Consider the following 57671-nt stretch of genomic DNA (forward strand, 5'->3'; position numbering starts at 1 on the left):
CATCGACGACGTCAACCGCCATCCGGTCATCCATACCTGGTCCTACAAACTTGCCGAGGCCGCCTGAATATGATTCGAATCAAGGAAACGATCGTCTAGGTCAAACCGAGGGACACGAATGGCGCCTGGTCAAGAGCCGAGCATGGACCAGCCCACAGGTCCGGAACCCGGCGAACCTGCCTATGCGGCAATGATCGCGAAGGCCCGGGCGCTCATGCCGCGGCTGCGAGAGCGCGCGGCGCGGACCGAGGAACTACGGCAGCTTCCGCCGGAAACTGAACAGGATCTGCACGACGCGGGCCTGTTCCGTATGCTCCAACCAAAGCGCATCGGCGGCGCCGAACTTGATTATGTCGCGCTCGTCGACTGTGCCGATCTGCTTGGGCGAGCAGACGCGTCGGTTGCCTGGAATCTTGCCAATCTGGCGAGCCATCACTGGATGCTCGGCATGTTCGAGCAGAAGGCGCAGGATCGGGTCTGGGGCCATGATCCCGACGTGCTGATTGCGTCCTCATTCATTTTTCCGGCGGGTCGCGCCACGAGGGTCTATGGCGGATACAAGTTGCACGGAAGCTGGCCGTTCTCCTCGGGCGTTGCCTCCTGCGAATGGAACATGCTCGCAAGCGTTGTCTATTCTGACGACGAAGCAGACGGCGTCGAGTATCGAATCTTTCTGCTGCCGAAAGGCGACTACAAGGTGCTCGACACCTGGAATGTCGCGGGGCTGCGCGGGACAGGCTCCTGCGACGTCGAGGTCAAGGATGCCTTTGTGCCCGACTACATGACGCTCGCAGTCGGCGATCTTGCCGGCGGCCCGACGCCTGGAAGCAGAGTCAATTCCAATCCGTCGTATACCCTACCTGTGTTTTCGCTCTTTCCCTACGTCCTGTCCGGCGTTGCGCTCGGAAATGCGCAAGCATGCCTCGACGACTATGCGGAGGTCGCGCGTCATCGCATTTCCACCTACAACGGCGCCAGGCTAAGCGACTTTCAAAGCACCCAGATCAAGATCGCCGAGGCCTCGGCGAAGATCGACGCTGCACGCTTGATCATGCGCTCGGCCTGTCTGAATGCCATGGAGGATGCACGGCGGGGGCATATCCCCGATATGGCGACCAAGACCAGGTACCGGCGCGATGGGGCTTTTTCAGTGAACTTGTGCACGGATGCGGTCTCGATGCTGTTTGCCGCGAGCGGCGCGCGCGGCTTGTTCACGACGGGCGTGCTGCAGCGGCAATTCCGCGATGCGCACGCGATCAACTCGCACCTGGCATTCAATTTCGATGCGGCCGGAACCAATTATGGGCGCGTGGCACTTGGCCTGCCGTCCGAAAATCTCACGCTGTGAGGCCGGTCGATGAATGATCTGCCGAAGCAGCCGGCCGTTGCCGATCCAGCCAACGAGTTCGCGAGCGATAGCTCGCCGATCGATCCCCGCGATTTTCGCAATGCGCTCGGTACTTATGGAACGGGCGTAACGATCATCACCGCCATGGCCCCTGACGGAAAGCCCTACGGCATCACCTGCAATTCATTTGCATCGGTCTCCCTGAATCCCGCTCTGGTCCTCTGGAGCCTCGGCATCTATTCCTCAAGCCTGACCGTGTTTCAGAACGCCAGCCATTTCGCCGTTCACATCCTCGGCACTTCACAGCAGGCGCTTGCGAACAAGTTTGCAAAACCGTCCGAGGACAAGTTCGCCGGGGTCGACTGGACGCCGGGCCTCGGGAACGCTCCGGTGCTTGCCGAGAGTGTCGCCAGCTTTCAATGCCGGTCCGTCAATCGCTATTATGGCGGCGATCATGTGATCTTTCTCGGCGCGGTCGAGGCCTATGCCTACAATGCCAAAGAGCCCCTGCTGTTTGCGCGCGGGGCGTATGGCCGGTTCCTGGCCGACGATGAACGCAAGAAGTCGCCATAACGCGATTCAAGGACGCTCATCGGCTCAGCGATCTGTGGCCGAGAGCTTGTAGATTTCCAAAGCGTCCGCGTCCGCGCCGTGTGCAGCCTTGGCCAGCCTGAATATCTGTCCCGCGAGGGTCGCCATCGGCACCGGCGTTGACGTTGCCTGGGCGACATCGGCGACCGTGTCGAGATCTTTGAGCATTGTCGCGATGTGGCCGAGCGGCGGCGAGTGGATGCCCTGGACCATGCGCGGCACGAAGAGCTGAAGCGGGATCGAATCCGCAAAGCCGCCGGCGAGCGCCTCGGGTAGCCGGCCTGCGTCAATTCCTGCATTCAAGGCAAGGCGGGTTGCCTCCGCAAGAACGGCCATCGCGCATCCGACAATCACCTGGTTGCAGAGTTTTGTGGTCTGGCCGGCGCCGGTAGGACCCATGTGGGTGAACCTGCGTGCCATGAGCAGCACATAGGGCCGTGCCCGCTCGATCTCAGCTGCTTCTCCGCCAGCCATGATCGCAAGCGTGCCTTCCTCTGCGCCTTTGGTGCCGCCGGACACCGGCGCATCTATCCAACCCGCGCCATTCGCGTCTTTCAGCCGCGCTGCAAGATCGCGCGCGGCGTCGGGGTGGATCGACGAGAAGTCGACTACGAGCTTGCCTGCGCCGGGAACCGCTGCAAGACCCTCGGGCCCGAAGATTACGTCTTCGACGGCGGCGGCATCCGTCACGCACATGAAGACGATATCGGCATTCGCCAACAGGTCACGAGGCGTGGCTGCGTGCTTGGCGCCGGCCGCGACGAGCGGAGCCACCTTGCCCTCCGAACGATTCCAGACAGCGACCTGATGACCGGCCTTGAGCAAACGCCGGGTCATCGGCGTCCCCATCAGTCCAAGGCCGAGATAGCCCAGCCTCTCGACGTCTTGCGGGTTTGTCTTGCTCGCAGCAGCCATAGGTTGCCTCCTTTCGCGACGCGAACGCCGCTTACCATACATCGCAGGTCGGACAGCGAAACGGTCCGGCTCGCATGGCTTGCCTGATTGTTTGAACCATGAAACATTTGAGGCGGTCGGGGTTGGGCGGCGCCAGTCGGCGCCGGAGCAGTGGAGCGGGCACCATGCGAACTGTTGCGAAGTGGATCCTGGCTTTGGGGGCGGCCGTGGCCGCGAGCGCGGGGGCAGGCCCGTCATGGGCCCAGCAGACCATCCGCGTCGGCTGGACGATCCCGGCCGAGGAATCCAAGTACTGGATGATGCGCAGGCCGGCTGAGTTTCCCAATATCGGCAAGGCCTATAACATCGAATGGACCCAATTTCAGGGTACTGCGCCGATGACGCAGGCATTGGCGGCCGGCGCTCTGGATTGCGCGACGCAAGCGCCGCTGTCGCTCGCCAACGGCGTGGTCGGCGGTAATCTCAAGGCCTACATCGTGGCGCAGCACGTTTTCGAGAAGCCGGGCGGTTTCTCGGTCTATTGGGCGGTCATGGATGACTCGCCGATCAAGTCGATTGCCGATCTCAAGGGCAAGACGGTCGGCATCTCCGTGATCGGCGGCGGCACGCAAGGGCCGTTCAACCTGCTTCTGAAGCAGAATGGTGTGGATCCGGCCAAGGACATCAAGCTCGTCGAGGTCGGTTTTGCGGTCTCCGAAGATGCCCTACGCCAGGGCCGCGTCGATGCCGTCAACATGAACCAGCCGTTTGCTGCGCGCGCGGAGGCTAAGGGTGGCACTCGGAAACTGTTCTCGCTGTCGCAGGCCATGCCGAACATCGTACACATCCTGGAAGCCTGCCGTGCCGATTTCGTCGACAAGAACCCGGAGGCGGTCAAAGCCTATGTCCGCGACATCACGTCAGGCATGAAGAAGGCGTTGGCCAACCGCGAAGAGACCTTGAAGGTCGTCAATGAAGTTCTGAAGGCGCCTATTCCGGTTCTCGAGACCTATCTGCTCAAGGACAATGATTTCGGTCGCGATCCCGGTGCGGCGCCGAATTTCCCCGCGATCCAGAAGATGCTCGACATCTATGCGGAGACGGGAATGTTGCCGAAGCTGGATGTCGCGCAGTTCAAGCATCCAACGATCGTCGCGCCGCTGGAATAGGCGCGGTCGGACGAAATTATCCGAGCAAGGAGTCGCGGCGTGCCCGGGTGATCCGGGACGTTGCATGAAGAAGATGTACGCATGAAGAAATTGCGATCACGGATAACGACAGACGGCCTCGACCGGGCTCCGCACCGCGCTTTCATGCGTGCAATGGGTCTCGACGACGCCGCAATTGCCAAGCCGATGGTGGGCGTCGTCAGCATGAAGGGCGAGCAGACGCCCTGCAACATGACCCACGATTTCCAGGTGGCGGCGGCCAAGACCGGCATCGAGGAGGCCGGCGGTACGCCCCGCGAGTTCTCGACCGTGTCGGTCTCTGACGGCATCAGCATGAATCACGAAGGGATGAAGTTCTCCCTGTTTTCGCGGGAGCTCATTGCCGACTCGATCGAAGCCGTCGTCCATGGTCTCGCCTACGATGCGCTGATCGGATACGGCGGATGCGACAAGACGCTTCCGGGCGTGATGATGGGCATGGTTCGTTGCAATGTGCCCTCCATTTTCATTTACGGCGGCAGCTCGCTGCCGGGTCGCGTGGACGGACGTACATTGACGGTGCTCGATTCCTATGAAGCCGTCGGCAGTTACATGACCGGAGAGATCGATGGCGCCACGCTCGAGCGGATCGAGCGGGCTTGTCTGCCAACCATCGGCGCGTGCGCCGGCCAGTTTACCGCGAACACGATGGGAATGGTGTCGGAGGCGATGGGGCTGACCATTCCCAACGTCTCGATGGTGCCCGGTGTTTATGCCGAACGTGCGCAGATCTCGCGCCGCGCCGGGCGCCTGGTGATGGAGATGCTGGAACGCGGCGGACCGCTGCCGCGCGACATCGTGACGCGGAAATCCCTCGAGAACGGTGCCGCGATTGTTGCGGCGACGGGCGGCTCGACCAACGCGGCGCTGCATCTGCCGGCGATCGCGAATGAGGCCGGGATCGCATTCACGATCGATGACGTCGGCGAGGTCTTTGCAAGAACGCCGCTGATCGGAAACTTGCGACCGGGCGGCAAGTACACCGCGAAGGATGTCTACGACATCGGCGGCGCGGCCGTCGTGATCCGGGAGTTGATCCAGTGCGGGCACATCGATGGGAGCTGCTTGTCCGTCACGGGGCGCACACTTTCCGAAGAATATGGCGCGGCCAACCCTCCCGATGGTGAAGTCGTTTACGCCGCCCGTGCGCCAATCATGCCCGACGGTGGCGTGGCCGTGCTGAAGGGCAATCTCTGTCCCGATGGTGCGGTGATTAAGGTCGCGGGTTTGAAGAGCCAGTTTTTCGAAGGCGTGGCGCGCGTTTTCGAGGATGAGGAAGGCTGCGTCGCGGCGGTTCGTGACCGCAGCTATAAAGCGGGCGAGGTTCTCGTGATCCGCAACGAAGGGCCGGTCGGCGGCCCCGGCATGCGTGAGATGCTCGGTGTGACCGCGCTGATCTATGGGCAGGGCATGGGCGAGAAGGTGGCCCTGATCACCGACGGCCGGTTCTCCGGCGCGACCCGCGGAATGTGCATCGGCTATGTGTCCCCTGAAGCATTTGTCGGCGGCCCTCTGGCGCTTGTCCGCGACGGCGACAGGGTCCGGATTGATGCCGCAAACCGGCGGATGGATGTGCTGGTCGACGACCAGGAACTCACGGTGCGACGGCGCGATTGGAAGCAACGACCGCCGCGCCACCGTGCAGGTGCGCTTGCAAAGTATGCGCGACTGGTTGGCCAGGCTCCGGGCGGAGCCGTTACGCATGAGGGGCCGGCAGAATGGCCCTGGTTCGAATGACGCGCCGCACCCGTGCGAATATGGCGGACTGTCTGGCAGGTTTCTTGCTAAGCTCATGGCGCTGAAGGAGGACATCCAGCAGGTTAGATGCGGTGGTCGCGCGCGAGTGAAGTGAGAGACGGGATGAGGGTAGTGCCTTCGAGATCGAGCGAATGGGTGAAACCGGTGACGTCAAAAGAGCCGGCTTCTACGATCATCGAGATCGACCGCGTCTCGCAGGTTTTTCAAACCTCGGCGCGCAAGGATCATTTGGCACTATCGGACATTTCATTGACGATAGAAGAGGGCGCTTTCGTATCTATTCTTGGTCCGTCCGGCTGTGGCAAGTCGACCCTACTTTACATCGTCGGCGGTTTCGTCAGCCCCACCAGCGGCGCGGCGAAGATGAAGGGACAAGCGATCACAGGCCCTGGTTCGGATCGCGGACCCGTGTTCCAGGAATTCGCGCTGTTTCCCTGGAAGACCGTGCTGGGCAACGTGATGTATGGCCCGCGCCAGCAAGGTGTGCGCTCCACCGAGGCAGAAGCACAGAGCCGGACCTTGATCGAGATGGTCGGCCTCAAGGGCTATGAGAACTTCTATCCGAAGGAGCTGTCGGGCGGTATGAAGCAGCGCGTGGCGCTCGCTCGGACGCTTGCCTATCATCCCGAAGTCCTGCTGATGGACGAGCCGTTCGGCGCGCTGGACGCCCATACCCGGACGCGTCTGCAGAACGATCTATTGAATATTTGGGAGCGTGACCGCAAGACCGTGTTGTTCGTCACCCATTCGGTCGATGAAGCAGTGTTCCTCTCCGACAAGGTCGTGATGATGTCGAAATCGCCAGGCCGTATTCGACAGGTCATCGACATCGATCTTCCGCGGCCGCGCCGCCGTAACGAGCTGCTGCTCGATCCGCGCTACCAAAAATACGTTGTCGATATCGAGCGCATGTTCGATGAGGTCGACGAGACGGGATCACCGTTGTGATATCGCCGAGCGCCTTGGCCAGACGAGCCGCCCCGGTGTTTGCTTGCATCGGGCTCCTGGCGGTATGGCAGGTCGCGTCGCTCGCGCTTAAGAACGACAGCTTTCCCACCGCGCTTGAGGCGATCCGGGCGGTCCCGGACATTCTTGGCGACAAGGAGTCGCTGATCAACATCCTGGCCTCGCTCCGCCGTATGGCGATCGGGTTCGGCGTAGCCGTGCTCGTTTCGATTCCGCTCGGCCTGTTGATGGGCCGCAGCCGGGCCGTCGCGGCCTTCTTCAATCCGCTCCTGATGGTGATCTATCCGGTGCCGAAAGCGGCGTTGATGCCGATCATCATGCTTTGGCTCGGCGTTGGCGACATCACGAAGACGCTGGTGATCTTCCTCGGCGTCAGCCTCCCCGTGATCTATCACAGCTTTGAGGGCGCCAAGGCTGTCGAGGAGAAGATGCTGTGGTCGAGCGCCGCGATGGGACTTTCGCCGGTGCAAAGACTGGTGCGGATCGTGCTGCCGGCGGCACTGCCAGAGATCCTGACCGGATGTCGCACAGGTCTGGTGCTGGCGCTGATCACGATGATCACCAGCGAGATGATCGCCCGCCAGTCCGGCGCCGGCAACATCCTGTTCAACGCGCTGGACATGGGCCAATACGACACCGTCTTCGCGATGATCATCATCGTCGGAGCGATGGGAATCTGCCTCGATGCGATTTTCGAGCGGGTCCGCGCACGGCTGGTGCGCTGGTCCGAGCCTCAGTTCGACATGCCGCTGAGCTTCTCATGACATCGCGCTTGTCCTCAACACATGTGATCCTCGGGCTGGCGCCAATCGCGCTGGTAATTGCGATTTGGCAAGGCCTCGTGTCATTCGGCTTTGCGCCTGCGGTTTTGCTGCCGCCGCCGGGATTCGTCTTCAGCCGGCTGCTCCAGCAGCTGGTGACGTGGACATACCAGCAGGAGATCGCGGCAACCCTGTTCCGGCTCTTCGCAGGCTTTGCGATCGCGGTCGTGCTCGGAGTCAGCATTGGCATCGCAGCTGCGGCGAATCCGGCAATCAACGCCGTGGTTCGACCGATCGTGCGGGTACTCGCGCCATTGCCCAAGGTGGCGCTCTATCCGGCGCTGCTGCTTCTGCTCGGCTTCGGCCACGGATCGAAGATCACGCTGGTGGCGGCAGACGCTCTCTTTCCCATTCTGCTGTCCACCTACTACGGCGCATCGACCGTCGAGCAGAAGCTGATCTGGTCGGCCATGGCGGCGGGAACGCCGCGCTATCAAATCTTGTTTAAGGTGGTGTTGCCGGCGGCGATGCCGTCGATCCTGACCGGTTGCCGGATCGGCCTTGTCATTTCCTGCATCGTGGTGTTTCTGGCCGAGATGATCACCTCGACGGACGGGTTGGGGCATGCGCTGGTGACGGCGGCCCGAACCTTTCAGGCCGTCGACATGTTCGTACCGCTGATCACGATCTCGCTGTTGGGGTTGATCCTGAATGGCTTGCTGGGCGCCGTACGGTCGTATCTCTTGCGCGGCTTCCCCGAAGCGTGATCTGACTGAACAAGAAACCAGAAGATCGGGAGTGAACCATGCTGGCTGATCGCATCGAGGCAAAATGGATCGACGCATTTTGCGAGATTTTTGAGCGATGCGCCGTCAAGGCCGGCGATACCGCGGCGATCCTCTCGGAGACCCAGTCGCGTGCGTTGAACGTTCACCTGGCAGAGCTCGCGCTGCTGCGGATGGGAGCGCGGCCGTTTCATGTGGTGATGCCGACGCCGCGTAACCGGAATATCGTGCCGGTTCGCTCAACGGGAGCGAGTGAGGCGATCCAAAAACTTGGTCCGGTCATCACTGCACTTCAGCAGGCCGGCTTTGTCGTGGATTGCACTATCGAAGGTCTGATGCATGCCGTGGAGACACCCGAGATCCTGAAGGCCGGTGCACGGATCCTGGTGATTTCGAACGAGCATCCCGAAGCACTGGAGCGGATGGTGCCGGACCCTGCGCTCGAGAAGCGTGTTCGCGCGGCTGCCAAGATGCTGCGTGCGACCAGGCGGATGCGGGTCACTTCGAAAGCCGGCACGGCGCTCGACGTGGACATGGCCGGAGCGTCCACGGTCGGCGTCTGGGGCTGGACTGACAAGCCCGGCACGCTTGCGCACTGGCCGGGCGGCATCGTCGTCAGCTTCCCCAAGAGCGGGACGATCAACGGCACGCTGGTGATGGCGCCCGGCGACGTCAACCTGACTTTCAAGCGCTACCTGGCATCTCCCGTGAAGATGACATTGAAGGACGATTACGTCGTAGAGCTGGAAGGCGAGGGCACGGATGCCGCGATGATGCGCGCCTATCTCGCGGCGTGGGGCGATCGCGAGGCCTATGCGGTCTCGCATGTCGGTTTCGGAATGAACCCTGGCGCCCGCTATGAAGCGCTGTCGATGTACGACCAGCGCGACACCAACGGTACAGAGATTCGCGCTGTCTCCGGTAATTTCCTGTTCTCGACCGGAGCCAACGAATTCGCCGGCCGTTACACGGCGGGCCATTTCGATCTGCCGATGATGGGGACGACCATCGAGCTCGATGGCGTTACGGTGGTGCGTGAGGGGGTGCTTCAGGACATCTTCGGCTAGCCGCGATCGAGCACCGGTCGCCGCGCCAGGTCGAAGTGCCGGAGCAGGTCGACCATGGCTTGAAGCCGTTTTGCCCGATAGGCGTCGACGTCGAGGCCGGAATAATCGAGAAAGCCTGCGCCCGTTCGTAGGCCAATCCGGCCCTCGTGCATGTTCCGCGAGATGACCTCCGGCGCACGATAGCGGTCGCTGCCGAGCGCGCCTTCGAGATACCGGCTGGCGTAATAGAGGATGTCGCCGCCGCCCCAGTCGATGAACTCGAGCAGCCCGAGGACCGCATAGCGGAAGCCAAAGCCGTAGCGGATCGCCTTGTCGATCTCCTCGGCGCTGGCGACGCCTTCCTCGACCATGCGCGCGGCTTCGTTCATCGCCAGCGCTTGGATGCGCGGAACGATGAAGCCCGGCGTCGCCGCGCAAACCACCGGCACCTTGCCAATGCCTTCGAGTAGCGCCTTGACCTCGTCGATGATGGCGGGATCGGTGGCTTTGCCGGGCGAGACTTCCACCAGCGGGATAAGATAGGCCGGGTTGAGCCAATGCACGTTGAGGAAGCGGCGGGGATTCACGATCGCGCCGGAGAGATCGTCGACGAGGATGGTCGACGTCGTCGATGCGATGATCGTATCGGGGCCGACTTGTTTTGAGGCCGCTCCTAGCACATCCCGCTTTAGCTCTACGACTTCGGGGACCCCCTCAAAGACTATCCCCGCATTGGATAGCGCTATACCGCCCTGATTGGCCGGCACCACCGAGACCCGTGCGACGAGCGGATCAACATCTGCATCGGTCAGCAGCCCCAGCTTCGAGAGGCTAGCGAAAGTCTTCCTGACCTCGCCGAGCGCGTCCCCTTGCAGCTTGGCGAATTCGTCCGCGGAACGCGCTTTGACATCGATCATCGCGACCATATGCCCCGCATAGGCGAACGCGACGGCGATGCCGCGGCCCATGCGGCCGGCCCCGAGACAGGCAATGTTGGCTCGGCTCGTCATCGGTCAAAATCCCTTGCGAAGAAGCGTCTGCAGGTCGGCCTTGCCGAGATTGCCGAGCCCCAGGGTCTCGAGCGTTCGGCCGCCCTGCCCAAAATCCTCGCCGCAGATCGTACCGCCGATGGCCAGGAAAGCCCTAGCCAGCGGCGTCGCCACGCCCGCTAGGTCGGCGACGGAGACCAGCAGCGATAGCCCAAGCCGCAAATCTTCACGCATGTAGCGGTGCTCCCTCAGCACGATCCGCTCGCGCCAGTCACCGGAATCGGTCAGCCGGTCATGCGAGCCGCGCCCATACATCCAGATATCGCCTTCCCTCGCATAATGATGGGCGAGCGGAAAATGCGGTGCGCCATATCCGAGTGCCTCACGCACGGCGATCCGCTCGGCGTCGAGTGCATCCGTAACTCGGCGAATCGCGGCTTGCGTTCCTTCCTTGTGGATGTCCCACCGCTCGAAATGCTCGATCGGGCCCGCATTCATCACGATCAGCGGCGGATGTATAATCGGGCCTGCGTTCATCAGCGCGCCGGAGAGAGCATCTCCGCACGGCTCGACCGCGCCGGGAAAAACCTGTCCAATCACCTCAAGTGCACGCGGCGCCTGATTGAGCGGGAAAACGCCGACCGGCAGTCGCTTGGCGCGGATGGTGATCGCGACCTCGAATGGCCCGTGCTTGCGGGTCAGCCAAGGCAAGGTCCCGGTCTCGGCAAAGCTCGCTTTTGCAGGGTTGCCGGCGTCCCTCGCAGCCTGGGCGAAGATCATCGAGCCGAATGTCGCTGGCGGCAGAAATACGACTTGTTCGTCCCGCAAATGCGGTGCGAGCAGTCGCGCGATATCCGGCTGCGCGAATGCGGGAACCGGGCACAGGATCAGCTCCGTGCCGTTGACGGCTTCGGCGATATCGGTCGTCACCAGCGTCAGCTTGACGTCGTGACGGCCCTTGTGGTCCTTCACCACAATGCGTGAGCCGGCGGCGCGATGCACTGCGACCTGCTCTGCGTCGCGGCGCCAGAGCCGGACCTCGTGCCTCGACAGCGCAAAATCGCCTGCGGCCGCGAAAGAGCCGTTTCCCCCACCCAGAACCGCAATCTTCAAGATGCTTCTCCTTGCGCGCGCGACTGCGCATCAAGCTGCTTCAGCAGGAAATGCTGGACCTTACCGAGCGCGGTGCGCGGCAGGTCGGCGACGAAGACGATGTCGCGCGGAACCTTGTAACGGGCGAGCTGTGCCTGAAGATGCGCTCTCAGCTCGTCCGCTTCGGGCCGCCAGCCGAATCGCGGGATGACATAAGCGATCGGCACCTCGTCCCAGCGTGGATCGGGCCGGCCGATCACGGCGCATTCGCTGACATCGGGATGTTCTAGAAGGACGCGTTCGACCTCGGCCGGGTAAACGTTCTCGCCGCCGGAAATGATCATGTTCTTCTTGCGGTCGCGGACCCAGAAATAGCCGTCCGCGTCGCGCAGGCCGATATCGCCGGTGCGATACCAGCCGTCGTGCAGCGCATCGCGCGTGGCATCTGCATTGCCCCAATATTCGAAGAACACGTTGGGGCCGCGCACCGCAATCTCGCCGGACGTGCCCGCCGGCACCTCGTTGCCGGTCTGATCGATCACCTTTGCCTCACAGCACAAGCCGGCAAGTCCGGTTGATCCCGTACGCGACAGATCGCCGCCAAACCGGGTGTAGACCGCGATGGGGCAGGTTTCCGTTGAGCCGTAGACCTGAAGCACCGGTACACCGCGGGCGACGAAGCGGTCGATTAGGTGTGGCGGCACGATGCTCGAACCGGTGGCAACCGCCTTCAGCGACGACAGATCGGCTGTAGCCCAGGCGGGATGCTCGCTCACGGCCTGGATGATTGCTGGCACCATGACCGTCAGCGTTGGCCGGTCATGCGCGACTGCAGCGAGTGTCGTTTCCGGCGTGAAGCGGGCGTGGATCGTGACGGTCGCGCCAAGCTGGAGTGCCGGCGTGGTTTGGATGTTGAGGCCGCCGACATGGAAGAACGGCAGTACGGTCAGCACGTGATCGTCGGATGTCATGTTGTGCATGTGCTGGCTCATGACGCCGTTCCAGAGCAACGCCTCCTGCCGCAGCACCGCGCCTTTGGGCCGTCCAGTCGTTCCTGATGTGTAGACAATGAGGAGCGGACAGGAGAGATCAGCGTGCGGATTGGGACCGGTGCCCTCGCTGCGAGCCAGCAGATTTTCGAACGTCGTGCCGCGCGGCGGATCGAAATCGAGGCCGACAACAGCAGTCCCCGGTGCAGTCTGCGCAAGCTCGGGAAGAACTCCCTCAAATGCCTGCTCGATCACCAGCACCTTGGCGCCCGCATCGGTGAGAATGAAGAGCTGCTCGGCGATGGCCAGCCGCCAGTTCAGCGGCACCAGCATCGCGCCGAGCCGCGCGCACGCGTAGAGCAGAACCAGATAGTCCGGTCGGTTCAAACTGAGGATCGCGACGCGGTCGCCCCGGCCGACGCCGAGCTCCTGCTTCAAGGCCGTTGCAGTCCGCTCGATGCGTGCTGCGAATGCGGAATAGCTCAGCCGCTCCCCTTCGAAGGCGACGGCCGTCTTGTCTGGCGCGAACGCCGCATTGCGGTCGATCAGACTGCAGAGGTCCACCGTCAGTCGTCTGTCTCGCCGGCCTCGTACAGCGCCTCGCGGCCGATGCGGTCGAGGCAGAGTTCGGCCGTCCAGGGCAGCATCAGCGAGCCGCAGCGGCTGTCGCGATAGATCCGTTCCAGCGGCAGCGAACGGAGCATGGACTGGCCGCCGCAGGTGCGGATCGCGAGCGCCGCGAGCTCATTGGCGCCTTCCATCACCGAATATTGCGCGGCATAGGCGCGCAGCACCTGCTCCTTGCTTGGACTAGAGCGAGCCTCGGTGACGGCCTGGAACCAGACCGCCTTGATCTGCTCAAGCTTGATCTGCATCTGCGCAACCGTGATCTGCTTGGTCGGGTACATCCGGCGTTTGACCGGCGGCATGCCCGGCACCTCGCCGCGAAGATAGCGCACGGTGAAATCATAGGCGGCTTGCGCCAGGCCCATATAGGTTGGCGACAGTGTCAGGAACATGTGTGGCCAGCGCATCGCAGCCTGGAAGTAGACGCCGCGCGGCATCAGCGCAGAATCCTCCGGCACGAACACGTCCTTGAATAGCAGCGTCCGCGAGACCGTCGCGCGCATGCCGAGCGGATCCCAGTCGCCGACGACCGAAACGCCTTCCGATTTCGCAGGGATGGCGAGGTAAAGCGTATTGCGGCGCGAAGCCTTCTCGCCTTCCTCGATCTCGGTGCAGAGCACGCCGTAATAGTCGGCGTGACCGGAAAGCGATGCAAAGATCTTCTTGCCGTTGACGATCCAGCCGCCCTCCGCGGGCTTTGCCTCCGTGCCGAAGGCGACGCCGCCTGCGGCCGCGGCGCCGCCCTCGGAGAAGGGCTGCGAATAGATCGCGCCATCCTCGACGATGCGCTTGTAATGAACCGCGCGCCGCCGTTCGTGCTCGGCGCGGGTCTCCGCGTCCATGTCGAGATCGTCGGCGAGCGGACCCGACCATAGGGTCGAGCAGACGTGCATGTTCCAGGTCAGCGCGGTCGCGCCGCAGTAGCGGCCGATCTCGGCTGCCGCCAAAGCATATGTCTGATAGTTCGCGCCGAGTCCGCCGTGCTTCTTGGGAACGGCAATGCCGAGCAGGCCGACCCGATGCAGGTCGCGATAATTCTCGGTCGGGAAGATCGCCTCGCGATCGTAAGTTGCGGCGCGACCGGCGAACACACTCTGACCGATCTCGCGGGCGCGCGCGATGATGCCGGCCTGCTCGTCGCTCAGGCGGAATGCGACGGGATCGAAGATCGGCGCATCCAGCGCGACCTTGTCGGTCGCGCCGATGTTCTTGCTGACTTGCATGGTCATTGCGCAGTCACCCTACGGTTTGGTGGCGACGGAGTTCAGGAACCGGCCGAGAGCCTCGTCAAAGGCATCAGGGCGTTCAAGATTGGCGAGATGGCCGACGCCAGCCAGCTCGACATATTCGGCCGAGGGAATGAATGTTGCCGTCTTCGCCATCATCGGCGCAGGAGCATTGTTGTCGTTGGACCCGGACAGCAACAGCGTCGGGACGGAAATGTTCTTGAGTGAGTTGCGCTGATCGAAGCCGATCAAAGCCAGCATCATGGCGCGATAACTTGCCTCGGGCACGCTACCCATGCACTCGCGCGCAAGCTCGATTCCCGTCGGATCAGGATCGTCGCCGACCAGCTCCTTCACCAGGGAGGGTGCCAGCGACTTCATCGTCTCGCCGCGATCGAGCGGCTCAAGCCGCGCCGCGATGAACGATTTCTGCCAGTCTCCGTCGGCCCTGCCGAAGGCTGGGCTGGTCTGCGCAAGGACGACCGCGCGCGCCAGTTTCGGAGATTGCGCCAGCGATTTCTGGACGATCATGCCGCCGATCGAATGGCCGACCAGAATTGGCCTGTTCGCACTAAGCTGCTCAATGAATTGCTGGAGCGCATCCGCCAGGGCAGCGATGCTGACACTGGCGAGCGGAGCCGATCCACCGTAGCCCGGCATGTCCCACGCGATCGCGTGGAAGCGGTCGCCAAATGTGGCAAGCTGATGCCGCCAAGCCCGCGCCGCGCCGCCGATGCCATGCAGGAAAATCAGGGGTGTCGCGTTCGGATCGCCCGCGGCTTCATAGGCAAAGCGTCCGTCTTTTGTTATCATTGGCGAAGGCTGCGACACGCGACATCCTTTGGCTGGGCCCCGCGATGCTAACAGGCCTGTGAGGGATGGGAAGAGATAATTTTATACTTAAAGCAATTTTCGGGCCGGTCTCTGGCGCGATGGCGTTCGCGGCGTCGATCGGCGCCTTCATTGCAAAAACTTGAAGGTTAAAATATATCGGAAGAACGATCAGCAGATTTCTGGGAGCCAGCGCATGTCCGGATTGCCGCACTCGCCGCACGCGCTGGTGACCGGTGGCGGTCGCGGCATCGGCCACGCAATAGCTGCTTCTCTCGTCGGCGCCGGTGCCACCGTAACCGTGCTTGGCCGGAATGCAGCAACTCTCGCAGAGGCTGTCCACGCAGGCGCGGCGCATTTTGCAGCTGTTGCCGACGTCTCCGATGAAGCGTCGTTGAAGGCCGCCATCGCTGAAGCCAGTGCGCGGAAGCCGATCGACATCCTGATTGCCAATGCGGGCAGCGCTGAATCGGCGCCATTCGCGAAATCGGATAGCGCTCTCTTTAGCCGCATGATGGACGTCAACTTCATGGGCGTGGTCCATGCCATCCGTGGCGTGCTGCCAGGGATGAAGGATCGCCCCTATGGCCGCATTGTCGCAATTGCATCGACGGCCGGGCTCAAGGGTTATGCTTATGTCAGCGCCTACACGGCCGCCAAGCACGCCGTGGTCGGTCTCGTCCGTTCGCTTGCGCTCGAGATGGCCGGAAGCAACGTGACCGTGAACGCGGTCTGCCCTGGTTTCACCGATACCGATCTCGTCGCCGGCAGCATCGAGAACATCATGAAGAAGACCGGCAGGAGCCGCGAGCAGGCGATCGCCGAGCTCGCGCAGCACAATCCGCAGGGACGGCTGATCACGCCTCAAGAGGTGGCAGACGCCGTGCTTTGGTTGTGCGGCGAGGGCGCTGGTGCGATCACAGGACAAGCGATCGCGGTTGCCGGCGGCGAGATCTAGCGTGCTTGGCGCAGGCGCGGAACAATGAGCTTAAGGAGATCGCATGAGCAGACCAGCCAATCTCGTGACCGTGCCGCTGGCGGACTATTCGCCGCAGCACTTCCTGCTGGCCGTGGTCGATGGTGTTGCGACAGTCAGGCTCAATCGTCCCGAACGAAAGAACCCGCTGACTTTTGAGAGCTACCGGGAACTGACCGATTTCTTCCGCGCCTGCGCGTTCGACGACGACGTGAAGTCTATCGTCGTCACCGGCGCCGGGGCCAACTTCTCGTCCGGCGGCGATGTGTTCGAGATCATTGGTCCGCTCGTGAAAATGGACACCAAGGGGCTGACCGCCTTTACGCGGATGACGGGTGACCTCGTCAAGGCGATGCGGGCCTGCCCGCAGCCAATCGTTGCCGCCGTGGAGGGGATCTGCGCCGGCGCGGGCGCGATCATCGCCATGGCGTCTGACCTGCGGCTGGCGGCGAGCGCGGCCAAGGTCGCATTCCTCTTCAACAAGGTGGGGCTTGCCGGCTGCGACATGGGCGCCTGCGCGATCCTGCCGAGGATCATCGGACAGTCCCGCGCCTCCGAGCTGCTCTACACCGGCCGGTTCATGACCGCGGAGGAGGGCGAGCGCTGGGGTTTCTTCAGCCGCATTGTGACGCCGGAGCAGGTGCTGGCCCAGGCGCAGCTGCTGGCCAAGCAGATTGCCGAAGGGCCGACCTTCGCCAACACGATGACCAAGCGGATGCTGGCGATGGAATGGGCGATGTCGGTGGAGGAGGCGATCGAGGCGGAGGCTATTGCCCAAGCCCTGTGTATGACCACGGCCGACTTCGAACGCGCCTTCGAGGCCTTCGCCAACAAGGTCAAGCCGGTCTTCAGGGGCGATTAGCCTGTCGACTTTCCGCGCCCTGGCCGACAACGGGGGCTTGCGCGAAATTATTTTAGGCTTAAAATAGTTTCATAGCCGATTGAATTGGCGAGGCCCCATGAAAGTCGCGATCATCGGTGGCGGACCTGCGGGTCTCTACGCAGCCATCCTGCTCAGAAAGCAGCGTCCGCGCGCCGAAATCACGGTGTATGAGCGCAACCGCGCCGACGACACTTTCGGCTTCGGTGTGGTGTTTTCCGACGCCACGCTCGACAACTTTGAAAAGCACGATCTTCCGAGCTATCGCCGTATCACCCAGGAATTCGCCTATTGGGATGACATCGCCGTGCACTTCCGTGGCACGGTGCACCGGGTCGGCGGCAACGGCTTTTGCGGCTGCTCGCGGCTGAAACTGCTCCTGATTCTCCAGGAGCGGGCGCGGGAGCTCGGCGTCGTCCTGCATTTCGAGGTGGACATTGACGACGAGTCCCGCTTCGCCGACGCCGATCTCGTCCTGCTCGCGGATGGCATCAACAGCCGCTTCCGCGAAAAATATGTCGAGCACTTCCAGCCGGAGGTAGACCTCCGCTCCAACAAGTTCGCATGGATGGGATCGACCAGACCACTCGATGCCTTCACGTTCATCTTTCAGGAGACCGAGTGGGGCCCGTTCATTGCTCACGCCTATCAGTATGAAGCCGGACACTCGACCTGGATTTTCGAGACTGATCCGGAGACGTTCGCGCGGGCAGGGCTGACGGGGCTGAATGAGACTCAATCTGCCGCGCGGATGGCCGAGATTTTTGGCTGGTTCCTCGACGGGCACAAGCTGCTCACCAACCGGTCAATGTGGCGCAATTTTCCGATGATCCGCAGCAAGCGCTGGGTCAAGGACAACATGGTGCTGCTCGGAGACGCCAAGGCGAGCGCACATTTCTCGATCGGCTCCGGCACCAAACTCGCGATGGAAGACGCAATCGCCCTGGCCGATGCAATGGAGGAGGCGTCCAGCATCAAAGCGGCGCTTGAACTCTATGAGCACGGCCGCCGTGAGGAGGTCGAAAAAATCCAGCACGCCGCGGACGTCTCGCTGGTCTGGTTCGAACATGTCGACCGCTTCTGGGATTTTGATCCCGTGCAGTTCGCCTTTGGCGTGATGACGAGGTCGAAGGCGATCACCTATGACAACCTCAAGCTCCGCGCTCCGGATTTCGTTGCTGAGGTCGAGAAGTCGTTTGCCAAGCAGGTTCGCGACAGCGGCTTCGACGTTGACACCCATAAGCCGATTGTGCCGCTGTTCCAGCCATTCAGGCTGCGTGAGATGGAGATCGCCAATCGCGCGGTAGTGTCGCCGATGTGCATGTATTCCGCGAATGAAGGCGTGCCGACCGACTTCCATCTGGTGCACTATGGCTCGCGCGCAATCGGTGGCGCCGGCCTGATCTTCACGGAGATGACCTGCATCAGCCGCGATGCCCGCATCACGCCCGGCTGCGCCGGCCTTTGGAACGACGAGCAGGAGGCGTCTTGGCGGCGCATCGTGGATTTCGTCCATGACAACTCGGCGGCAAAAATCTGCCTGCAACTAGGGCATGCCGGCCGCAAGGGCGCGACCAAGTTGATGTGGGACGGCATGGATCGTCCCCTGGACGAGGGCGGCTGGGAGGTGTTCTCGGCATCGCCGCTGCCCTATTTCCCGGACAGTCAGGTACCGCGCGAGCTCGACCGTGCCGGCATGAACGCCGTGAGAGACTCTTTCGTCGCTGCGGCGGAGCGAGGCCAGCGCTGCGGCTTCGACATGTTGGAGCTGCACTGCGCTCATGGTTATCTGCTTGCAAGTTTCATCTCCCCGCTGACAAACACCCGCACGGACGACTATGGAGGTTCACTCGAAAACCGCCTGCGCTTTCCGCTCGAAATCTTCGAGGCGTTGCGGGCCGTGTGGCCGTCGCACAAGCCGATGTCGGTGCGCATTTCCGCAACCGACTGGGTTGACGGCGGCGTCACCGGCGACGATGCAGTGGGGATCGCGCGCGCCTTTGCCGAGGCCGGTGTCGACCTTGTCGACGTTTCGACCGGTCAGACGGTCCGCGATGCGCAGCCGGTCTATGGGCGCATGTTCCAAACGCCGTTTTCCGACCAGGTTCGCAACGAGGCGCGCGTCGCCACCATGTGTGTCGGCAATATCACGACCGCGGACCAGGCCAACACTATTTTGGCCGCCGGTCGGGCGGACCTCGTGGCGCTTGGCCGGCCTCATCTGGTGGACCCCTTCTTCACCATGAAGGCGGCGGCCTGGTACGGGGCAAACGATGCATTCTGTCCGCCGCAATATCTTCCCGGAAAAGATCAGATTTTCCGCAACAGCGTGCGCGATCGGCAGGATCTCGAGGAGCTGAGAATTAAGGCTAAGCCCAAGACCCGGGCCGAGCTCAAAGCGGAGGCGACAAAGCCGCTTGCGGCCGAGTGACTGCCCGTGCGACTTTAACCCCATTGCCTGGTGTATTTCGAGTGGAGTTAGGGCGATGAAGGCGATTATCGTCGGTGGCGGTATCGGTGGTCTCACCACGGCGTTGATGCTGCGCTCGCGTGGCATCGGTTGTGAGATTTTCGAACAGGCGGATACCATCCGCGAGCTTGGCGTCGGCATCAACACGCTGCCGCATGCCATGCGTGAGCTGGCAGGTCTCGGCCTGTTGCAGAGGCTCGACGACGTCGCGATCCGCACCGACCAACTCTACTACCTTAATCGGCACGGCCAGGAGGTCTGGCGCGAAGCCCGTGGCATCGACGCCGGTTACGATGTGCCGCAATTCTCGATCCACCGTGGCCGGCTTCAGGGCGTCATCCATTGCGCTGTCGAGGAGCGGCTCGGACCCGAAGCAATCCACACCGGCTGCCGGCTCGGCGCTTTCACGCAGGACGAGGGCGGCGTCACCGCCTATTTCTTCGATCGCTCGGGTGCTCACATCCACACTGCGCGCGGAGATATCCTGATCGGCGCTGATGGCATCCATTCGCGCGTGCGCGATACGCTGTTCCCGAACGAAGGACCGCCGTGCTGGAACGGCCTGATGCTGTGGCGCGGTGCGCGGGATTGGCCGCTGTTCCTCACCGGCAAGTCGATGATCGTCGCGGGCGGCCTCAACGCCAAGGTGGTGATCTATCCGATCGCGGAGGGATCGAGCCCAGCGAGCCGTCTCACCAACTGGGCGGTGCTGGTGAAGGTCGGCGAGGGCAATGCCCCGCCGCCTCGGAAGGAAGACTGGTCGCGGCCGGGCCGGCGCGAGGAGCTGATGCCGCATGTGGCGCGCTTTTCGGTGCCCTATATCGACGTGAAGAGCCTGATCTCGGCCACGCCCGAGTTCTACGAGTATCCGACCTGCGACCGCGATCCGTTGCCCTATTGGTCGTCCGGGCGCGTCACGCTGCTCGGCGATGCCGCGCATCCGATGTATCCGGTTGGCTCCAATGGCGCCTCGCAGGCGATCCTTGATGCGCGCTGCCTCGCCGACGCGCTGGTGCGGGCCGAGCATCCGCGCCAGGCGTTGGTTGAATACGAGAAGAAGCGCCTGCCGATGACCGCGGACATCGTCCGCTCCAACCGGCGCGGCGGCCCCGAGGGCGTCATCGACGCCATCGAGCAGCTCGCGCCTGACGGTTTCGACAATGTCGACAACGTGCTGAGCTATTCCCAGCGCGAGGCCATCGTGCGCGGCTACGCCAGCAAGGCGGGCTTCGCGGCAGTGCCGGGACTTGCGGCGGTGAGGGCTTGAGCTGCGCTGCTAGCCGCCGGAAGGCGGCGGCAGGAAGTGGATGTTGAACTCGGCGGCCATCGCCAACACGTCCTCTGGCTTCTGTTCCTTCATGTTGTGAAGGCCCCAGAACAGGTCGAACAGCTTGCGGGTCGGCGACACCCAGAACAGCACTTTTGCGGTCTGCTCCGACTTGTTGAAGATGCCGTGCGGTACACCCATGCCAAGGCGGATCAGGTCGCCCGCGGCCGCCTGCGACTCCGAATTGCCGAGCATGAAATCAAGCTTTCCCTCGAGCATGTAGAGATACTCATCCTGGTCGGGATGGATGTGCGGCGGCACGAATGTGCCCGGCGGCAGTGTCGCGTGCCAGGAGAAGCTGTGCTCGGTATTGCTCTTCGGCACATAGGTCTGGCCGAGGATGTTCCAGGAAATGCCCTGGATCCCCTCATTGGCCCGTGTGATGCCGGTGATTTCGCTCTTCATTGTGATCCTCCCTCAACGCGACGTGCGGCTTAGTTCGCCGCCTTGCAGTCCTTGGCGTAGCGGTCGCCGTAGTTCTCAAAGACCTTCTGGACGATCTCGGTCTGGAATTTTCTGTCCGGGCGCTTGGCGACCTTTGTCAGGTAAAAGTCCTGGATCGGATAGCCGTTGGTGTTGAACTTGAAGGCGCCGCGCAGCGAGGTGAAATCGGCCTTCTTCAGGGCGGCCGCAACCGCGTCCTTGTTTGAGAGATCTCCTTTGACGGCCTTGATCGCGCTGTCGATCAGCATCGCGGCGTCATAGGCTTGGAAGGCGTAGGTGCCGGGCACGCCATTGTAGGCGGCCTCATAGGCGGCGACGAACTTCTTGTTCTGGGGATTGTCGAGATTGGGCGCCCAGTTCGCGCCGCCGAACATGCCGACCGCGGCGTCCTGCTGTGCCGGCAGGGTCGATTCATCGACGGTGAAAGCCGAGAGCACCGGAATGCTATCGGCAAGGCCTGCCTGCCGGTACTGCTTCACAAGATTGACGCCGAGGCCCCCCGGCATGAACGTGAAGAGCGCATCGGGCTTCTGCGATGAAATTTTTGAAAGCTCCGGTTGGAAGTCCAGCGTGTTCAGCGGCATATAGGATTCCTCGACGATCTCGCCCTTGTAGTCGAGCTTGAAGCCGGCAACCGAGTCCTTGCCGGCCTGGTAGTTCGGCACCATCAGATACATCCGCTTGTAGCCGCGATCCTGCGCCACCTTGCCGAGGATCTCGTGGACCTGATCGTTCTGGTACGACGTCACATAGAAGAACTGGTTACAGTCCTTGCCGGCAAAGGTTGACGGACCCGCATTGGGGCTGACCAGGAAGGTTTTCGATTCCGTGACGGGCCGGTGAATTGCCTGAAGAATGTTGGAGAAGATCGGGCCGACCACGAAGTCGACCTTGTCGCGCTCCAGAAGGCCTTTGACCTTGGTTACCGCTGCGTCCGGCTTCAATTCGTCGTCAACCACGACGACCTCGACATCGCGGCCGCCCATCTTGCCGCCGAGATCCTTCACCCCCAGCGCAAAGCCGTCGCGGACCTGTTGGCCAAGCGCGGCGGCGGGTCCCGACAGGGTCACGATCACACCCAGCTTGATCTTCTCCTGGGCGAGGGAAGGGCTCACCGCGGTGCCAAGCAGCAAGACGGCTGCGGCCAATGTCATTTGCGTCTTCATGATCTGTCCCCCGTGACGATCGGTCTTGCGCTGCAAGCCGCTACTCCAATCCAAGTTTATGCCGATGATTGCTGCCGCGGCAAGCAAAGCTCAAGGCGTCGTCATCCTGCGGGCAGCGGCGCATGCAAGCGCCGCGCCATTATTTGAAGCCTAAAGAAATCGGCATGCGGTCGATTGTTGCGGCTTTAGGGTTGCAGCCGGGCTCGATTTATTTGAAGCTCAAAACATTGGCAATCCGTGCCGGGCGCCAATGCCGGCCGTGAGTGACTGCATCAACATGCTCGATTCCGAGACCAAGGCCGTCGAAACTCCGGAGGATCACGCCGAAGAGCTGCGGCTGTGGCTGCGCCTCTTGACCTGCACGACTCTGATCGAGGGCGAAGTCCGCGGTCGCCTGCGACAGCGCTTCGACGTCACGCTGCCCCGGTTCGACCTGATGGCGCAGCTCGACAAGGCGCCCGACGGCATGACGCTGTCCGACGTCTCCAAGCGCATGATGGTATCCAACGGCAACGTCACCGGCCTCGTCGAACGTCTCGTGGAATCGGGCCATCTCGACCGGCGCACCTCTGAGACAGACCGCCGCGTCCAGGTGATCCGCCTCACAAAGCTGGGTCGCGCCGAGTTCCGCAGGATGGCTGCCGAGCACGAGACCTGGATTGCCGATCTCTTCGCCGACCTGACCCCGAAAGATGTCCGCGAATTGATGCGGCTCCTTGCCAAGACAAAGGCGTCGGCGCAGAAATCGGCCGGTCGCCGCCGGCCGTAGGTCCGCCAGCGGGACACTCCGCCAGCCCCACCTTGCCGCTGGAAAATGCGTGGGGTGCCCAAAATCCGCTATTGCGCCGAATTGCTTTAAGCCTAAAATGTTTCCCAGATAGTGCTGCCGGGTGCTTTCCATGCGCAAAGGAGCGTGCGATGGCCAACGCCGCCAAGGTTCAAGTGTCGGGCTCGGATGACGGCAACGCCGCGACGGCCCACGTCGATACATTCGCGCGGCAGCATCTGCCGCCGCGAGAGTTCTGGCCCGAATTCATCTTCACGCGGCCGGAGCTGCGCTATCCCCCGCGATTGAACTGCGTCAGCTATTTTGTCGACCGCTGGGTCGAGCAGGGCCACGGCGACGAGCCCTGCGTCATCAGTCCCGCCGTCAGCTACACCTATCGCGAGTTGCAAGCGCTCGTGAACCGCATTGCCAACGTGCTGGTTCGCAAGCTCGGTCTCGTAACCGGCGAACGCGTGCTGCTGCGCTCTGCCAACAATCCGATGATGGTCGCGACCTATCTCGCTGTGATCAAGGCTGGCGGCATCGTCGTGGCGACCATGCCGCTCTTACGCGCCAAGGAGCTGTCTTATCCGATCCAGAAGGCGGAGATCACGATCGCGCTTTGCGATGGAAAACTCTCAGAGGAGATAGAGAAGGCGAAAGCGGCGGCGCCCGGTCTCAAGCACGTGGTGTATTGGGGCAACGACGCCGGCGACTCGCTCGAGGCGCTGATGGTGGATGCAAGTGCTGAGTTCAAGGCGGTCGATACCGCCTCCGATGACATCTGCCTGATCGCCTTCACATCGGGCACGACGGGCGATCCCAAGGGCACCATGCATTTCCACCGCGACATGCTGGCGGTCTGCGACGGCTATGCGCACAACATCTTGAGGGCGGAGCAGAAGGATCGCTTTGTCGGTTCGGCGCCGCTCGCCTTCACTTTCGGATTCGGCGGCGTTCTGTTTCCGATGCATATCGGCGCTTCCTTCGTCGTGCTGGAGAAGACGACGCCCGATGACATCCTGACTGCGATCGAGCAGTACAAGACTTCGGTCTGCTTCACCGCGCCGACCGCTTATCGCGCCATGATCAGCAAGCTCGCAGGTCGAGACATTTCCTCGCTGCGAAAATGCGTCTCTGCCGGCGAGACCCTTCCCAAGCCGACATTCGATGCATGGCTGAATGCGACCGGCATCAAGCTGATGGACGGCATCGGTTCGACGGAGATGCTGCATATCTTCATCAGCGCGACCGAGGACGAGATCCGCCCCGGTGCGACGGGCAAGCCGGTACCGGGCTATGAGGCCAAGATCGTCGATGATGATGGAAATGTCCTGCCTCCTGGCGCGATGGGGCGGCTCGCCGTGCGCGGGCCGACCGGCTGCCGCTATCTCGCTGACGAGCGGCAGCGCAAATACGTCCAGAACGGCTGGAACATCACCGGCGATACTTATCTGATGGATAGCGACGGCTATTTCTGGTATCAGTCGCGCTCCGACGACATGATCGTGTCGGCCGGCTACAACATCGCGGGAACGGATGTGGAGGCGGCGTTGCTCACGCATCCATCCGTTGTCGAGTGCGGGGTCGTCGGTGCGCCTGACGATGCGCGTGGTATGGTCGTGAAGGCGTATGTCATTGCCGCACCCGGTGTGATGCCGGACGCTCAGCTCGCAGCCGAGTTGCAGGAGCATGTCAAACGTGAGATTGCGCCTTACAAATATCCGCGCGCGATCGAGTTCGTGACGCAACTGCCGAAGACCGAGACCGGTAAGTTGAAGCGATTTGCCCTGCGGCAATTGGCGCAGGCCGCAGTGACGTCTTCGGGCGTTGCGGCGGAATGAGAGAAGGATAGAGAATTGTCCGTGACGACGCCGAAAGGCTCTCACCTCGCGGTGCTGCCGACAGCAGCCGAGGACGAAATCGGCTCCAGGGCGCAGGTGCTCCAGCCGTCTGGCTGGCCGCTACCGAAAGGCTATGCCAACGGCCTGGCCGCCGTGGGGCGCATCGTCGTCACAGGCGGCGTGATCGGCTGGGATGCCGAGCAGCGTCTCGCGCAAGGCTTTGTCGGGCAGGTGCGCCAGACCCTGAGCAACATCGCCGAGATATTGGCGGAGGCTGGTGCACGGCCTGAGCACCTCGTGCGCCTGACCTGGTACGTGGTCGACATGGAAGAGTACCTGACGAACCTGAAGGAGCTCGGCAAGATCTACCGTGCCGCCTTCGGCACACACTATCCTGCGATGGCGCTGGTGCAGGTCGTCCGCCTCGTCGAGAAGGCGGCGCGCGTCGAGATCGAAGCCACCGCCGTCATTCCGCACTAATCTTCGTTCTGGCTGCGGCCAGCTTCAGCTCGCCTTGGCGAGATCGTCGTCCTCTGGAGAGTCCAGATAGACGCCCGACATGGTGTCGACCCAGCACAGATGGTCGTGCACCTTTTTCACGCCTTCGACGTTCTCGGCGGCCGCGGCCTGCCGCGCCCGTTGTTCCGTGATGACGCCGCTGAGGTGAACGATCCCGTCGCGGACGGCGGGAAACTGATTGGACCCAAGTCAAGCAGGGCTGGCCCGCACCTAGTCCTCGGGCCCCGAATTCGGCGCGAGGTCTGAAGAGCGGAAAGGCTTTGCCTTGTCCAGTCTCCGGTAGGCCGTCGAGGCAGTTCGCAACAGCATCTTCTCGCGCCTGCGGTTGAGGAAGCGAATGCCCGCCTCGGGGACGGCCTCGTTCAATGACACTGCCAGGGCTTGCCCTCGCGCATCGTCGTTCAGCTGCCCGAGGGACTTTTGCGCCTTGCGCAATTGCTTGAGGATCGACTTCTGTTTCGTGAGCAATTTGTCTGCGAACAGGTCCTCCAGCGACTCTATCGAATACGTCATTCGCTTGTTGAGAAGCCGCAGCTTGTGCCTCTTTTCGACGTTGAGCTTGCCGAGCTTCCGGGCTTGCTTGAGCAGTGTCTTTTCCCACTCGGTCAGCCGCGCTGTCGCGTGGTCTGCGAGTGAGCAGCGGCGTAGCCTGATGGCCTCCTTGCTCCGCCCGGTCGACCAGGGGCCGCTCTCGATCCAGGTCGCGGTTTGCTCGACCATGCGGCGATACCGTGCAGACTGCAACGCGCGCGCCAGCAGGCGGTGGCTCTCCGCGCGCTTTTCGTCCCAGTGCTGGAGCTCGGCAATCACGGCGAGTTCGTCGCCGCTCTCGGCGACGACGCGTTCGATCGCCACGTCGAGGTCCCGTACCATGCCGAGCTGGCTGTTCAGCCATTTCAGTTCGGCCCAGACCTTCGGCCGCAGCGCGTCGTCGACCATCGGCGAAAAGAAGCGAATCGCGGTGCGCAGATGCGTCAGCGCGATCCGGATCTGATGCAGCGCGTCGGGATCGCCGCGGCATGTGCCGTCGTGCTGGGCGAGGACGGCATCGAGGTGACGGCGGGCGATGATCCGGAACGCCGTATCGCAGGCCATGCGGGGGCTGAGTCGGCCGGGCAGAGCATTGCGCCGCGCCGCCGGCTTGGCGAGCGCGGCAGCCGTCGAGCTCGTGCTGGGTCGCGACATCCTTGCCCGCGCCAATCAGATTGCCTTATTTGCCGTCAGCGATCGCGTCCCGGCAGCTTTGGAGCGTCTGCTCTGGTGTCCCGGATGCATCGATGGTCGCCCAATCGACATGGCCGATATTATAGTGCTCTTGCTGCGCGGCAACCTCTTGCGTGGCGTCGGATGCATCTCCCCGGCGGCTTCCGATTCGCGCCTGCCGGGTCGCGAGGTCCGCAACCAGGAATAGGCCCTTAAGTGGCACGCCGCACGCGCGAGCCAGGGCGGCCACGTCGTCCCGTTCGGCCTCGCTTGCAAAGACGGCATCGACGATTGCAGAATGGCCTTGCGCCAGCACCTGCCGGGCGCGCTGCATCAGCGCCTCATAGACGCGCGCCGTGACCTCAGGCTGGTATGTGGACGGTGGCAGCCGCTCGGTGTGTCCCACCTGAAGCAATTGCTTGCGAATGACGTCGCTGCGCAGCACGACGGCGCCCGGTTGCGGCACCACGATGGGCGCCAGCGCGCGGGCGAGCACGGATTTTCCGGTGCCCGACAGTCCTCCAACCGCAATCAGCCGAGGGGCGGGGGGGAGGATCAACGCCCGAGCGAGCTCGAAATAGCGGCGCGCCTCATCGAGAATGTCGGAGCCCTCAGCATCGGGCTGCCTCAGCCGCGCCAGCGCCACCTGTGCGCGGATCGCCGCGCGAATGGACATGAAGAGTGGCAGTGCAGCCAGGGCATCGAGAGTTTCGTCGGGCGCCGTCATCAGATACTGGTTCAGGACGGCATTGGCCGCGACCGACTGGTCATGGCGCAGCAGGTCCATCAGCGTGAACGCAAGATCGTAGAGCACGTCCACAGTCGCCATTTGCGCGTCGAATTCGATCGCGTCGAACAGGACAGGCTGCCGGTCGATCAGCACGATATTGGCAAGATGCAAATCGCCGTGACAGCGGCGCACGAAGCCTTCGCTGGCGCGCTCCACGAGCGTGGCGCGGACGCGCAGGAGTGCCTGGTGTGAGGCTTCACCAAGCTGATCAACCTCGGCTGCCTCGAAATGATCACCGTTGCGCAGGCCGGTGCTGTTGCCATCGATCAGAGCAGGAATGGACGTAATCCACGCAGCGCCATCTGCGACCGGCGCTCTCGCATGCGATGCTGCGATCGCATCTGCGACGGCCGGGGCCAGCTCCACGTCCAGCGGGCCGGCCTTTGCCAGATGGTCCAGCGTCCGGTTTTCGTCCAAGCGGTACATGTCGACCGCATACTCGATCGGCCGACCGCGACCGTTGATCTTGATTGATCCATCCGGCTCCTCCGTGATCGCCACGACACCGTGATAGATTTGCGGCGCGAGCGGCCGGTTGATCCTGATCTCCTCTTCGCAGGCTGCCTTGCGCTTTTCGAGCGTCGAATAGTCGAGGAACGGAAACTTGACGGCCCGCTTGATCTTCAGCGCGTGTGTCCCGTCCAGAAGCACCGAAGCTGCGTGCGTGTCGATCCGCTTCACGCCGGGAGATGCGCTCAGAGTTTGGAAGATCCGTTCCTGGGTGGCAAAATCGTCCGTCATCTCTGCGAGCATTTCCAGATGCGTCTGCGGTCAGGCAACAGGCTAACCCTTAGGGGCGGACCGGGGCCAGTCCTTGTCTTCCATCAAGGCCTGTCGTCGCGCTACTGCGCGATGTTCCCCTGCCTTGAGGATCTCGGCCAAAGGCGGCCTATCTTGATCGGCAAGGAGAATCCCGATGCCCATCAAGGACGTCTTTCTGCCGCTTGTCGGCCAGCCGCGCGGGCCGGCCTTGTGGCGATCGAGAAATGCGTGGCTGCGACATCCGTCCGGGTGCTCACGGTGGCGGACGACCAGACCGATGCGATGGTGCAATCCGGAACCGCGCTCGTCGACCATCTGAGGGAACACGGGGTCTACGCCTCGTTTGAAACAGCGAGTGCTCGGAAGCTGGGCGAATTCCCACGCCGTGGATGCGATCATAATGGGTGCCTACCATCATTCGCGCCTGAACGAGCTCGTCTGGGGTGGTGTGACAAAGACCGTCATTGGCCAGCCACCGTGCTGGGTTATGATCTCGCACTAGGCTCATCGCCAGTCTATCGGCCTCATATTGATCCATCGGAACCGCCACGACCGGGCGCATTTGCTGTCATGTCCACCTATCGCCTGAAGAATCTGCTGTCGCCACATTCGGTCGCGCTCGTCGGCGCGAGTGCGCGCCCCGTCTCCGTGGGGCGTGCGGTGCTCGAGAACATCCGCAAGGCCGAATTCAAGGGACAACTCGGCCTCGTCAATCCGCGCCATGCCGAGATCGGCGGCGTCGCTGCGGTGAAGCGTCTGGACAGGCTGGACTTCGTGCCCGAGCTCGTGGTCATCACCGCGCCTGCGCGAGAGGTTCCCGGCATCATCGATCAGGCCGGACGTCGAGGCTCGGCCGGCGCACTGATCGTCTCGGCCGGACTCGGTCACGGACCGGGATCCCTGCACGAGGCCGCAATCGCCGCGGCACGCAAATACGGTATGCGGCTGATTGGGCCGAACTGCCTCGGAATCATGATGCCCGGCGTCAACCTCAATGCCAGTTTCGCCGCGCACATGCCCGGAGCGGGAAGTCTCGCGCTGATTTCCCAATCGGGCGCGATCGCCGCCGGCATGGTGGACTGGGCTGCGCAACGCGGCGCCGGCTTCTCCGGCGTTGTCACGATCGGCGATCAGATCGACGTCGATATTGCCGACCTGCTCGATTATTTCGCGATGGATCACAATACCCGCGCGATCCTGCTCTATATTGAAGCCATCAAGGACGCGCGCAAGTTCATGTCGGCGGCACGTGCAGCGGCGCGGGTCAAGCCGGTCGTCGTGGTGAAGTCCGGCCGCATGGCGCAGGGTGCGAAGGCGGCCGCCACCCATACCGGCGCGCTCGCGGGCGCCGACGCTGTCTATGACGCGGCGTTCCGCCGCGCAGGCGTTCTGCGGGTCTCCGATCTGCGCGAGCTGTTCGATTGCGCCGAGACGCTCGGCCGCGTCGAGTCGCCGACCGGAAAGCGCCTCGCTATCCTGACCAATGGCGGCGGCATCGGCGTCCTCGCCGTCGATCGATTGGTCGAGCTTGGCGGAATTCCCGCAGCCATGTCGACTGAGACGCGAAGCAATCTAGACGCGGTGCTGCCGCCGACCTGGTCCGGTGCCAATCCCGTCGACATCGTCGGCGACGCCGATGCCTCCCGCTACGCCGCGGCGCTGGAGGTGCTGCTCGCCGATCCCGGCAACGACGCGGTCCTGGTGCTCAACGTGCAGACCGCGATTGCCTCGGCCGCCGAGATCGCGACGACCGTGACCGAACGCGTCAGGACGTATCGCCGGGAGCATCGCAGTTGGGCCAAGCCGGTGCTCGCCGCCTGGGTCGGCGCCGACCGGGCCATCATCGAGACGCTGTCAAGTGCCTGCATCCCCAACTATCCGACCGAAGACGATGCGGTGCGCGGCTTCATGTATCTTGTCAGGCACCGCGAGGTCGTCGAGGAGCTCAGCCAGGTTCCTCCGATGATGCCGGATACGTTCGTGCCTAACGCCAAGGCCGCTAGGCAGATCGTGACCGCTGCGATTGCAGATGGCCGCAAATGGCTCGAGCCCGTCGAGATCAAGCACCTGCTCGAAGCCTATGATATTGCGATGGTACCGACTCATGCCGCGGCCGACGTCGAGCAGGCGGTCGCCTACGCTAGCGAGATGTTCACGCAAGGCGCCACAGTCGTGCTGAAAATCATGTCGCGCGACATCGTCCACAAGTCGGACGTCGGCGGCGTCGTCCTCAACCTGACCACGCCGGAGGGCGTACGCGCGGCTGCCACCGACATTCTCGCGCGTGCGAGGAAGCACCGTCCTGAAGCCCGCATTGAGGGCGTTATCGTGCAGGCGATGGTCGTCAAGGCGAAGACGCGCGAGCTGATCCTGGGTCTTGCCGACGATCCCACCTTTGGCACCGTCGTCGTCTTCGGCCGGGGCGGGACGGCGGTCGAGATCATCAACGACAAGGCACTGGCGCTGCCACCGCTCGATCTGCCGCTCGCCCGCGACCTGATCGGCCGCACGCGCGTATCACGGCTGCTGAATGCCTATCGGGACGTACCCGCCGTCGAGCAGGATGCCGTCGCGATGGTGTTGGTCAAGCTCGCCCAGATGGCGGCCGACGTTCCCGAGATCCGTGAATTCGATATCAACCCACTGCTTGCGGACGAGACCGGCGTGACCGCGGTCGACACCCGCGTCGCAGTGGGACGGCCGCAGCGGAAATTCGCTGGCTCCGGCCCGGCCAATTTCGCCGTCCGGGCCTATCCGTCGCAGTGGGAGCGCCGCCTGGCGCTGAAGGACGATTGGCAAATCTTCGTGCGGCCCTTGCGTCCCGAGGACGAGCCGACCATCCACGAATTCCTGCGTCACGTCACGGCGCACGACCTACGCCTGCGTTTCTTCGCGCCGATGAAGGAATTCACCCACGAGTTCATCGCGCGCCTGACCCAGCTCGACTATGCGCGCGCGATGGCCTTCATCGCATTCGACGAAGCCACCAGCGAGATGGTCGGCGTGGTCCGGCTCCATTCGGACTCGGTCTATGAGAGTGGCGAATACGCGATCCTGCTGCGGTCGGACCTCAAGGGCAGGGGGCTCGGATGGACCCTGATGCAGCTGATCATCGACTATGCGAAATCGGAAGGGTTGAAGGTCATCTCGGGCGACGTGCTCCAGGAGAACACCGTGATGCTCGAGATGTGCCGACAGCTTGGTTTTGAGGTGAAGCCGGATCCCGCCGAGCCTGATATTTGCGACGTCAGGCTGAAGCTCTGAGCGCGTCGCTAGGAGCGCGCTTCAGCCGAATTTGCAGCGGCGGAGTCCCGGGCCGTCGCTCGCAGGCTCTTGATGATGATCGCGATCAGCGGCACCAGCACCGGCACGACTGTGCTGAGCGGATGGTGGACTGCGGCTGGCACCTGGACCTGGAGCGCCCGCGCCTCGAGCTGTAAAGCTTCGATGGATGCGCCGTGAATTTCGTCGGCGAGTTCGATGTCGCGGCCGGATGGAGGACGGCCGGCAACGATGAAGAGAAACGCCGCGATGGCGAAATTGATGTCGGACACGGTTCCACTTCCGATGAGCCGCCGATCAATGACACTGGCCGTCTGCCGCAAATAATGCCCTCAAATAAGCTGGGAGGAGCATGATGCCTACGGATGCGTCGCTGCTGACCATTGCCGTCGTGGCGACTTTCGTCACTTCGCCGCAGCTCTGGCTTGGACGGACCGACAAACCAGCCCAAGCCGGCTCGACCCAGATTCCAAGCGCAAAGCTCGGAGATCATAGCCTCGTCTGGACGGCTATCGCCGACGCTCGTCCGGCCGGCTCCTGGCCGTTGGGCAGCGCCTCAACGCAATCGCGACTTGCGCCGCCTGCAACTCTGCATCGATCCACGTGCATCGCGCATCCTTCGGGTGCGACCTGCGAGCCCGGCCACGGCATTTTTGCGGCATTTGTCCAAAACCGCGCGCATGCTTTCCGGTTGAAAAGCCTGGCAACACTGACTACGCAGGAACTCCAGTGCCTCGTAGTCTTAGGAGCCCAGCGGCGTGCCTCAGGACAAGACCGGCGACCCCCGACAAGCTGCGGGCAACAAACTATCGGTGCTGCGCAAGCACCCGATCTTCGCGGATCTGGAGCCGGAAGCGCTCGATCAGCTCTGCCGCTACGCCAAGCACACCACCGTGAAGCGGGGCGCGACCATCGCCGCCAAGGGCGATCCCGGCAACAATTTGTTCGCGGTGATCAAGGGAACAGTGAAGATCTCCTCTTCGTCGCCTGACGGCCGGAACGCCCTTCTCAATCTGATCGGTCCGGGAGAAATCTTTGGCGAGATCGCGGTTCTCGACGGTGCGCCGCGCTCGGCCGACGCGACCGCCAACACCAATTGCGAACTCTACATCATCGACCGCCGTGACTTTCTGCCATTCGTGAAGAGCCAGCCAGCGCTGGCGATGAAGTTCATCGAGCTGCTCTGCGCGCGCCTGCGCTGGACCAGCCAGCAGGTCGAACAGGTGATCCTGCAGAACCTGCCGGGCCGGCTTGCGAGCGCACTGCTCGGTCTCACCGAAGAGCGCAAGCTCGACTCCGGCAGCGGCACGCTCGCCATCACGCAGCAGGAGATCAGCGAGATGGTGGGCATGACGCGCGAGAGCATCAACAAGCAATTGCGCGTCTGGGCCGGACGCAACTGGGTTCGCCTCGAGCACGGCGCGATCGTCGTGCTGGATATCGATGCGCTGCGCGGCCTCGCCGACAGCGGCCTCGACGGCTAGTGAGCCTCAGACCTGATTGTCGATGATGGCGACCGCTCGGGTCCAGCCTGCGGACGCTCGCTCGATCTTCACCGGGAAGCATGAGACCGTGAATCCGGTCGAAGGCAGCTTGTCGAGATTGTGCAGCTTCTCGAGATGGCAATAGCCGATGTGTCGTCCTGCCTTGTGGCCTTCCCAGATCAGGTCGGCATTTCTTGTTTCTGCATATTTCTTCGCGGTGTAGACGAACGGCGCGTCCCAGCTCCAGCCGTCGGTGCCGGTCAGCCGCACGCCGCGTTCGAGCAGATACATGGTGGCCTCATAGCCCATGCCGTATCCGGAGTTGACGTAATCGGCCTGGCCGAATTTGGCGCCGGCGCTGGTGTTGATGACGACGATCTCCAGCGGCGACAGCGTGTGCCCGATGCGCTTCAGCTCCTTCCCCGACATCGTCGGCGGTCGCCACGTACCCGTCAGGCAGATGCCGGAAATCGAGCTTCACGCCGGGCTGAAGGCACCATTCCAGAGGCACCTCGTCGATGGTCCATGACCGCTCGCCGCGGTTCATGGTCGGGTGGAAATGCCAGGGCGCGTCGAGATGCGTGCCGTTGTGGGTGGACAGCGAAACCTGTTCGACGGCCCAGCCCTGGCCATCCGGCAAATCCTGCGCCTTGAGCCCGTCGAAAAACTGCAGCATGCGCGGCAGGCCCTGCTGATGATCGATATATTGGATTGTCGGGTGATTGCCCGGCGGATCGGCCGTCACGTCGTTTCGGAGCGGCACGGAGATATCGATGAGCTTCCGTGGCATGGGCATTTCCTCAAAACGGACCGTTCTGTTTTGACGCATCTTGAGGGGGCCGCACCGGCAGCGTCAAGTAACGCGCCGGTGCGGGGGCTTTCGGAAAAAACCGTCCCCCCGCCGATTGCTTTCTCAGGGCGCCGTCAGGTCGATCGATGCAACTCCAGCATCGATCGATGCTGGATTTGGCTTGGACTCAGAATGCCGTCCGCCCTAGGGACGACATTGGCGACATCGCCCCCATGCAGCGCGTCGCATAGGACGGGGCGATCGTCTCGTCAGAACCTCAAAGCCGCAACCAATAGCGGCCGAGCACAAAACCAGAGGAACGTCCATGGATACAACGAGCATCGTCACCTCGCGTCCGGCATTGGCCGACGGCGAGGCGGGATTGCAGGGGACCGGTACTTGCCGCGCAGCTCCCGCCTGGGGTGGCGCGATGAAGTCGCGCTTTCCGGGGCGGAGATCATCAATCAGCCAAATCCGCTCGACTCCGTCACGCAATCCTACCAAGGTCGGTTGTAGCGCTTGACTTCGCACCTGAAGTGGAGCGACCCAAGGCGGCCCGCAGAAACTGCCCGACAACGACATAATCAACTCAGGAGGTAAGCCCAGATGAAGACACTCGTTGGTATCATCGCAGCCGCTGCACTGGCGGTCTCAGCGCCCCTGGCGACCGCACGCGATTTCCGCTCGGCCGACATCCACCCCGCCGATTATCCGACCGTCGAAGCCGTCAAATTTATGGGCAAGCAGCTCGCGACGGCGAGCGGCGGCAAGCTCGGCGTGAAGGTGTTTCCCAATGGAGCCCTGGGCTCCGAGAAGGACACCATCGAGCAGCTGAAGATCGGCGCACTCGACATGATGCGGATCAACGCATCGCCGTTGAACAACTTCGTGCCGGAAACCATCGCGTTGTGTCTGCCATTCATCTTCCGGGACACGCAGCACATGCGCACGGTCCTTGACGGGCCGATCGGCGACGAGATCCTGGCGGCCATGGAGCCCGCAGGATTGGTGGGCCTTGCCTATTACGACAGCGGCGCACGGTCCATTTACACCGTCAAGGCACCGGTCAAGTCGCTCGCGGACCTCAAGGGCCTGAAGATTCGCGTCCAGCAATCCGATCTGTGGGTCGGCATGATCCAGAGCCTCGGGGCCAACCCGACGCCGATGCCGTATGGCGAGGTCTATACCGCTCTCAAGACCGGCCTGGTGGATGCTGCCGAGAACAACTGGCCTTCCTACGAATCCTCGCGCCATTTCGAGGCCGCCAAGTTCTACAACGTCACTGAGCACTCCCTGGCGCCCGAAGTTCTCGTGATGTCCAAGAAGGTCTGGGACACGCTGAGCAAGGAGGATCAGGCGATGATCCGCAAGGCAGCCAAGGAATCGGTGCCGGTCATGCGCAAGCTCTGGGACGAGCGTGAGCAGGCGTCGCGCAAGATCGTCGAAGCCGCCGGCGTTCAGGTCGTTACGATCGCGAACAAGGCGGAATTCGTCGACGCGATGAAGCCGGTCTACGCGAAGTTCGCCGCTGATGAAAAGCTGCAGAGCCTCGTCAAGCGTATCCAGGACACGAAGTAAGACCGCAGCGTCGGGTCCGGCGGCGCCGCGAGGTGACACCGGACCCTTGCAAGGAGGCGCGGATGACAGACCCACACGTCGCAAGTCACGAGCAGGGCGCACCGGCACGCCCGTCGATCGGCTTGCTGTCCCGGATCAATGCCGTCGTCGCACGCGCGGGCATGTATCTGTCCGTGACCGGCCTGCTCGTCATCGTCACCATCGTGTTCTACCAGGTGTTCGGACGTTACGTGCTCAATTCCAGCCCGACCTGGACGGAGAACCTTGCTCTGGTCCTGATCCTGTATGTCACGCTGATCGGCGCCGCCGTCGGCGTGCGCGACGCCGGGCACATCGGCATGGATAGTTTGCTGGTGATGCTTCCGGATCACACCCGGGAGAAGATCGAACTCGTGATCCACGTTCTCGTGGCCGGGTTTGGTATTGCGATGGCGTACAATGGCTGGATACTCGGGGCGTCGGTCGGAACCGTGAAAATTCCCAATCTCGGCCTGCCTGAGGTCATCCGCTACGTACCGCTGATCGCATCGGGCGTCCTGATCGTCTCCTTTTCCATCGAGCACATCATTGCTCTCCTGCGCGGCGAGGAGGTCGTCCCCTCATGGAATTGATCATTCTCGGCGCCTCCTTCTTCGGCTTCCTGATCCTCGGCGTGCCGGTGGCCTTCGCGATCGGCCTCTCGGCGATTTGCACCATCCTCTACGAAGGCCTGCCGGTCGCCGTCATCTTCCAGCAGATGATGTCGGGGATGAACATCTTCTCCTTCCTTGCCATCCCGTTCTTCGTCTTCAGCGGAGAGCTGATGCTGCATGGCGGCGTCGCCGACAAGATCGTGCAACTTGCCAAGAATCTCGTCGGGCACATCCGCGGTGGGCTCGGCATGTCGAACGTGGTCGCCTGCACGCTGTTCGGCGGCGTATCCGGCTCGCCCGTGGCCGACGTCTCGGCGATGGGGGCCGTGATGATCCCCATGATGAAGAAGGAGGGCTTCGACACCGACTATGCCGTCAATGTCACCACTCATGCCTCGCTGGTCGGAGCGCTGATGCCGACCAGCCACAACATGATCATCTATGCCCTGGCCGCCGGCGGCAAGGTGTCGATCGGCGCGCTGATCGCCGCCGGCCTCCTGCCGGCGCTGGTGCTGATGGTGTGCATGCTGGTCGCCGCTTACGCAGTCGCGGTGAAGCGAGGCTATCCGGCCGGCAAGTTTCCGGGCTGGGCCGAGGTTTTTCGCTCGTTCGCGGCTGCTCTGCCCGGTCTGCTGATCGTCGGCATCATCCTGACAGGCATTCTGTCCGGCGTCTTTACTGCAACTGAATCCGCGGCCGTCGCGGTCACCTACACGATCCTGCTGACCTTCTTCATCTACCGTACCATGACTTGGAGCAACTTCCTGCGCGCAGCCGCGAAGGCGGTGAAGACGACGGGCGTGGTGCTGCTGCTGATCGGCGTCTCCACCATGTTCCAGTATCTGATGGGGCTCTACGAAGTGGCCGACCTTGCCGGCGAAATGATGAGCAAGGTGTCCTCGCAGCCCTGGGCCATCTTTCTGCTCATCAACGTCATCCTGTTCGTGCTCGGCACCTTCATGGACATGGCCGCGACCATCCTGATCTGCACCCCGATCTTCCTGCCGATCGCGATGAAGGCCGGCATGGATCCGGTGCAGTTCGGCATGCTGATGCTGATCAACTGCGCCCTGGGGCTGAACACCCCGCCGGTCGGAACAACGCAGTTCGTGGGCTGCGCCATCGGCGGCATCTCGGTGGGCGCGGTGATGCGCACCATCCTGCCGTTCTACGCCGCCCTGATCGCAGCTCTGATGTTCGTGACCTACGTCCCCGCTTTCTCGCTGTGGCTGCCTCGCCTGCTGATGGGCTACAAGGGATAGCAGCAACAGGGAGAATCTGTCCGTGACTGACTATCGCAAGCTCTTCGATCTCACCGGCAAGACGGCCGTGGTGCTCGGCGCCGCATCGGGCATCGGCAAATCGTCTGCGGAGGCGCTGGCCGGGCTCGGCGCCCGTGTCATTTGCGCCGATCGCGCGCTTGATGCTGCCGAAGCGACCGCCGCCGGCATTCGCGACAAGGGCGGCTGGGCCGAGGCTGCTCCGTGCGACGCCGCGAGCGCGGCGGAGGTCAATGCGCTGGCCAAAACCGTGATGCAGAAACTTTCGCGGCTCGACATCGCGGTGACGACGCCCGGGCTCAACATCCGCAAGACCATCCTCGACTACACCGAGGAGGATCTCGACCGCGTCCTTAACCTCAACGTCAAGGGCACGGTCTGGTTCTTCCAGGCCTTCGGCCGCATCATGGTCGAGCAGAAGGGCGGCAGCATCATTGCCTGCTCCTCGGTGCGCGCGGTGACGATCGAGCCGGGCCTTGGCGTCTACGGCTCGACCAAGGCCGCCATCGGCCTGCTGGTGAAGGGCTTTGCCTCCGAGGTCGGTCGCTCCGGCGTGCGCGTCAACGCGATCGCGCCGAGCATCGCGGAGACCGCGCTGACCGGGCCGTTCAAGCAACGTCCCGATATCTACAATCTCTACGCCGGCCACACCGTGTTCAACCGCTGGAGCAGCGCCGACGAGGTCGCCACCGCCGTCGCCTATCTCGCTTCGGATGCCGCAAGTTATGTCAGCGGTAGCACGCTGTTCGTCGACGGCGGCTGGACCGCCGTCGATGGCCCGCCGACCGGCCTCACCCAGTTGCAAAAATAGAGCGGCCACCCGTATCTAGCCGACAAAGCCCACGCGCTGGCGCAGCCCCTTCTGGTCCGCACCGGTCAGCAACGTGATCAGCGCGGCCGCCTCTTGCGGATGTGCGGCCCTCGCCGTCACGCCCGCCGTGTACATCGTCACGAGCTCGTAGCCCGGGGGCAGTGCCCCTGATAGCGCGATGCCGTCGGTCGCGATGATCTCGGTCGCTTGCGTACATCCGATCGGTCTCGTCGCGGTGGACGCCGCAAGCTCCCGCATCGCGGTCGCGCCATTCGGATAGATCTTGAGGCGGGAAGCAACCTCATAGGCGATGCCGAGCTGATCCAGCACCTTTGCGACGTGCTGTCCCGCCGTCGACGCTTTGATATCCGGAACGAAGATCGCATCGGCGCCCCGCAGCACCTCGCGCAAATCGGCTTCGGTCTTCACCGCCACTCTGGGATCGCGGCTGCGGACCGCCAGCGCGGTCTCGACCCGACCGATATCTGCGATCGAGGAGGAAATTACGAGTTGCTCCTCGGCAAGCTTTGCGAGCAGCGCCTTCGTCAGGATCACGAGGTCGGCCGGTGTGCTCGCGCGCAGCTTGTCGGCCATGATGCCGACCGCGCCGAATTCGCCGTCGATGCCGCAGCCGGTCTGCACCTTGAAGGAGTCGGTGAGGCCGCGCACCAGGCCTTGCGCCGCGCCGCCGCTCAAAATGCTCACTGTCGTCACGATGCAAGCTCCATGGCTGCAATGATCTTGTCGCGCGTGATGGGCAGGTCGCGCACGCGCGCGCCGAGGCAATCGAAGACCGCATTCGCGATCGCCGCGGTCACCGGGCCGTGGGCGGCTTCGCCGGCGCCGACCGGATCGATCTCCGGCCGCTGGATGATCTCGATATCCACCGCCGGCACCTCGCTGAAGGTCAGGATCGGATAGTCCGTCCAGGACGTCGATGTGATGCGCGTCCGGTCGAAGCGGACACGCTCCTTCAGCACCCAGCTCGTGGCCTGGATCGCGCCGCCCTCGATCTGGTTGATGATGCCATCCGGATTGACGGCCTCGCCGACATCGACCGCAAGCGTCAACCGTTTCACGCGGATGTCGTCTGCGCCTTCGATCTCGGCGATCGCGGCGCAATAGGCGCCCGTGTTCTTGTAACGGGCGAAGCCGACGCCATGGCCCACGCCGGATCGCTTTTGCGGCTTCCATGCGGCGCGTCTCGCCGCGGCGCGGATGACGTCCTTGGCACGCTCGTCGCGGAGATGCCGAAGGCGAAACGCGATCGGGTCCTCGCCGCGCAGGACGGCGATCTCGTCAAGCAGGGACTCGATGGCGAATACATTGCCCTGCGCGCCCAGGGTCCGCAGTGCCGAGGTGCGCACCGGCATCGTCAGCAGCCGGTGGCTCGTGATGGTCCAGGCCGGGAGATCATAGAGCGGGACGGAGTTACGGTCGCCGCCGCCGCCATTGGCCGCTGCCGGATTCGTCGAGATCAGGCGGGGATAAGGGTTCGCAATCTCGGATGCGGCCAGGAGCGCGGGCTGCGCCGCGCGTCCCGGCCGCGCGGCGTGACCGTTGCTCCTGATCGTATGGCGCCAGCCCACGATCTCCATGTCGGCATCGAGATCGGCCTCGATCTGGATCGCCATGGCCGCGCCGAATGGCGCGTGAGACATCTCGTCATGGCGCGACCACTGCACCCGAACCGGACGGCCACCGGCGGCTTTGGCCAGCAGCACGGCATCGAGTGCGACGTCATCGGCCGCATTGTGTCCGTAGCAGCCGGCGCCCTCCATATGCTCGACGACGATGTTCTCGGCCGGCAGCTCGAGCACGATCGCGAGATCGGCGCGCAGCAGGTAGACACCCTGGCTATGCGTCCAGACATGGACGCGATCACCGTCCCATTGCGCCATGGCGCAGGACGGCGCGATCGAGGCATGTGCGATGTAGGGACGGGTGTATTGCCGGCGGAGGATGCGCGCAGCTTTCTTGGTGGTTGTCGCTGTTCTGGTGTCGATGACGGTCGTTTCGACCGGCTGGCGCTTCAGGAAGCCCGCGAGATCGTCTTCGTCGGGCAGCGGCTCGCCGGCCGACCATGTTGCGCCCTTGCGCAAGGCTTTCAGTGCAGCTTCCGCCGCAGCCTCGCGCTCGGCAACCACGCCGGCAAAGCCGCCGTCGCGGACAATCGCGACGAGGTCGGGAACGGCGCGCGCAGCCGTCTCGTCGAGCGCGATCAGTTTGGCGCCCGAGATGTCAGGCCGCAGCACCCGTCCGTGCACCAGGCCCGGCAGTGCACAATCGTGAATGAAGCGCGGCCGCGCGAACACCTTGTCGGGAACGTCGACCCGCTGGACCGAATGTCCTGCCACACCGCGTGTGGCAGCGGCCTTCGCCACAGCGCCCGCGGTGGCGTCGTGGTCCAGGGAGATATCGCCAGCCAGTTCCCAATAGCTGGTCCTGACGTTGCCTGGACCCGAGATCGTGCCGTCGTCGACATCGAGCAGCGATGCATCGACGCCGAGACGTTCAGATGCTGCAGCGATGAAGCGCTGGCGCACCTCGGCACAGACGTGCCGCAGCGCGCGGCCGGATTGCTGGATCGACAGGCTGCCCGAAGTGACGCCTTCGTTCGGGCTGGTCGCCGTCGAGGCGCGGATCATCTCGATCCGGATGATATCCACATCGAGCTCGTCCGCCGCGATCTGCGCCAGCGCCGTGACGATGCCCTGGCCGATCTCGACCTTGCCGGGCGAGATCGCCACACGGCCTTCGCCGGTGAACTTCACCCACGATGACAGTTTTGGATTCGCCATGAGGCTGACCGGCAGTTTCGGGGCAGGGGACGGCGCGCTCATGACGGCGCCATCTCCGCTGCCGCGCGCAGCACGGCGCGGACCATGCGATTATGCGATCCGCAGCGGCACAGATTGCGATCGAGCGCCGCTCTGACCTCGGCCTCCGTCGGCGACGGATTGCGCTTCAGCAGCGCCGCCGCGCTGATCAGGATCCCCGAGACGCAATAGCCGCACTGCATCGCCTGTTCGGAGATGAAGGCGCGTTGCAGCGGATGCGGTTGCTCGGCCGTGCCGAGACCTTCGACCGTGACCACGTCCTTGTCCGTGACCGACCACATCGGCATGTCGCAGGAGGCCATCGCGCGGTCGCCGACCATGACATAGCAGGCGCCGCATTCGCCGGCCCCGCAGCCGAAATGCGAACTGGTGATGCCGAGCCGGGCGCGCAGCACATCAAGCAGGGTGTGATCCGGATCGGCATCCAAGGCTATGGCCGCGCCGTTGAGCTGGAATTGAATGATGGGCATTGTTGATCTACGGCCTCAGGACTTGTCGAATTTCTTGACGACATCGGCCCATTTCTCGATATCGCCGCGCAGGAATTTTTCGAACTGCTCCGGCATCATTGACATGGGGACGGCGCCCTGCTCGGTCCAGAGCTTGACGATGTCCGGCCGCTTCACCATCGCATTCACGGCGGCATTGAGATTGTCGATGACCGGTTTGGGCGTGCCGGCCGGTGCCATCAGGCCGAGCCAGATCGTTGCCTCATAGCCGGACACACCGGCCTCGCCAGCGGTCGGCACGCCGGGCAGCACCGCGGAGCGCTGCTTGCCGGTGGTCGCGAGCGCGCGGACGTGGTTCTCGCCGATGTTCGGTGCCATCGCCGGGACCGCATCGATCATCATCTGCACCTGTCCACCGATCACACCGCTGCGCGCCTCGCCGCTGTTGCGGTAAGGTACGTGGACCACGTCGATGCCGGCCATGGCTTTGAATAGCTCGCCCGCCATGTGATAGGGCGTGCCCTGGCCGGAGGAGGCGTAGTTCAGCTTGCCTGGCTGCGATTTGGCGAGCGCGATGAACTCCTGCAGCGTCTTCGCTGCAACCTGCGAGTTCACCACGATGACGAGATCGGAGTAGTTCACCGGGGCGATCGGCGTGAGGTCGCGCATCAGCTCGTATTTGCGCTTGTCCGGCGTCAGCAGCGATTCGTTCGCGGTCTGGGTGTTGGACATCATCAACAGCGTGTAGCCGTCGGCCGGCGACTTCGCCGCTTCGACCGTGCCGATGACGCCGCCGGCACCGGTGCGGTTCTCGATCACGAAGGGCTGGCCAAGGCTCTCCTGGAGCACGTTGCCGATCAACCGGGCCGCGACGTCAGCCGGGCCGCCGGCGCCGAAGGGCACGATGATCCGCACCGCGTGCGCGGGATAATCCTGTGCGAATGAGGGGGCTGCGGAGAATGCGCCGAGCAGGCCGGCGAGCGCCAGCATCAATCTTCGGGCCGTCATGCCCACCTCCCTGTTGTCGTTCTTGTTAGCCGGCAATGTAGCGGCTGGAGATGCGGACTGTCGACGGCTCACAAAGCCGATCGTGTGAGGAATATCGGGCGGCTTTCGGTGTGTCCGCACCGCTCTTCGCGGTCGCGGCAGGAACCGGCAGCGCACGTGATCTGAGCAAATCGCATGGGCATTGCCGGATAAATGCCCTCGGCTGGCCGGTATTTTGGTGTTAGGAACTGGGACATGAACCAGCACGCCAAGATCGAAATCCGCCATTCGACCTGTCCGCATGATTGCCCATCGGCCTGCGCTCTCGATGTCGAGGTGGTCGAAGGCCGCAGCATCGGCCGCGTCCGAGGTTCGAAAAAGCAGACCTACACGGCTGGCGTCGTCTGCGCCAAGGTCGCCCGTTACGCCGAGCGCATCCATCACCCCGAGCGGCTGATGTATCCGATGCGCCGCACCGGGCCGAAGGGCTCCGGGCAGTTCGCGCGGATTTCCTGGGACGAGGCGCTGGACGAGATCGCGGATCGCTTCAATCAAGCCGAGCGCGCGTTCGGCGCGGAATCGATCTGGCCCTATTACTACGCCGGCACGATGGGGCTGGTGATGCGCGACGGCCTCAATCGCCTCACGCATGTGAAGAAATATTCGCGCTTCTATCAGACCATCTGCGCCAATGTCGGGCGCATCGGGTTCGCGATCGGCACCGGCAAGATTGCCGGCGTCGATCCGCGCGAGATGGCGCGCTCCGACCTCGTGGTGATCTGGGGCACCAATCCCGTCAACACGCAGGTCAATGTGATGACGCACGCCGCGCGTGCGCGCAAGGAGCGCGGCGCCAAGATCGCGGCGGTCGACATCTACGATAACGAGACCATGAAGCAGGCTGATATCAAGGTCATCCTGCGGCCCGGCACCGACGGCGCCTTCGCGTGCGGCGTGATGCATGTCCTGTTCCGCGATGGCTACGCCGACCACGCCTATATGGACAAATACACCGACTGCCCTGATGAGCTCGAGGCGCATCTGAAAGCGCGCACACCGGAATGGGCGTCCGCGATCTCGGGCGTGCCGGTGTCCGAGATCGAGGCCTTTGCGAAACTGGTCGGCGAGGCCAAGCGGACCTTCTTCCGGCTCGGCTACGGCTTCACTCGCTCGCGCAATGGCGCCACGCAAATGCATGCGGCGCTCTGCGTTCCCGCGGTGACCGGCGCTTGGCAATATGAAGGCGGCGGCGCCTTCTTCAACAATTACGCGCTGTGGCACTTCAACGAATCCATCATCGAGGGCCATGACGCGATCGATAGGGCCACGCGCGCGCTCGACCAGTCGCAGATCGGCCGCATCCTCACCGGCGATGCCGAGGCCCTGCACGGCAAGGGTCCGATCAAGGCGATACTGATCCAGAACACCAATCCGATGACGGTGGCACCGGAGCAGGCGCTGGTCCGGAAGGGTTTTTCGCGCGAGGATCTGTTCGTCGCGGTGCACGAGCAGTTCATGACCGAGACGGCTGAGATGGCCGACATCGTGCTGCCGGCGACCATGTTCATGGAGCATGACGATCTCTATTACGGCGGCGGCCATCAGCACATCTCGGTGGGTCCGAAGCTGATCGATCCGCCCGGCGAATGCCGCTCCAACCACGAGGTCATGCAGGCGCTGGCGCCGCGGCTCGGCGCCAAGCATCCGGGTTTTGAGATGACACCGCGCGAACTGATCGACGCAACCCTGAAGCTGAGCGACCACGGCGATATCGCCGGCCTCGAAGCTGATCTCTGGCGCGACCTGCAACCGGACTTCCGCACCGCGCATTATCTCGACGGTTTCGCCCATGCGGACAAGAAATTCCACTTCAGGGCGGATTGGGCGCATCCCCCGTTCGGCCAGACGATGGGCGATTTCGACAAGATGCCGTCGTTGCCGGACCATTGGGCGGTGATCGAGCATACTGATCAAGCCCATCCGTTCCGGCTGGCGACCAGTCCCTCGCGCAGCTTCCTCAACACTACTTTCAACGAGACCCCGTCCTCGCAGGCGCGCGAGGGCAGAGCGAGCGTGATGATCCATCCCCTGGATGCGGCCCCACTCGACATCGCCGACGGCGATGCGGTGACGCTTGGCAATTCCCGCGGCGAGACCATGCTGATTGCCACACTGTTCGAGGGCGTGCGGCGTGGCGTGCTGATTGCGGAATCCGTTCATCCGAACAAGAACCATATCGGTGGCCGCGGCATCAACATGCTGACCGGAGCGGATACGATCGCGCCGATCGGCGGGGCTGCATTCCACGACAACAAGGTCTGGGTCCGGAAAGCGGTCTCGGCCTAAGGCGCGCTTGCGCTTCGATCGCCGGCAAATTTGTGTCGAGGCGCTAAAGCGGCGCCTCGCTGCAGATTGCCCTTGCGCCTGCCGCACGAGCTGCCGCAAATGGCTGCCAAACGGGAGCAAGGAAGCGAGCGTGCCATGAGCGAAACCACAGCAATCATCACCGAAAAGCGTGGGCAGGCGTTCTGGATCACCATCAATCGGCCGGAGAAACGCAACGCGCTGAACGGCGAGGTCATCGCCGGCATCACCAAAGGCTATCGCGACGCGCATGACGACAAGGACGTCCGCGTCATCGTGCTGACGGGTACGGGCGACAAGGCGTTCTGCGCCGGCGCCGATTTGCAAAATTCCGCCGCGGCTTTTGCGATGGACCATTCCAAGCCGAATGTCGATTATGCCGATCTGCTGCGGTTGTCGCAGAATGCGACAAAGCCGGCGATTGCGCGCGTTGGTGGCGTCTGCATGGCCGGCGGCATGGGCCTGTTGTGCATGACCGACATGGCGATTGCTGCCGAACACGTCGTCTTCGGTCTGCCAGAGGTGAAGGTCGGCGTATTCCCGATGCAGGTGCTGAGCCTGTTGCAGAGCATCGCGCCGCCCCGCCTCGTCAACGAATGGGCGCTCACGGGCGAGCCGTTCGACGCGAAAGCGGCGCAAGGAGCGGGCCTCCTGAATTACGTTGTTCCGACATCCGAGTTGGATACGAAGGTCGATTGGTTGATCGGCCGCATCGTCGACAAATCCCCGACCGCGATCCGCCGCGGCAAATATGCCATGCGCGCCATTGCCTCGATGTCGTTCGACGAGAGCATCGCCTACACCGAAAGCCAGATCGCGTTGCTGGCGATGACCGAGGACGCCAAGGAGGGCCTGAAGGCGTTCGGCGAGAAGCGCAAGCCGGTCTGGACTGGACGGTAAGGGGGCGCTCCTCTCGTGTCCCGGACGCGGCGCAACGCCCTCGCGTTGTGCCGCAGAGCCGGGACCCAGAAGGCGATACGATAGAATGTGGCGAGATGGGCCCCGGCTCTGCAGCGCATCGCCGAAGAGGCGCTGCGCTGCGTCCGGGGCACGAGAGTGGAATTCGATCCGTCCTGATTCCATTTTCAAACAGCGGACGCAGCTTCGCCTTCTCGCGGCGCATTCCGCCCGAGGTTTGCGCTTCGCTTCACGCCCCCTCCAAGAAAGGGCGCAGGGAAGGCCGGGTGCCGGCTGGCACCCGTAAGACCCCCGTGCGAGAATATCGCACACGCAATGCACAGGGGAGACACAGGGCAGCCGAGACATCCGGCCTTCCCTGCGCAGTGGTTTGACGGCCTATGCCGCGCTCTCCCCGGAGACGAATTCCTTCTTGCCTCCGTCACCCTGCGAATTGGCGATGCTGCGAAACCCGGTTGAGCCTCGATGCATCTCCGCAAGGCTTGGCTGTAGCAACGACAGCCGGGACCACACGGTTTGGCCGTACGCATCGAGCGCCGTCCGTCAGCACGCCGCCGGGATCTCACGGGGTTCATCCCGCCCTGCTCCCGCGTCTCGTGCCCGACGCTTCTTGCGTCCACCGCAGCCCGATCCGCGGTTCGTGACGACGTACGACCGCCCCTTGTCCCGGATCAGGATGGCGGGAGAATGCGTTAAATCAGAAATTCTGTAAAGACGAATATTTTGATGTGCGGCAGTTGACCGAGGGCTGGCGTGTTTTGCCCGTCGGCCACGCAAGAGTTTGTAGCCCGCATGGAGCGAAGCGGAATGCGGGGAGACTGTCCCGGATTGCGCTCCGCTCCATCCGGGCTACAGGAGAGGCTCACCCCGCATTGGCCTTCAGTCCGACCGCCTGGATGCCGGCGACCGCGCAGGCTTCGTCATTATCGGAGGTGTCGCCGGAGACGCCGACGGCGCCGAGCAAGGTCGTGCCGTCCATGATCAGCACGCCGCCCGGGACCGGCACCAGCGCGCCCTTGGCGAGGGTGTTCACGGCGTCGATGAAATACGCCTGCTCCTGTGCGCGCTGGAATAGAGCGCGCGAGCCCATGCCCATGGCGAGCGCGCCATAGGCTTTGCCGTGGGCGATCTCGGCGCGCATCAGGCTGGTGCCGTCTTGTGCCGCGGCGATCTTGAGCACGCCGCGTGCGTCCAGAATGGTGACGACCAGCGGCTTGAGCTTCAGCTCGCCGGCCTTGGCCAAGGCGGCGTCGAGGATCTTGCGGGCGGTGTCGAGCGTGAGTTCAGCCATGGCTGGTCTCCTTTTCAGCGAGAGAAGTGGAACGGGTTTCGGCACGATCGAGACTCATCGCCAGCACGCGCGCGACATGAAGCGCCTCGCGTTGGGTGCCGTCGTGGATCTGGTGCCGGCAGGAGGTGCCGTCGGCCACCACGAGCGTATTCTGATCGGCGCGCCGCACGGCGGGCAGCAGCGACAGCTCGGCCATCTCGATCGAGGCGTCGTAGGTCTCAGTGCCGTAGCCGAACGCGCCGGCCATGCCGCAGCAGCTCGATTCGATGGTCTCGACCTCAAGGCCGGGGACGAGACGCAGCACCTGCTCGACCGGCTTGAAGGCGCCGAAGGATTTTTGATGGCAATGGCCGTGCACCACGGCCTTATCGGCGACGGCGCCGAGCGGCAGTTGCAGCCGTCCGGCCTCCGCCTCGCGCACCAGGAATTCCTCGAAGGTCAGGGCATGGGCGCCAACGGCCTTGGCGTCGTTGTCTTTGCGCAGCGAAACGAGTTCGTCGCGCAGCGTCAGCAGGCAACTCGGCTCGAGGCCGACGATCGGCACGCCGCGTGCAGCGAAGGGCGCGAAGGCGGCCACGAGGCGGTCGAGCTCGGATCTGGCTTCGTCGACGAGGCCGGCCGACAGGAACGTACGCCCGCAGCACAGTGGCCGGCTGCCACTCGCCGGCTTCGGCAGATGCACGCGATAGCCACCGGCCGCGAGCACGCGTAGCGCGGCGTCGAGATTTTCGCGCTCGTAGATACGGTTGAAAGTGTCGGCGAACAGTACGATTTCGCGGCCGGTTTCCGGGCCGACGCTGTCGGCCGGCGGCGCGAAGACGTCGCGACGGAAGGCGGGCAGGGCGCGTCGCGCGCTGATGCCGGCGAAGCGCTCGAACAGTCTTCGCAATAGCGGGCTGCGGTTGCGCAAATTGGCGAGCGGCGCGAGCCGCGAGGCGAGGCCGGCATAGCGCGGGAGGTAGCCGACTAGGCGGTCGCGCAGCGTCAGGCCGTGCGACGCGACACGTGCGGCCAGCACCTCGATCTTCATCTTGGCCATGTCGATGCCGGTCGGGCATTCGTGGCGGCAGGCCTTGCAGGAGACGCACAGTTTTAGCGTGTCCATCATCTCGTCCGACGACAACGCATCGGGGCCGAGCTGGCCGGAGATCGCGAGCCGCAGCGTGTTGGCGCGGCCGCGCGTCACGTCCTTCTCGTTGCGCGTGGCGCGGTAGGACGGGCACATCACGCCGCCCTCGAGCTTGCGGCAGGCGCCATTATTGTTGCACATCTCGACCGCGCCCTGAAAGCCGCCGGCTGCGCCGGGATAAGCGGACCAGTCCAGCCTGGTCTTCAGTTCAGTAACGCGATAGTCGGGCCGGTAACGGAACAGCGAGCGGTCATCCATTTTGGGTGCGTCCACGATCTTGCCGGGATTGAGAACGCCATCGGGATCGAAGCGCTGCTTCACTTCCCTGAAGTCGGCCACGAGACGCTCGCCGAACATCGTTTCGTGGAATTCGGAGCGCACGAGGCCGTCGCCGTGCTCGCCGGAATGCGAGCCCTTGTATTCGCGCACCAGCTCGAAGGCTTCCTCGGCGATGGCGCGCATCGCCTTGACGTCTTTCTCCAGCTTCAAATTCAGCACCGGGCGCACATGCAGGCAGCCTTCGGAGGCGTGTGCGTACATCGTGCCGCTGGTGCCGTGCTTCGCGAACACCTCATTCAGCCGCGCGGTGTAGTCGGCCAGATACGGCAGCGGCACGGCGCAGTCCTCGACGAAGGAGACCGGCTTGCCCTCCTGCTTCATCGACATCATGACGTTGAGTCCGGCGGCGCGGAAATCGGCGATTCCGCTTTGCAGCGCGGGCTCGGTGATCTCAACCACGCCGCCCCATTTGCGCTGGTCGTTATTCCAGCCGAAGCCGAGGTCGCCCATCAGCTCGCCGAGCTGCTTGATGCGCAATAGATTGTCGGCCTGATCCTCCTCCGCGAATTCGACCACCAGCACGGCATCCGGATCGCCCTTGATGGCGGCAGAGATGATCGGCTTGAACATCGCGATATCGCGGCCGAGTGCGAGCATGGTGCGGTCGACCAGCTCGACCGCGATCGGCTTGAGCTTGACCAGGTGCTGTGCCGCATCCATCGCCTCGTAAAAACTGCCGAAATGGCAGATGCCGAGCGCCTTGTTGCGGATCACGGGCCACAGCTTCAGCTCGACCTTGGTGGTGAAAGCGAGGGTGCCCTCGGAGCCGACAAGAAGATGTGCCATGTTGTTCGGCGCGTTGCGCGGCACCAGCGCATCGAGATTGTAGCCGCCGACGCGGCGCTGCACCTTTGGAAAGCGCGCCGCGATCTCCTCGGCCTCGCGGGCGCCGAGATCGAGCATGTCGCGGCACAGCGCCCGCGCGCTGTCGCTGGCGTCAAAGTCAGAGAGATCGCGCGAGACCTCGCCGAAGCGGTTCAGCGTGCCGTCGGCAAGGGCGGCCTCCATCGAAAGCGTGTTGTCGCGCATGGTGCCATAGCGCAAGCTACGGCCGCCGCAGGAATTGTTGCCGGCCATGCCGCCGATGGTGGCGCGCGAGGCCGTGGAGACGTCGACCGGAAACCACAGGCCGTGCTTTCTCAGCTGGCGGTTGAGATCGTCGAGCACGATGCCGGGTTCGACCACGCAGGTGCGGCCCTCGATGTCGAGCGACAGGATCCGGTTCAGATGTTTCGAGAGATCGACCACGAGCCCGTCATTGACGGTCTGGCCGCATTGCGAGGTGCCGCCGCCGCGCGCGGTGACCTTCCGTCCGTCGTCGCGGGCGATCGCCAGCGCGCGCAAGGCCTCGTCCATGGTCTTGGGCACGACCACGCCCGCCGGCATGATCTGGTAGAACGAGGCGTCGGTGGCGTAGCGGCCGCGGCTGAAGCCGTCGAACAGGACGTCGCCGGTCATTTCCGCGCGCAGGCGCCGTTCGAGCGAGGAGGCGTTTGTCATCCCTGGTCCCGGAGTAATCCAACGAGGGGCTGGAGCCCGGCTGGAGTATTCATTCTTTTTCCGACCGATATATTATGAATTCAAAATGAGCGAGCTGGATGCCCCTCAAATGGAGGCTGGCGCGTCGTCTTGAGGCTCGGTCAGGTGCTCGATTGCCGCCGTCCGCTTGTTGCGCAGGTGCTGGAACAGGATGTCGCTGAGTTCGCTCGCGGCGCGGCGGCGCAGCGCGTCGAGGATGGCCTCGTGCTCGCGCATCGCTTCGGCCCAGCGCTGCCGCTTGCGGGCGAAATTGGCGGAGTAGCGGATGCGGCGGATCCGGCCGGCGAAACTGGCGTAGGCCGTCTTCAGCGTCTCGTTGCGTGCGGCTGCGACGATGCTCTCGTGGATGCGCTGGTTGACTTGGAAGTAGCCGTGCATGTCGCGATGCAGATAGTGGCCGTACATCTCGTAGTGCAGCTGCTCGATCGCGACGATTTCCGCATCGGTAATGGCTTCGCAGGCGAGGCGTCCGGCCAGGCTTTCCAGCCCCGCCATCACGTCGAACAGCTCCTCGAGGTCGCGCTGGCTGAGCTGGCGCACTCGCGCGCCGCGATTGGGCAAAAGCTCGATCAGGCCCTCGGCGGCGAGCACTTTCAGGGCCTCGCGCAGCGGCGTGCGGGAGATGCCGAGCATCTCGCAGAGCTGACGCTCGGGAACGCGCGCGCCGTCGGGAATGTTGCCCTCGACCACATAGTCGCGCAGCCGCAGCAGGATCTCGCCGTGAAGCGAGGGCTCCTGGCGGTCACCCCCATTTGCGACGGGCGGGGCGATCGGAACCCCGGTGTCTGGAATCGTGGATTTCATTTGCAGCACAATAGTTTGCCTGTTTGATGGCGTCGACGTCCATAATCGAATACCAAAATTCGATTGAAAGCGCAAAAAATGAATGCAAAATAGCATCCGAAGCCGAGCCAGAGTTCGCCAACAGGGAGGTTTTCATGCATCAGGGACGCCATTTCCTTCAGATTCCCGGCCCGAGTCCGGTCCCCGAGCGCGTCCTGCGCGCCATGGACATGCCTGTCATCGACCACCGGAGCGCGGAATTCGGCGAGCTTGGCCGAACCGTACTCGAAGGCAGCCAGAAGATTTTCCAGACCGCAGGCCCGGTCGTGATCTTCCCCTCGTCGGGGACGGGGGCCTGGGAGGCCGCGATCGTCAACACGCTGTCGCCGGGCGACAGGGTGCTGATGGTCGAGACCGGCCATTTCGCCACCCTGTGGCGGCAGATGGCGGGGCGGTTCGGCATCGAAGTCGATTTCGTTCCCGGCGACTGGCGCCGCGGCGCCGACCCCGCCGTGATCGAAGCAAAGCTCACTGACGACACCGCGCACGCGATCAAGGCCGTGATGGTCGTGCACAACGAAACCTCGACCGGGGCAACCAGCCGCATCGCTGAGATCCGCGCCGCGATCGATCGCACAGGCCATCCGGCGCTGCTGATGGTCGATACCATCTCCTCGCTCGGATCGGTCGACTATCGCCACGACGCGTGGAAGGTCGATGTTAGCGTCAGCTGCTCGCAGAAGGGCTTTATGCTGCCGCCCGGACTCGGCTTCAACGCGATCTCGGAGAAGGCCCGCATTGCTTCGAAGACCAACAAGATGCTGCGCTCTTATTTCGATTGGGAGGAGATGCTCAAGCCGAACGCAAAAGGCTTCTTCCCCTACACGCCTGCAACCAACCTGCTCTATGGCCTGCGCGAGGCGATCGCGATGCTGCTCGAAGAGGGGCTTGGCAATGTCTTCGCGCGCCATCAGCGGCTGGCTGCCGCAACCCGCGCCGCCGTCAATCACTGGGGCCTCGAGATCCTCTGCCAGGAGCCGGCCGAATTCTCGCCGGTGCTCACCGCGGTGTTGATGCCGCCGGGCCACGACGCCGATCAGTTCCGGAAGATCGTGCTCGACAATTACAACATGTCACTCGGCTCCGGCCTGTCGAAGGTCGCCGGAAAGGTCTTCCGCATCGGCCATCTCGGCGAATGCAATGCGCTGACGCTGCTCGGCGCACTCACCGGCGTGGAGATGGGGCTGTCGGTCGCGGGCGTGCCGCACCGCTCCGGCGGCGTGGAGGCCGCGATGAAGCTGCTGGAGCAGCGCACGCCGGGCAATTCCCCGCCGCATCTGAAGGTGGTCGGCACGTAAGGCGCGGTGCGCACGTCGGCGCCCGGCGGCCGGCCCCCGGATATGCATGGGAGGCGCCTTAAGGAGAGGGGACAAGGCGGTCAAATGGTGCTATTCGGCGGCTCACCAAAATCGAGGCAAGACCGGGAAGGACGCCGATGACCGTGCACTCTGGAAGGCATTTTCTCCAGATTCCAGGACCGACCAATGTGCCCGACCGGGTGCTGCGGGCCATGGACATGCCGACGCTGGACCATCGCGGTCCGGAGTTCGCCGAACTCGGTTTCGCAGTCCTCGCCTCGATGCAACGGGTGTTTCGCACCAACCAGCCCGTGATCATCTTCCCCTCGTCCGGCACCGGCGCCTGGGAAGCGGCGATGGTCAACGTGCTTTCGGCCGGCGACAAGGTCCTGATGTGCGAGACCGGCCAGTTCGCCGTGCTGTGGCGCGGCATCGCCGACAAGTTCAAGCTCGACGTTGACTTTATCCCGAGCGACTGGCGCCATGGCGCCGACCTCGCCGAGATCGAGAAGCGCCTGAGCGCCGACAAGCAGCACACGATCAAGGCGGTCTGCGTCGTCCACAACGAGACCTCGACCGGCTGCGTGACGCCGCCGCTGGAGGTGCGCAAGCTGCTCGACCGCGTCAAGCATCCGGCGCTGTTGATGGTCGACACGATCTCCGGCCTCGGCTCGATGGAATATGAGCACGATGCCTGGGGTATCGACGTCTCGGTCGCTGGCTCCCAGAAGGGCCTGATGCTGCCGCCCGGCCTCGGCTTCAACGCGGTCTCGGAGAAGGCGCTTGCGGTGGCGAAAGCCAACCCTGGCATGCGTTCTTATTGGGACTGGCAGGAAGTCATCACCTTCAACAAGCTCGGCACCTTCCCCTATACGCCCGCGACCAATCTGCTCTACGGCCTGCGCGAAGCGATCAAGATGCTGGAAGAGGAGGGGCTGGAGAACGTCTGGACCCGCCACAAGCGTCATAGCGCGGCGACGCGTGCCGCGGTCAAGGTCTGGGGCCTGGAGACGCAGTGCGCCGACCCTGCCGCACATTCGCCGGCACTGACCGGGGTGCGCGTGCCTGAGGGCCACGACGCCGACGCCTTCCGCAAGGTGGTGCTGGAGAACTTCGACATGTCGCTCGGCACCGGCCTGAACAAGGTCAAAGGCAAGGTGTTCCGCATCGGCCATATCGGCCATTTCAACGATCTGATGCTGATGGGCACGCTCGCCGGCGTCGAGATGGGCCTCGATCTTGCACAGATTCCGCACCGGAGCGGCGGCGTGTTGGCGGCCATGGACGTTCTGAAGGGACGCGACGTGGTGCCGATGGCCAAGGCCCAAGTGGCCTGAACCAACTTGAAAAGTGAAGTGAGCGCGAGATGAACGCACCGACGACTGCTAACGAAGACCTGCTCTACTCCGTCCAGGACGGCATCGCGCGGATCACCTTCAACCGCCCGCAGGCGCGCAACGCGCTGACCTTCGCCATGTACGAGCGCATGGCGGAGATCTGCCAGGAGATCAACGCCGACCGCTCGATCAAGGCGCTGATCATGACCGGCGCCGGCGACAAGGCGTTCGCCTCAGGTACCGATATCTCGCAATTCCGCGCCTTCAAGACAGCGCAGGACGCGCTCGACTATGAAGCCCGGATCGATCGCGTGCTTGGTACGCTTGAAGCGGTTCGCGTGCCCGTGATCGCCGCGATCGCCGGTGCCTGCACCGGCGGCGGCGCCGGCATCGCGGCCTCCTGCGACATTCGGATCGGAACGGAAGCGTCGCGTATCGGCTTTCCGATCGCGCGCACGCTCGGCAACTGCCTGTCGATGTCGAACATCAGCCGTCTCGTCTCGCTGGTGGGACCGGCCCGCACCAAGGACATGATCTTCAAGGCACGCCTGGTCGAGGCGCCGGAAGCGCTTGCGCTCGGGCTGCTCAGCGAGATCGTGCCCGACGTCGAGACGCTGCAGCGCCGCGCCGACGAGACCGCAAAGCTCGTGGCGAGCCACGCGCCGCTTACGCTGGAAGCGACGAAGGAAGCGGTGCGCCGCATCCGCCGCACGCTGTCGCGCGAAGAAGGCGAGGACCTGATCCTGAAGGCCTATATGAGCGAAGACTTTCGCGAAGGCATGGACGCCTTCCTCAGCAAGCGCACGCCGAACTGGAAGGGCAAGTAGCGCGCCCGCTTCGTGCGTCAGCCGAAAGTTATATGCGACGGAATGACCGCCTGCTTGAACTCATCAGTATTAGTCCGCACAATGCATCGATAGGCTCTGCCAGTCTTACAAAGTAATATAAGAACCAGGGGACGAAACTCGTGCGAATTCCAGTGAAGGCGGTCGTCGCTGCGGCGACGCTGTTATCAAGCGCGCCGGCCTTTGCCGGCTGGGAACCGGCCAAACCCGTCGAGATCGTGGTGGCAGCCGGTGCGGGCGGCGCGTCCGACCAGATGGCGCGGATGATGCAGGCTGCGATCCAGAAGAACAATCTGATGAAGCAGCCGGTGGTCGTCTCGCTCAAGGGCGGCGCCTCGGGCGCCGAAGCGCTGATGTACATGAAGTCGAGCGATGGCGATCCGAACAAGGTGCTGATCGCCTATTCGCTGATCTACATGTTGCCGCTGTCGGCGAAGATTCCGTTCAACTGGCGCGAGCTGACCCCGGTCTCGGTGATCGCGCTCGACCAGTTCGTGCTGTGGGACAACAGCGCAGGTCCGAAGACGGTGAAGGAATTCGTCGCGGCCGCGAAGGCGGCGAGTTCGCCGTTCAAGATGGGCGGTACCGGCTCCAAGCGCGAGGATCACGTGCTGACCGTCTTCCTCGAGCAGAAGACCGGCGCGAAATTCTCCTATCTGCCCTACAAGTCCGGCGGCGAGGCCGCGACCCAGCTCGTCGGCAACCACACCGAATCCAACGTCAACAATCCAAGCGAAAATCTCGAAGTCTGGCGCGCCGGCCAGGTGCGTCCGCTTTGCGTGTTCGACAAGGAGCGCATCTCCTACACCAGCAAGGTGACGGAGACGCAGTCCTGGGCCGACATCCCGACCTGCAAGGAGGAGGGCATCGACGTCCAGTATCTGATGCTGCGCGCCATGTTCCTGCCCGGCAAGGTCACGCCGGAGCAGCAGGCGTTCTACGTCGATCTGTTCCACAAGGTGACGCAGACCGCCGAATACAAGGACTACATGGAAAAGCAGGCGCTGAAGCCCATCTTCCTCACCGGCAAGGACATGGTGCAATTCCTCGAGGAGGACGATGCAACCAACAAATCGCTGATGACGGAAGCCGGATTCGTCGCGAAGTAGCCGCTGGCTTCACCTCGCCCCGCTTGCGGGGAGAGGTCGGATCGCATCGAAGATGCGATCCGGGTGAGGGGGACTCTCGGCGAGTCCAGCTTTCACCGTGGAGGCTCCTCCTCACCCCAACCCTCTCCCCGCAAGCGGGGAGAGGGGAATTGACAGCAGATCGTCCCTAACAGTCCATGTCCCAAACCGATCTTGAAATTGTCGTCGACGATCCGACCGCGCCTGAAGACGACTCGCCCTCCGTCATCAGTTCCGGCACGATCGAGATATTCGTGTGTCTGCTGTTGCTCGCGCTGGCCGCAACGCTTGGCTACGACAATTGGCGCTCCGGCGCCGCGTGGGATTCGACGGGGCCGGAGCCCGGCTATTTCCCGTTCTATCTCTCCGTCATCCTCGGTGGCGGCAGTCTCTATGGCTTGATCGCGGCGTTCGTGGCGCACCGCGCGGCATCCGAAAGCTTCGTCACGCGTGCGCAAGCGCGTCGTGTGATGGCGGTGTTCGTGCCGACGCTGCTGTTCTGCCTGGTGGTGCAGTTCCTCGGCCTCTACGTCGCGAGCTTCCTCCTGATCGCGAGCTTCATGCGGCTGCTCGGCAAGATCGCGCTGTGGAAGTCGCTGCTCACCGCCTTCCTGTTCACGGCGATCATGTTCGTCACCTTCGACATCGCCTTCGACGTCATCATGCCGAAAGGGCCGCTCGAAGCGGCCTTCGGCTACTAGGCACCCACGATGGAAGCTTTCGGTCTCCTGCTTCATGGTTTCGCCGTCCTGCTGACCTGGAAGACGCTCGTGCTGATGATGGTCGGGCTGGTGCTCGGCATCTTCGTCGGCGTGCTGCCCGGGCTCGGCGGCCCCAACGGCGTTGCGATCCTGCTGCCGCTCACCTTCACGATGGATCCGACCTCGGCGATCGTGATGCTGTCCTGCATCTACTGGGGCGCACTGTTCGGCGGCGCAATCACCTCGATCCTGTTCAACATCCCCGGTGAGGCCTGGTCGGTCGCGACCACGTTCGACGGCTATCCGATGGCGCAGCAGGGCAGGGCGGCGGAGGCGCTGACCGCGGCGTTCACGTCCTCCTTCATCGGCTCGCTGGTGGCGGTGCTGCTGATCACCTTCCTCGCGCCGATGATCTCGTCCTTTGCGCTGAAGTTCGGCCCGCCCGAGTTCTTCGCTGTTTATCTGCTGACCTTCTGCTCCTTCGTCGGATTGGGGCGCGAGGCCAAGCACAAGACTATTATCTCGATGTCGCTGGGGCTCCTGCTCGCCGGCGTCGGCATGGATACCGTGTCGGGCCAGTTGCGCATGACCTTCGGCTCGGCCGAACTCTTGCGCGGCATCAACTTCCTCGTTGCCGTCATCGGCCTCTTCGGCATCAGCGAGATCCTGCTGACGATGGAGGAGCGGTTGGCGCTGCGCGGACACGCCGCGAGCATTTCGCTCCGCGTCGTGCTGAGCGTCTGGAAGGACCTGCCGAAATACTGGGTGACGCTGCTGCGCTCCTCCTTCATCGGCTGCTGGCTCGGCATCACTCCGGGCGGCGCGATCGCGGCCTCCTTCATGGGCTACAACCTCGCCAAGCGCTTCGCCAAGGATCCCGAGAGTTTTGGCAAGGGCCGCATCGAGGGCGTGTTCGCGCCGGAAACGGCGGCACATGCCTCCGGCACCTCGGCGCTGCTGCCGATGCTGGCGCTCGGCATCCCCGGTTCCGGCACGGCCGCGATCCTGCTCGGCGGGTTGATGGTGTGGGGACTCAATCCGGGCCCGCTGCTGTTCGTCGAGCACAAGGACTTTGTCTGGGGCCTGATCGCCTCGATGTATCTCGGCAATGTCGTCGGCCTCGTGCTGGTGCTGACAACGGTGCCGATCTTCGCCTCTATCCTGCGCGTGCCGTTCGCCGCGGTAGCGCCGATGATCGTGGTGTCCTGCGCGATCGGCGCCTATGCGATCCAGAATGCGATGTTCGACATCTGGCTGATGCTCGGCTTTGGCGTTGTCGGCTACGTTTTCAAGAAGATCGGCATTCCGCTGGCGCCGTTCACCCTGGCGCTCGTCCTCGGCAACCGGGCCGAGGACGCCTTTCGCCTGTCGATGATCGGCGCCGGCGGCGACCTCAAGGTGTTCTGGTCGAACGGACTGGTCGGATCGATCACGACCCTCGCGATCGTGCTGCTTTTCTGGCCGGTGATCGACAGAGTGTTGGCGGGCCTGAAGGGAGCACGATGCAGGCAGACTGCCTGACGTAAGCGGGCCCGGGGGAATGCGCTGC

General features: G+C 63.5%; 46 protein-coding genes and 4 pseudogenes. 30 read left to right on the top strand and 20 right to left on the bottom strand.

The window, feature by feature from the left end:
- Window positions 1-118: 118 nt before the first annotated feature.
- Window positions 119-1348: an acyl-CoA dehydrogenase family protein gene (locus tag IVA80_RS22505; RefSeq protein ID WP_346348013.1), complete on the top strand. Its 1230-nt coding sequence runs from the start codon at window positions 119-121 to the stop codon at window positions 1346-1348.
- A 9-nt stretch (window positions 1349-1357) separates the two neighbouring features.
- Window positions 1358-1921 carry a flavin reductase family protein gene (locus IVA80_RS22510; protein WP_247435384.1) on the top strand — a complete coding sequence of 188 codons (564 nt, stop codon included), beginning with the start codon at window positions 1358-1360 and terminating at the stop codon, window positions 1919-1921.
- 24 nt (window positions 1922-1945) lie between these two features.
- Here IVA80_RS22510 and IVA80_RS22515 read toward each other — a convergent pair whose 3' ends face one another.
- Window positions 1946-2854 carry an NAD(P)-dependent oxidoreductase gene (locus tag IVA80_RS22515; RefSeq protein WP_247435387.1) on the bottom strand — a complete coding sequence of 303 codons (909 nt, stop codon included), beginning with the start codon at window positions 2852-2854 and terminating at the stop codon, window positions 1946-1948.
- 164 nt (window positions 2855-3018) lie between these two features.
- On the opposite strand from IVA80_RS22515, the gene IVA80_RS22520 reads away from it, so the two are divergent.
- The 6 genes from IVA80_RS22520 to IVA80_RS22545 all read left to right on the top strand — a co-directional run bounded on the left by IVA80_RS22520 (window position 3019) and on the right by IVA80_RS22545 (window position 9378).
- Window positions 3019-4002 (top strand): ABC transporter substrate-binding protein, encoded by a 984-nt coding sequence (locus IVA80_RS22520; RefSeq protein WP_247435390.1) that lies wholly within the window; start codon window positions 3019-3021, stop codon window positions 4000-4002.
- Window positions 4003-4083: 81 nt separating this feature from the next.
- Window positions 4084-5778 carry a dihydroxy-acid dehydratase gene (ilvD, locus tag IVA80_RS22525; protein WP_247435393.1) on the top strand — a complete coding sequence of 565 codons (1695 nt, stop codon included), beginning with the start codon at window positions 4084-4086 and terminating at the stop codon, window positions 5776-5778.
- Window positions 5779-5901: 123 nt separating this feature from the next.
- Complete coding sequence (locus tag IVA80_RS22530) at window positions 5902-6747, top strand: ABC transporter ATP-binding protein (RefSeq protein ID WP_247435395.1); 846 nt, start codon at window positions 5902-5904, stop codon at window positions 6745-6747.
- Complete coding sequence (locus IVA80_RS22535) at window positions 6744-7529, top strand: ABC transporter permease (protein ID WP_247435398.1); 786 nt, start codon at window positions 6744-6746, stop codon at window positions 7527-7529. Before IVA80_RS22530 ends, IVA80_RS22535 begins: the two co-directional genes overlap by 4 nt.
- A complete protein-coding gene (locus IVA80_RS22540) occupies window positions 7526-8293 on the top strand; it encodes an ABC transporter permease subunit (protein ID WP_247435401.1) in 768 nt (255 codons plus the stop codon). Before IVA80_RS22535 ends, IVA80_RS22540 begins: the two co-directional genes overlap by 4 nt.
- Before the next feature lie 38 nt (window positions 8294-8331).
- On the top strand, window positions 8332-9378 hold the full coding sequence (locus tag IVA80_RS22545; RefSeq protein ID WP_247435404.1) for a peptidase M29: 1047 nt from the start codon (window positions 8332-8334) through the stop codon (window positions 9376-9378).
- Here IVA80_RS22545 and IVA80_RS22550 read toward each other — a convergent pair.
- The 5 genes from IVA80_RS22550 to IVA80_RS22570 are packed head-to-tail and all read right to left on the bottom strand — an operon-like array spanning window position 9375 to window position 15093.
- Window positions 9375-10367, bottom strand: a complete 993-nt coding sequence (locus IVA80_RS22550) for a 3-hydroxybutyryl-CoA dehydrogenase (protein ID WP_247435407.1) — start codon at window positions 10365-10367, stop codon at window positions 9375-9377. The two genes, IVA80_RS22545 and IVA80_RS22550, sit on opposite strands and share 4 nt — an antisense overlap.
- Window positions 10368-10370: 3 nt before the next feature.
- Complete coding sequence (locus tag IVA80_RS22555) at window positions 10371-11459, bottom strand: NAD/NADP-dependent octopine/nopaline dehydrogenase family protein (RefSeq protein WP_247435410.1); 1089 nt, start codon at window positions 11457-11459, stop codon at window positions 10371-10373.
- Entirely contained in the window at window positions 11456-12991 is a 1536-nt protein-coding gene (locus tag IVA80_RS22560) for a long-chain fatty acid--CoA ligase (RefSeq protein ID WP_247435413.1), read from the bottom strand. Before IVA80_RS22560 ends, IVA80_RS22555 begins: the two co-directional genes overlap by 4 nt.
- Before the next feature lie 2 nt (window positions 12992-12993).
- Window positions 12994-14283 (bottom strand): acyl-CoA dehydrogenase family protein, encoded by a 1290-nt coding sequence (locus IVA80_RS22565; RefSeq protein WP_247435416.1) that lies wholly within the window; start codon window positions 14281-14283, stop codon window positions 12994-12996.
- Between the two features lie 12 nt (window positions 14284-14295).
- Window positions 14296-15093: an alpha/beta hydrolase gene (locus IVA80_RS22570; RefSeq protein ID WP_247435419.1), complete on the bottom strand. Its 798-nt coding sequence runs from the start codon at window positions 15091-15093 to the stop codon at window positions 14296-14298.
- 214 nt (window positions 15094-15307) lie between these two features.
- On the opposite strand from IVA80_RS22570, the gene IVA80_RS22575 reads away from it, so the two are divergent.
- The 4 genes from IVA80_RS22575 (at window position 15308) to IVA80_RS22590 (ending at window position 20704) form a co-directional block, all read left to right on the top strand.
- Window positions 15308-16069, top strand: coding sequence for an SDR family oxidoreductase (locus IVA80_RS22575; RefSeq protein WP_247435422.1), 762 nt, complete (start codon window positions 15308-15310; stop codon window positions 16067-16069).
- A gap of 43 nt (window positions 16070-16112) precedes the next feature.
- Window positions 16113-16949: an enoyl-CoA hydratase family protein gene (locus IVA80_RS22580; RefSeq protein ID WP_247435426.1), complete on the top strand. Its 837-nt coding sequence runs from the start codon at window positions 16113-16115 to the stop codon at window positions 16947-16949.
- Window positions 16950-17046: 97 nt separating this feature from the next.
- Window positions 17047-19398: a bifunctional salicylyl-CoA 5-hydroxylase/oxidoreductase gene (locus IVA80_RS22585; RefSeq protein WP_247435429.1), complete on the top strand. Its 2352-nt coding sequence runs from the start codon at window positions 17047-17049 to the stop codon at window positions 19396-19398.
- 55 nt (window positions 19399-19453) lie between these two features.
- Window positions 19454-20704 (top strand): flavin-dependent oxidoreductase, encoded by a 1251-nt coding sequence (locus IVA80_RS22590; protein ID WP_247435432.1) that lies wholly within the window; start codon window positions 19454-19456, stop codon window positions 20702-20704.
- Window positions 20705-20713: 9 nt separating this feature from the next.
- On the opposite strand, the gene IVA80_RS22595 is transcribed toward IVA80_RS22590, so the two are convergent.
- Window positions 20714-21169, bottom strand: coding sequence for a cupin domain-containing protein (locus IVA80_RS22595; RefSeq protein ID WP_247435435.1), 456 nt, complete (start codon window positions 21167-21169; stop codon window positions 20714-20716).
- 29 nt (window positions 21170-21198) lie between these two features.
- Window positions 21199-22374 (bottom strand): ABC transporter substrate-binding protein, encoded by a 1176-nt coding sequence (locus IVA80_RS22600; protein ID WP_247435438.1) that lies wholly within the window; start codon window positions 22372-22374, stop codon window positions 21199-21201.
- 250 nt (window positions 22375-22624) lie between these two features.
- Between IVA80_RS22600 and IVA80_RS22605 the strand changes: the two genes are divergently transcribed.
- From IVA80_RS22605 to IVA80_RS22615, 3 genes are all read left to right on the top strand, one after another.
- Window positions 22625-23143, top strand: coding sequence for a MarR family transcriptional regulator (locus IVA80_RS22605; protein WP_247435442.1), 519 nt, complete (start codon window positions 22625-22627; stop codon window positions 23141-23143).
- Between the two features lie 149 nt (window positions 23144-23292).
- Window positions 23293-24984, top strand: coding sequence for a benzoate-CoA ligase family protein (locus IVA80_RS22610; RefSeq protein ID WP_247435445.1), 1692 nt, complete (start codon window positions 23293-23295; stop codon window positions 24982-24984).
- Window positions 24985-24999: 15 nt separating this feature from the next.
- Complete coding sequence (locus IVA80_RS22615; RefSeq protein WP_247435448.1) at window positions 25000-25464, top strand: RidA family protein; 465 nt, start codon at window positions 25000-25002, stop codon at window positions 25462-25464.
- 24 nt (window positions 25465-25488) lie between these two features.
- Here IVA80_RS22615 and IVA80_RS22620 read toward each other — a convergent pair.
- The 3 genes and pseudogenes from IVA80_RS22620 to IVA80_RS22630 all read right to left on the bottom strand — a co-directional run.
- Window positions 25489-25668: pseudogene (locus IVA80_RS22620) on the bottom strand (BON domain-containing protein); the annotation flags it as partial.
- A gap of 45 nt (window positions 25669-25713) precedes the next feature.
- Window positions 25714-26688, bottom strand: coding sequence for a CHAD domain-containing protein (locus IVA80_RS22625; protein WP_247435451.1), 975 nt, complete (start codon window positions 26686-26688; stop codon window positions 25714-25716).
- 25 nt (window positions 26689-26713) lie between these two features.
- Entirely contained in the window at window positions 26714-28237 is a 1524-nt protein-coding gene (locus tag IVA80_RS22630) for a bifunctional aminoglycoside phosphotransferase/ATP-binding protein (RefSeq protein WP_247435453.1), read from the bottom strand.
- 252 nt (window positions 28238-28489) lie between these two features.
- Between IVA80_RS22630 and IVA80_RS22635 the strand changes: the two are divergent.
- Window positions 28490-28760 (top strand): annotated as a pseudogene (locus tag IVA80_RS22635) (universal stress protein); the annotation flags it as partial.
- 68 nt (window positions 28761-28828) lie between these two features.
- On the top strand, window positions 28829-31522 hold the full coding sequence (locus IVA80_RS22640) for a bifunctional acetate--CoA ligase family protein/GNAT family N-acetyltransferase (protein ID WP_247435456.1): 2694 nt from the start codon (window positions 28829-28831) through the stop codon (window positions 31520-31522).
- Between the two features lie 8 nt (window positions 31523-31530).
- On the opposite strand, the pseudogene IVA80_RS22645 reads toward IVA80_RS22640, so the two are convergent.
- Window positions 31531-31803: pseudogene (locus tag IVA80_RS22645) on the bottom strand (phage holin family protein); the annotation flags it as partial.
- Between the two features lie 495 nt (window positions 31804-32298).
- Here IVA80_RS22645 and IVA80_RS22650 point away from each other — a divergent pair.
- The gene (locus IVA80_RS22650; RefSeq protein ID WP_247435462.1) at window positions 32299-33024 is read left to right on the top strand and encodes a Crp/Fnr family transcriptional regulator; all 726 of its coding nucleotides are present in this window, start codon (window positions 32299-32301) and stop codon (window positions 33022-33024) included.
- Between the two features lie 6 nt (window positions 33025-33030).
- On the opposite strand, the pseudogene IVA80_RS22655 reads toward IVA80_RS22650, so the two are convergent.
- Window positions 33031-33814, bottom strand: a pseudogene (locus tag IVA80_RS22655) (cyclase family protein).
- A 606-nt stretch (window positions 33815-34420) separates the two neighbouring features.
- Between IVA80_RS22655 and IVA80_RS22660 the strand changes: the two are divergent.
- The 4 genes from IVA80_RS22660 (at window position 34421) to IVA80_RS22675 (ending at window position 38115) form a co-directional block, all read left to right on the top strand.
- Entirely contained in the window at window positions 34421-35392 is a 972-nt protein-coding gene (locus IVA80_RS22660; RefSeq protein WP_247435465.1) for a TRAP transporter substrate-binding protein, read from the top strand.
- A gap of 62 nt (window positions 35393-35454) precedes the next feature.
- On the top strand, window positions 35455-36003 hold the full coding sequence (locus IVA80_RS22665; RefSeq protein ID WP_247435467.1) for a TRAP transporter small permease: 549 nt from the start codon (window positions 35455-35457) through the stop codon (window positions 36001-36003).
- Window positions 35994-37286, top strand: a complete 1293-nt coding sequence (locus tag IVA80_RS22670; protein WP_247435470.1) for a TRAP transporter large permease — start codon at window positions 35994-35996, stop codon at window positions 37284-37286. The genes IVA80_RS22665 and IVA80_RS22670 overlap by 10 nt, the downstream gene beginning before the upstream one ends.
- A gap of 22 nt (window positions 37287-37308) precedes the next feature.
- Entirely contained in the window at window positions 37309-38115 is an 807-nt protein-coding gene (locus IVA80_RS22675) for an SDR family oxidoreductase (RefSeq protein ID WP_247435473.1), read from the top strand.
- 15 nt (window positions 38116-38130) lie between these two features.
- On the opposite strand, the gene IVA80_RS22680 is transcribed toward IVA80_RS22675, so the two are convergent.
- The 4 genes from IVA80_RS22680 to IVA80_RS22695 are packed head-to-tail and all read right to left on the bottom strand — an operon-like array spanning window position 38131 to window position 42412.
- Entirely contained in the window at window positions 38131-38829 is a 699-nt protein-coding gene (locus IVA80_RS22680) for a substrate-binding domain-containing protein (RefSeq protein ID WP_247435476.1), read from the bottom strand.
- Window positions 38826-40958 (bottom strand): molybdopterin cofactor-binding domain-containing protein, encoded by a 2133-nt coding sequence (locus IVA80_RS22685; RefSeq protein ID WP_247435479.1) that lies wholly within the window; start codon window positions 40956-40958, stop codon window positions 38826-38828. The genes IVA80_RS22680 and IVA80_RS22685 overlap by 4 nt, the downstream gene beginning before the upstream one ends.
- Window positions 40955-41425: a (2Fe-2S)-binding protein gene (locus IVA80_RS22690; RefSeq protein ID WP_247435482.1), complete on the bottom strand. Its 471-nt coding sequence runs from the start codon at window positions 41423-41425 to the stop codon at window positions 40955-40957. Before IVA80_RS22690 ends, IVA80_RS22685 begins: the two co-directional genes overlap by 4 nt.
- 15 nt (window positions 41426-41440) lie before the next feature.
- A complete protein-coding gene (locus tag IVA80_RS22695; RefSeq protein ID WP_247435485.1) occupies window positions 41441-42412 on the bottom strand; it encodes a tripartite tricarboxylate transporter substrate binding protein in 972 nt (323 codons plus the stop codon).
- A gap of 234 nt (window positions 42413-42646) precedes the next feature.
- Here IVA80_RS22695 and IVA80_RS22700 point away from each other — a divergent pair, with 234 nt between their 5' ends.
- Together IVA80_RS22700 and IVA80_RS22705 are read left to right on the top strand one after the other, a co-directional pair.
- A complete protein-coding gene (locus IVA80_RS22700; RefSeq protein WP_247435489.1) occupies window positions 42647-44737 on the top strand; it encodes a molybdopterin-dependent oxidoreductase in 2091 nt (696 codons plus the stop codon).
- 135 nt (window positions 44738-44872) lie between these two features.
- On the top strand, window positions 44873-45655 hold the full coding sequence (locus IVA80_RS22705) for an enoyl-CoA hydratase/isomerase family protein (protein ID WP_247435494.1): 783 nt from the start codon (window positions 44873-44875) through the stop codon (window positions 45653-45655).
- Between the two features lie 880 nt (window positions 45656-46535).
- Here IVA80_RS22705 and IVA80_RS22710 read toward each other — a convergent pair.
- The 3 genes from IVA80_RS22710 to IVA80_RS22720 form a co-directional block, all read right to left on the bottom strand.
- Window positions 46536-46964 (bottom strand): heme-binding protein, encoded by a 429-nt coding sequence (locus IVA80_RS22710; protein ID WP_247435497.1) that lies wholly within the window; start codon window positions 46962-46964, stop codon window positions 46536-46538.
- Window positions 46957-49932 carry an FAD-binding and (Fe-S)-binding domain-containing protein gene (locus tag IVA80_RS22715; protein ID WP_247435500.1) on the bottom strand — a complete coding sequence of 992 codons (2976 nt, stop codon included), beginning with the start codon at window positions 49930-49932 and terminating at the stop codon, window positions 46957-46959. The genes IVA80_RS22710 and IVA80_RS22715 overlap by 8 nt, the downstream gene beginning before the upstream one ends.
- Window positions 49933-50037: 105 nt before the next feature.
- The gene (locus IVA80_RS22720; RefSeq protein WP_247435503.1) at window positions 50038-50775 is read right to left on the bottom strand and encodes a GntR family transcriptional regulator; all 738 of its coding nucleotides are present in this window, start codon (window positions 50773-50775) and stop codon (window positions 50038-50040) included.
- A 134-nt stretch (window positions 50776-50909) separates the two neighbouring features.
- Here IVA80_RS22720 and IVA80_RS22725 point away from each other — a divergent pair, with 134 nt between their 5' ends.
- The 6 genes from IVA80_RS22725 to IVA80_RS22750 all read left to right on the top strand — a co-directional run bounded on the left by IVA80_RS22725 (window position 50910) and on the right by IVA80_RS22750 (window position 57643).
- Complete coding sequence (locus tag IVA80_RS22725; protein ID WP_247435505.1) at window positions 50910-52112, top strand: alanine--glyoxylate aminotransferase family protein; 1203 nt, start codon at window positions 50910-50912, stop codon at window positions 52110-52112.
- Between the two features lie 137 nt (window positions 52113-52249).
- Complete coding sequence (locus tag IVA80_RS22730) at window positions 52250-53449, top strand: aminotransferase class V-fold PLP-dependent enzyme (protein WP_247435507.1); 1200 nt, start codon at window positions 52250-52252, stop codon at window positions 53447-53449.
- 29 nt (window positions 53450-53478) lie between these two features.
- Window positions 53479-54276: an enoyl-CoA hydratase/isomerase family protein gene (locus IVA80_RS22735; RefSeq protein WP_247435508.1), complete on the top strand. Its 798-nt coding sequence runs from the start codon at window positions 53479-53481 to the stop codon at window positions 54274-54276.
- A gap of 152 nt (window positions 54277-54428) precedes the next feature.
- Window positions 54429-55403 (top strand): tripartite tricarboxylate transporter substrate-binding protein, encoded by a 975-nt coding sequence (locus IVA80_RS22740; RefSeq protein ID WP_247435604.1) that lies wholly within the window; start codon window positions 54429-54431, stop codon window positions 55401-55403.
- A 176-nt stretch (window positions 55404-55579) separates the two neighbouring features.
- On the top strand, window positions 55580-56122 hold the full coding sequence (locus IVA80_RS22745) for a tripartite tricarboxylate transporter TctB family protein (protein ID WP_247435511.1): 543 nt from the start codon (window positions 55580-55582) through the stop codon (window positions 56120-56122).
- A 9-nt stretch (window positions 56123-56131) separates the two neighbouring features.
- Window positions 56132-57643, top strand: a complete 1512-nt coding sequence (locus tag IVA80_RS22750; protein WP_247435512.1) for a tripartite tricarboxylate transporter permease — start codon at window positions 56132-56134, stop codon at window positions 57641-57643.
- The last annotated feature ends 28 nt before the right edge of the window (window positions 57644-57671 follow it).

This window comes from Bradyrhizobium sp. 139 (assembly GCF_023074175.1).
In the GTDB taxonomy this organism is placed as follows: Bacteria; Pseudomonadota; Alphaproteobacteria; order Rhizobiales; family Xanthobacteraceae; genus Bradyrhizobium.

Excerpts from the sequence above, each read along its gene's own strand:
- IVA80_RS22505 (WP_346348013.1), top strand. The coding sequence starts at position 119 with ATGGCGCCTGGTCAAGAGCCGAGCATGGACCAGCCCACAGGTCCGGAA.
- IVA80_RS22510 (WP_247435384.1), top strand. The coding sequence starts at position 1,358 with ATGAATGATCTGCCGAAGCAGCCGGCCGTTGCCGATCCAGCCAACGAG.
- IVA80_RS22515 (WP_247435387.1), bottom strand. The coding sequence starts at position 2,854 with ATGGCTGCTGCGAGCAAGACAAACCCGCAAGACGTCGAGAGGCTGGGC.
- IVA80_RS22520 (WP_247435390.1), top strand. The coding sequence starts at position 3,019 with ATGCGAACTGTTGCGAAGTGGATCCTGGCTTTGGGGGCGGCCGTGGCC.
- ilvD (WP_247435393.1), top strand. The coding sequence starts at position 4,084 with ATGAAGAAATTGCGATCACGGATAACGACAGACGGCCTCGACCGGGCT.
- IVA80_RS22530 (WP_247435395.1), top strand. The coding sequence starts at position 5,902 with ATGAGGGTAGTGCCTTCGAGATCGAGCGAATGGGTGAAACCGGTGACG.
- IVA80_RS22540 (WP_247435401.1), top strand. The coding sequence starts at position 7,526 with ATGACATCGCGCTTGTCCTCAACACATGTGATCCTCGGGCTGGCGCCA.
- IVA80_RS22545 (WP_247435404.1), top strand. The coding sequence starts at position 8,332 with ATGCTGGCTGATCGCATCGAGGCAAAATGGATCGACGCATTTTGCGAG.
- IVA80_RS22550 (WP_247435407.1), bottom strand. The coding sequence starts at position 10,367 with ATGACGAGCCGAGCCAACATTGCCTGTCTCGGGGCCGGCCGCATGGGC.
- IVA80_RS22565 (WP_247435416.1), bottom strand. The coding sequence starts at position 14,283 with ATGACCATGCAAGTCAGCAAGAACATCGGCGCGACCGACAAGGTCGCG.
- IVA80_RS22570 (WP_247435419.1), bottom strand. The coding sequence starts at position 15,093 with ATGATAACAAAAGACGGACGCTTTGCCTATGAAGCCGCGGGCGATCCG.
- IVA80_RS22575 (WP_247435422.1), top strand. The coding sequence starts at position 15,308 with ATGTCCGGATTGCCGCACTCGCCGCACGCGCTGGTGACCGGTGGCGGT.
- IVA80_RS22580 (WP_247435426.1), top strand. The coding sequence starts at position 16,113 with ATGAGCAGACCAGCCAATCTCGTGACCGTGCCGCTGGCGGACTATTCG.
- IVA80_RS22585 (WP_247435429.1), top strand. The coding sequence starts at position 17,047 with ATGAAAGTCGCGATCATCGGTGGCGGACCTGCGGGTCTCTACGCAGCC.
- IVA80_RS22590 (WP_247435432.1), top strand. The coding sequence starts at position 19,454 with ATGAAGGCGATTATCGTCGGTGGCGGTATCGGTGGTCTCACCACGGCG.
- IVA80_RS22595 (WP_247435435.1), bottom strand. The coding sequence starts at position 21,169 with ATGAAGAGCGAAATCACCGGCATCACACGGGCCAATGAGGGGATCCAG.
- IVA80_RS22600 (WP_247435438.1), bottom strand. The coding sequence starts at position 22,374 with ATGAAGACGCAAATGACATTGGCCGCAGCCGTCTTGCTGCTTGGCACC.
- IVA80_RS22605 (WP_247435442.1), top strand. The coding sequence starts at position 22,625 with ATGCCGGCCGTGAGTGACTGCATCAACATGCTCGATTCCGAGACCAAG.
- IVA80_RS22610 (WP_247435445.1), top strand. The coding sequence starts at position 23,293 with ATGGCCAACGCCGCCAAGGTTCAAGTGTCGGGCTCGGATGACGGCAAC.
- IVA80_RS22625 (WP_247435451.1), bottom strand. The coding sequence starts at position 26,688 with ATGTCGCGACCCAGCACGAGCTCGACGGCTGCCGCGCTCGCCAAGCCG.
- IVA80_RS22630 (WP_247435453.1), bottom strand. The coding sequence starts at position 28,237 with ATGACGGACGATTTTGCCACCCAGGAACGGATCTTCCAAACTCTGAGC.
- IVA80_RS22640 (WP_247435456.1), top strand. The coding sequence starts at position 28,829 with ATGTCCACCTATCGCCTGAAGAATCTGCTGTCGCCACATTCGGTCGCG.
- IVA80_RS22660 (WP_247435465.1), top strand. The coding sequence starts at position 34,421 with ATGAAGACACTCGTTGGTATCATCGCAGCCGCTGCACTGGCGGTCTCA.
- IVA80_RS22665 (WP_247435467.1), top strand. The coding sequence starts at position 35,455 with ATGACAGACCCACACGTCGCAAGTCACGAGCAGGGCGCACCGGCACGC.
- IVA80_RS22670 (WP_247435470.1), top strand. The coding sequence starts at position 35,994 with ATGGAATTGATCATTCTCGGCGCCTCCTTCTTCGGCTTCCTGATCCTC.
- IVA80_RS22685 (WP_247435479.1), bottom strand. The coding sequence starts at position 40,958 with ATGAGCGCGCCGTCCCCTGCCCCGAAACTGCCGGTCAGCCTCATGGCG.
- IVA80_RS22690 (WP_247435482.1), bottom strand. The coding sequence starts at position 41,425 with ATGCCCATCATTCAATTCCAGCTCAACGGCGCGGCCATAGCCTTGGAT.
- IVA80_RS22695 (WP_247435485.1), bottom strand. The coding sequence starts at position 42,412 with ATGACGGCCCGAAGATTGATGCTGGCGCTCGCCGGCCTGCTCGGCGCA.
- IVA80_RS22700 (WP_247435489.1), top strand. The coding sequence starts at position 42,647 with ATGAACCAGCACGCCAAGATCGAAATCCGCCATTCGACCTGTCCGCAT.
- IVA80_RS22705 (WP_247435494.1), top strand. The coding sequence starts at position 44,873 with ATGAGCGAAACCACAGCAATCATCACCGAAAAGCGTGGGCAGGCGTTC.
- IVA80_RS22710 (WP_247435497.1), bottom strand. The coding sequence starts at position 46,964 with ATGGCTGAACTCACGCTCGACACCGCCCGCAAGATCCTCGACGCCGCC.
- IVA80_RS22715 (WP_247435500.1), bottom strand. The coding sequence starts at position 49,932 with ATGACAAACGCCTCCTCGCTCGAACGGCGCCTGCGCGCGGAAATGACC.
- IVA80_RS22720 (WP_247435503.1), bottom strand. The coding sequence starts at position 50,775 with ATGAAATCCACGATTCCAGACACCGGGGTTCCGATCGCCCCGCCCGTC.
- IVA80_RS22725 (WP_247435505.1), top strand. The coding sequence starts at position 50,910 with ATGCATCAGGGACGCCATTTCCTTCAGATTCCCGGCCCGAGTCCGGTC.
- IVA80_RS22730 (WP_247435507.1), top strand. The coding sequence starts at position 52,250 with ATGACCGTGCACTCTGGAAGGCATTTTCTCCAGATTCCAGGACCGACC.
- IVA80_RS22735 (WP_247435508.1), top strand. The coding sequence starts at position 53,479 with ATGAACGCACCGACGACTGCTAACGAAGACCTGCTCTACTCCGTCCAG.
- IVA80_RS22745 (WP_247435511.1), top strand. The coding sequence starts at position 55,580 with ATGTCCCAAACCGATCTTGAAATTGTCGTCGACGATCCGACCGCGCCT.
- IVA80_RS22750 (WP_247435512.1), top strand. The coding sequence starts at position 56,132 with ATGGAAGCTTTCGGTCTCCTGCTTCATGGTTTCGCCGTCCTGCTGACC.